60 protein-coding genes, 1 tRNA gene and 1 pseudogene (2 of these 62 only partly in view) are annotated in these 55,682 nt (G+C 64.3%); 44 read left to right on the forward strand and 18 right to left on the reverse strand.

Annotation, left to right across the window (positions count from 1 at the left end; translation table 11 throughout):
- Positions 1-110: the 3' end of a class II fumarate hydratase gene (fumC, locus tag BMW28_RS00505; RefSeq protein ID WP_091812745.1), read on the forward strand. It extends 1,297 nt beyond the left edge of the window; only the last 110 of its 1,407 coding nucleotides appear in the window; its start codon lies beyond the left edge, outside the window; its stop codon occupies positions 108-110.
- Here the strand turns inward: fumC and BMW28_RS00510 are convergent.
- The 6 genes from BMW28_RS00510 to argC form a co-directional block, all read right to left on the reverse strand.
- Positions 98-2,944, reverse strand: coding sequence for a cation-translocating P-type ATPase (locus BMW28_RS00510; protein ID WP_200785684.1), 2,847 nt, complete (start codon positions 2,942-2,944; stop codon positions 98-100). The genes fumC and BMW28_RS00510 overlap by 13 nt on opposite strands.
- Positions 2,945-3,022: 78 nt before the next feature.
- Entirely contained in the window at positions 3,023-4,321 is a 1,299-nt protein-coding gene (gshA, locus tag BMW28_RS00515; RefSeq protein WP_091812748.1) for a glutamate--cysteine ligase, read from the reverse strand.
- Positions 4,322-4,468: 147 nt separating this feature from the next.
- Positions 4,469-5,935, reverse strand: a complete 1,467-nt coding sequence (locus BMW28_RS00520) for a TrkH family potassium uptake protein (protein WP_091812750.1) — start codon at positions 5,933-5,935, stop codon at positions 4,469-4,471.
- A 7-nt stretch (positions 5,936-5,942) separates the two neighbouring features.
- The gene (trkA, locus tag BMW28_RS00525; RefSeq protein WP_091812751.1) at positions 5,943-7,406 is read right to left on the reverse strand and encodes a Trk system potassium transporter TrkA; all 1,464 of its coding nucleotides are present in this window, start codon (positions 7,404-7,406) and stop codon (positions 5,943-5,945) included.
- A complete protein-coding gene (locus BMW28_RS00530; protein WP_091812753.1) occupies positions 7,403-8,998 on the reverse strand; it encodes a chloride channel protein in 1,596 nt (531 codons plus the stop codon). Before BMW28_RS00530 ends, trkA begins: the two co-directional genes overlap by 4 nt.
- Before the next feature lie 159 nt (positions 8,999-9,157).
- Positions 9,158-10,069 carry an N-acetyl-gamma-glutamyl-phosphate reductase gene (gene argC / locus BMW28_RS00535; RefSeq protein WP_091815268.1) on the reverse strand — a complete coding sequence of 304 codons (912 nt, stop codon included), beginning with the start codon at positions 10,067-10,069 and terminating at the stop codon, positions 9,158-9,160.
- 151 nt (positions 10,070-10,220) lie between these two features.
- On the opposite strand from argC, the pseudogene sucC reads away from it, so the two are divergent.
- The 11 genes and pseudogenes from sucC to BMW28_RS00585 all read left to right on the forward strand — a co-directional run.
- A pseudogene (gene sucC / locus BMW28_RS13065) lies at positions 10,221-11,375 on the forward strand (ADP-forming succinate--CoA ligase subunit beta); the annotation flags it as partial.
- Between the two features lie 780 nt (positions 11,376-12,155).
- The gene (locus BMW28_RS13070) at positions 12,156-12,518 is read left to right on the forward strand and encodes an OmpA family protein (RefSeq protein ID WP_234970008.1); all 363 of its coding nucleotides are present in this window, start codon (positions 12,156-12,158) and stop codon (positions 12,516-12,518) included.
- Between the two features lie 21 nt (positions 12,519-12,539).
- Positions 12,540-13,433, forward strand: a complete 894-nt coding sequence (gene sucD / locus BMW28_RS00545; RefSeq protein WP_091812755.1) for a succinate--CoA ligase subunit alpha — start codon at positions 12,540-12,542, stop codon at positions 13,431-13,433.
- Positions 13,434-13,628: 195 nt separating this feature from the next.
- Positions 13,629-15,980 (forward strand): CHASE2 domain-containing protein, encoded by a 2,352-nt coding sequence (locus tag BMW28_RS00550; RefSeq protein ID WP_091812757.1) that lies wholly within the window; start codon positions 13,629-13,631, stop codon positions 15,978-15,980.
- 120 nt (positions 15,981-16,100) lie between these two features.
- Entirely contained in the window at positions 16,101-16,958 is an 858-nt protein-coding gene (locus tag BMW28_RS00555) for an MBL fold metallo-hydrolase (RefSeq protein WP_091812759.1), read from the forward strand.
- A gap of 57 nt (positions 16,959-17,015) precedes the next feature.
- Positions 17,016-17,594 carry a pilin gene (locus BMW28_RS00560; RefSeq protein WP_091812760.1) on the forward strand — a complete coding sequence of 193 codons (579 nt, stop codon included), beginning with the start codon at positions 17,016-17,018 and terminating at the stop codon, positions 17,592-17,594.
- 274 nt (positions 17,595-17,868) lie between these two features.
- Complete coding sequence (locus BMW28_RS00565) at positions 17,869-19,599, forward strand: PglL family O-oligosaccharyltransferase (RefSeq protein ID WP_159430666.1); 1,731 nt, start codon at positions 17,869-17,871, stop codon at positions 19,597-19,599.
- Between the two features lie 117 nt (positions 19,600-19,716).
- Positions 19,717-20,043 (forward strand): preprotein translocase subunit YajC, encoded by a 327-nt coding sequence (yajC, locus tag BMW28_RS00570; RefSeq protein ID WP_091812764.1) that lies wholly within the window; start codon positions 19,717-19,719, stop codon positions 20,041-20,043.
- Between the two features lie 94 nt (positions 20,044-20,137).
- Entirely contained in the window at positions 20,138-22,039 is a 1,902-nt protein-coding gene (gene secD / locus BMW28_RS00575) for a protein translocase subunit SecD (RefSeq protein WP_091812766.1), read from the forward strand.
- Positions 22,040-22,045: 6 nt separating this feature from the next.
- Positions 22,046-22,999, forward strand: coding sequence for a protein translocase subunit SecF (gene secF / locus BMW28_RS00580; protein ID WP_091812767.1), 954 nt, complete (start codon positions 22,046-22,048; stop codon positions 22,997-22,999).
- A 64-nt stretch (positions 23,000-23,063) separates the two neighbouring features.
- Positions 23,064-23,822 (forward strand): sulfite exporter TauE/SafE family protein, encoded by a 759-nt coding sequence (locus BMW28_RS00585; protein WP_091812769.1) that lies wholly within the window; start codon positions 23,064-23,066, stop codon positions 23,820-23,822.
- Between the two features lie 99 nt (positions 23,823-23,921).
- On the opposite strand, the gene pyrE is transcribed toward BMW28_RS00585, so the two are convergent.
- Positions 23,922-24,620 carry an orotate phosphoribosyltransferase gene (pyrE, locus tag BMW28_RS00590; protein ID WP_091812771.1) on the reverse strand — a complete coding sequence of 233 codons (699 nt, stop codon included), beginning with the start codon at positions 24,618-24,620 and terminating at the stop codon, positions 23,922-23,924.
- Positions 24,621-24,665: 45 nt separating this feature from the next.
- On the opposite strand from pyrE, the gene BMW28_RS00595 reads away from it, so the two are divergent.
- The 6 genes from BMW28_RS00595 (at position 24,666) to BMW28_RS00620 (ending at position 30,173) form a co-directional block, all read left to right on the forward strand.
- Positions 24,666-25,457, forward strand: coding sequence for an exodeoxyribonuclease III (locus BMW28_RS00595; RefSeq protein ID WP_091812772.1), 792 nt, complete (start codon positions 24,666-24,668; stop codon positions 25,455-25,457).
- 63 nt (positions 25,458-25,520) lie between these two features.
- Positions 25,521-26,159: an MBL fold metallo-hydrolase gene (locus BMW28_RS00600; RefSeq protein WP_091812774.1), complete on the forward strand. Its 639-nt coding sequence runs from the start codon at positions 25,521-25,523 to the stop codon at positions 26,157-26,159.
- A gap of 88 nt (positions 26,160-26,247) precedes the next feature.
- Positions 26,248-27,597, forward strand: a complete 1,350-nt coding sequence (locus tag BMW28_RS00605) for an AmpG family muropeptide MFS transporter (protein ID WP_091812776.1) — start codon at positions 26,248-26,250, stop codon at positions 27,595-27,597.
- Between the two features lie 41 nt (positions 27,598-27,638).
- Positions 27,639-28,382, forward strand: coding sequence for a hypothetical protein (locus BMW28_RS00610; RefSeq protein WP_091812778.1), 744 nt, complete (start codon positions 27,639-27,641; stop codon positions 28,380-28,382).
- A gap of 30 nt (positions 28,383-28,412) precedes the next feature.
- Positions 28,413-29,225, forward strand: coding sequence for a glycosyltransferase family 25 protein (locus BMW28_RS00615; protein ID WP_091812780.1), 813 nt, complete (start codon positions 28,413-28,415; stop codon positions 29,223-29,225).
- A gap of 108 nt (positions 29,226-29,333) precedes the next feature.
- A complete protein-coding gene (locus tag BMW28_RS00620; RefSeq protein WP_091812781.1) occupies positions 29,334-30,173 on the forward strand; it encodes a glycosyltransferase family 25 protein in 840 nt (279 codons plus the stop codon).
- A gap of 7 nt (positions 30,174-30,180) precedes the next feature.
- Here BMW28_RS00620 and BMW28_RS00625 read toward each other — a convergent pair whose 3' ends face one another.
- The 9 genes from BMW28_RS00625 to rsmI form a co-directional block, all read right to left on the reverse strand.
- Entirely contained in the window at positions 30,181-31,281 is a 1,101-nt protein-coding gene (locus BMW28_RS00625) for a glycosyltransferase (RefSeq protein WP_091812783.1), read from the reverse strand.
- A gap of 112 nt (positions 31,282-31,393) precedes the next feature.
- Positions 31,394-31,597 (reverse strand): zinc-finger domain-containing protein, encoded by a 204-nt coding sequence (locus BMW28_RS00630; RefSeq protein ID WP_018714640.1) that lies wholly within the window; start codon positions 31,595-31,597, stop codon positions 31,394-31,396.
- 22 nt (positions 31,598-31,619) lie between these two features.
- On the reverse strand, positions 31,620-32,555 hold the full coding sequence (locus BMW28_RS00635) for a branched-chain amino acid transaminase (protein WP_091812785.1): 936 nt from the start codon (positions 32,553-32,555) through the stop codon (positions 31,620-31,622).
- 143 nt (positions 32,556-32,698) lie between these two features.
- Positions 32,699-33,715: a glycine betaine/L-proline ABC transporter substrate-binding protein ProX gene (proX, locus tag BMW28_RS00640; protein WP_091812787.1), complete on the reverse strand. Its 1,017-nt coding sequence runs from the start codon at positions 33,713-33,715 to the stop codon at positions 32,699-32,701.
- A gap of 116 nt (positions 33,716-33,831) precedes the next feature.
- Complete coding sequence (gene proW / locus BMW28_RS00645; protein ID WP_091812789.1) at positions 33,832-35,121, reverse strand: glycine betaine/L-proline ABC transporter permease ProW; 1,290 nt, start codon at positions 35,119-35,121, stop codon at positions 33,832-33,834.
- Between the two features lie 75 nt (positions 35,122-35,196).
- Positions 35,197-36,510, reverse strand: coding sequence for a glycine betaine/L-proline ABC transporter ATP-binding protein ProV (gene proV, locus BMW28_RS00650; protein ID WP_091812791.1), 1,314 nt, complete (start codon positions 36,508-36,510; stop codon positions 35,197-35,199).
- Positions 36,511-36,886: 376 nt separating this feature from the next.
- Positions 36,887-38,281, reverse strand: a complete 1,395-nt coding sequence (gene radA, locus BMW28_RS00655) for a DNA repair protein RadA (protein WP_091812793.1) — start codon at positions 38,279-38,281, stop codon at positions 36,887-36,889.
- 33 nt (positions 38,282-38,314) lie between these two features.
- The gene (locus tag BMW28_RS00660; RefSeq protein WP_091812795.1) at positions 38,315-38,917 is read right to left on the reverse strand and encodes a hypothetical protein; all 603 of its coding nucleotides are present in this window, start codon (positions 38,915-38,917) and stop codon (positions 38,315-38,317) included.
- Positions 38,914-39,858 (reverse strand): 16S rRNA (cytidine(1402)-2'-O)-methyltransferase, encoded by a 945-nt coding sequence (gene rsmI / locus BMW28_RS00665; protein ID WP_200785729.1) that lies wholly within the window; start codon positions 39,856-39,858, stop codon positions 38,914-38,916. The genes BMW28_RS00660 and rsmI overlap by 4 nt, the downstream gene beginning before the upstream one ends.
- Before the next feature lie 56 nt (positions 39,859-39,914).
- On the opposite strand from rsmI, the gene BMW28_RS00670 reads away from it, so the two are divergent.
- The 3 genes from BMW28_RS00670 (at position 39,915) to BMW28_RS00680 (ending at position 41,776) form a co-directional block, all read left to right on the forward strand.
- A complete protein-coding gene (locus BMW28_RS00670; protein WP_091812797.1) occupies positions 39,915-40,325 on the forward strand; it encodes a YraN family protein in 411 nt (136 codons plus the stop codon).
- Between the two features lie 84 nt (positions 40,326-40,409).
- On the forward strand, positions 40,410-41,072 hold the full coding sequence (locus tag BMW28_RS00675; RefSeq protein WP_091812798.1) for an SIS domain-containing protein: 663 nt from the start codon (positions 40,410-40,412) through the stop codon (positions 41,070-41,072).
- Positions 41,072-41,776, forward strand: a complete 705-nt coding sequence (locus BMW28_RS00680; RefSeq protein ID WP_091812800.1) for a BON domain-containing protein — start codon at positions 41,072-41,074, stop codon at positions 41,774-41,776. Before BMW28_RS00675 ends, BMW28_RS00680 begins: the two co-directional genes overlap by 1 nt.
- 127 nt (positions 41,777-41,903) lie before the next feature.
- Here the strand turns inward: BMW28_RS00680 and BMW28_RS00685 are convergent, their stop codons facing one another.
- Positions 41,904-42,386 carry a methyltransferase family protein gene (locus tag BMW28_RS00685; RefSeq protein WP_091812801.1) on the reverse strand — a complete coding sequence of 161 codons (483 nt, stop codon included), beginning with the start codon at positions 42,384-42,386 and terminating at the stop codon, positions 41,904-41,906.
- Between the two features lie 9 nt (positions 42,387-42,395).
- Complete coding sequence (gene proC / locus BMW28_RS00690) at positions 42,396-43,229, reverse strand: pyrroline-5-carboxylate reductase (protein WP_091812803.1); 834 nt, start codon at positions 43,227-43,229, stop codon at positions 42,396-42,398.
- A 403-nt stretch (positions 43,230-43,632) separates the two neighbouring features.
- Between proC and rplN the strand changes: the two genes are divergently transcribed.
- From rplN to BMW28_RS00805, 23 genes are all read left to right on the forward strand, one after another.
- Positions 43,633-44,001: a 50S ribosomal protein L14 gene (rplN, locus tag BMW28_RS00695; protein WP_091812804.1), complete on the forward strand. Its 369-nt coding sequence runs from the start codon at positions 43,633-43,635 to the stop codon at positions 43,999-44,001.
- 13 nt (positions 44,002-44,014) lie between these two features.
- Positions 44,015-44,335, forward strand: a complete 321-nt coding sequence (gene rplX, locus BMW28_RS00700) for a 50S ribosomal protein L24 (RefSeq protein WP_091812806.1) — start codon at positions 44,015-44,017, stop codon at positions 44,333-44,335.
- 2 nt (positions 44,336-44,337) lie between these two features.
- Positions 44,338-44,877 (forward strand): 50S ribosomal protein L5, encoded by a 540-nt coding sequence (gene rplE / locus BMW28_RS00705; protein WP_091815271.1) that lies wholly within the window; start codon positions 44,338-44,340, stop codon positions 44,875-44,877.
- A gap of 8 nt (positions 44,878-44,885) precedes the next feature.
- Positions 44,886-45,191: a 30S ribosomal protein S14 gene (gene rpsN / locus BMW28_RS00710; RefSeq protein ID WP_091812808.1), complete on the forward strand. Its 306-nt coding sequence runs from the start codon at positions 44,886-44,888 to the stop codon at positions 45,189-45,191.
- Between the two features lie 18 nt (positions 45,192-45,209).
- A complete protein-coding gene (gene rpsH / locus BMW28_RS00715; protein WP_091812810.1) occupies positions 45,210-45,605 on the forward strand; it encodes a 30S ribosomal protein S8 in 396 nt (131 codons plus the stop codon).
- 22 nt (positions 45,606-45,627) lie between these two features.
- Entirely contained in the window at positions 45,628-46,161 is a 534-nt protein-coding gene (gene rplF / locus BMW28_RS00720) for a 50S ribosomal protein L6 (protein WP_091812812.1), read from the forward strand.
- 11 nt (positions 46,162-46,172) lie between these two features.
- A complete protein-coding gene (rplR, locus tag BMW28_RS00725) occupies positions 46,173-46,538 on the forward strand; it encodes a 50S ribosomal protein L18 (protein ID WP_091812814.1) in 366 nt (121 codons plus the stop codon).
- 15 nt (positions 46,539-46,553) lie between these two features.
- A complete protein-coding gene (gene rpsE / locus BMW28_RS00730) occupies positions 46,554-47,075 on the forward strand; it encodes a 30S ribosomal protein S5 (RefSeq protein ID WP_091812816.1) in 522 nt (173 codons plus the stop codon).
- An 11-nt stretch (positions 47,076-47,086) separates the two neighbouring features.
- On the forward strand, positions 47,087-47,269 hold the full coding sequence (gene rpmD, locus BMW28_RS00735; protein WP_091812817.1) for a 50S ribosomal protein L30: 183 nt from the start codon (positions 47,087-47,089) through the stop codon (positions 47,267-47,269).
- Between the two features lie 9 nt (positions 47,270-47,278).
- A complete protein-coding gene (rplO, locus tag BMW28_RS00740) occupies positions 47,279-47,710 on the forward strand; it encodes a 50S ribosomal protein L15 (protein ID WP_091812819.1) in 432 nt (143 codons plus the stop codon).
- A 28-nt stretch (positions 47,711-47,738) separates the two neighbouring features.
- Positions 47,739-49,049, forward strand: a complete 1,311-nt coding sequence (gene secY, locus BMW28_RS00745) for a preprotein translocase subunit SecY (protein WP_091812821.1) — start codon at positions 47,739-47,741, stop codon at positions 49,047-49,049.
- Positions 49,050-49,055: 6 nt separating this feature from the next.
- Complete coding sequence (infA, locus tag BMW28_RS00750; RefSeq protein WP_091812823.1) at positions 49,056-49,274, forward strand: translation initiation factor IF-1; 219 nt, start codon at positions 49,056-49,058, stop codon at positions 49,272-49,274.
- Between the two features lie 18 nt (positions 49,275-49,292).
- Positions 49,293-49,406 carry a 50S ribosomal protein L36 gene (gene rpmJ / locus BMW28_RS00755; protein ID WP_076342701.1) on the forward strand — a complete coding sequence of 38 codons (114 nt, stop codon included), beginning with the start codon at positions 49,293-49,295 and terminating at the stop codon, positions 49,404-49,406.
- A 22-nt stretch (positions 49,407-49,428) separates the two neighbouring features.
- Positions 49,429-49,794 (forward strand): 30S ribosomal protein S13, encoded by a 366-nt coding sequence (gene rpsM / locus BMW28_RS00760; RefSeq protein WP_091812825.1) that lies wholly within the window; start codon positions 49,429-49,431, stop codon positions 49,792-49,794.
- Between the two features lie 19 nt (positions 49,795-49,813).
- On the forward strand, positions 49,814-50,212 hold the full coding sequence (gene rpsK / locus BMW28_RS00765; protein ID WP_091812826.1) for a 30S ribosomal protein S11: 399 nt from the start codon (positions 49,814-49,816) through the stop codon (positions 50,210-50,212).
- A gap of 94 nt (positions 50,213-50,306) precedes the next feature.
- On the forward strand, positions 50,307-50,930 hold the full coding sequence (gene rpsD, locus BMW28_RS00770; RefSeq protein ID WP_091812828.1) for a 30S ribosomal protein S4: 624 nt from the start codon (positions 50,307-50,309) through the stop codon (positions 50,928-50,930).
- A 144-nt stretch (positions 50,931-51,074) separates the two neighbouring features.
- Positions 51,075-52,064: a DNA-directed RNA polymerase subunit alpha gene (locus tag BMW28_RS00775; RefSeq protein ID WP_091812830.1), complete on the forward strand. Its 990-nt coding sequence runs from the start codon at positions 51,075-51,077 to the stop codon at positions 52,062-52,064.
- 120 nt (positions 52,065-52,184) lie between these two features.
- Complete coding sequence (rplQ, locus tag BMW28_RS00780) at positions 52,185-52,586, forward strand: 50S ribosomal protein L17 (protein WP_091812832.1); 402 nt, start codon at positions 52,185-52,187, stop codon at positions 52,584-52,586.
- 24 nt (positions 52,587-52,610) lie between these two features.
- Positions 52,611-52,687 (forward strand) — tRNA-Met (locus tag BMW28_RS00785).
- Between the two features lie 219 nt (positions 52,688-52,906).
- Positions 52,907-53,323, forward strand: coding sequence for a hypothetical protein (locus BMW28_RS00790; RefSeq protein ID WP_091815274.1), 417 nt, complete (start codon positions 52,907-52,909; stop codon positions 53,321-53,323).
- Complete coding sequence (locus BMW28_RS00795; RefSeq protein ID WP_091812834.1) at positions 53,320-53,958, forward strand: TetR/AcrR family transcriptional regulator; 639 nt, start codon at positions 53,320-53,322, stop codon at positions 53,956-53,958. Before BMW28_RS00790 ends, BMW28_RS00795 begins: the two co-directional genes overlap by 4 nt.
- Positions 53,949-55,103 carry an efflux RND transporter periplasmic adaptor subunit gene (locus tag BMW28_RS00800; protein ID WP_091812835.1) on the forward strand — a complete coding sequence of 385 codons (1,155 nt, stop codon included), beginning with the start codon at positions 53,949-53,951 and terminating at the stop codon, positions 55,101-55,103. The genes BMW28_RS00795 and BMW28_RS00800 overlap by 10 nt, the downstream gene beginning before the upstream one ends.
- Positions 55,100-55,682 carry the 5' portion of an ABC transporter permease gene (locus tag BMW28_RS00805; RefSeq protein WP_091812837.1) on the forward strand. The gene runs 620 nt beyond the window's last position, so only the first 583 of its 1,203 coding nucleotides appear in the window; the start codon lies at positions 55,100-55,102; its stop codon lies beyond the right edge, outside the window. Before BMW28_RS00800 ends, BMW28_RS00805 begins: the two co-directional genes overlap by 4 nt.

Here is a 55,682-nt window from a genome sequence, read left to right on the forward strand (position 1 = left end):
AGGGCAGCACCCTGCGTGAGGCGGCGCTCGAGCTGGACCTGGTCACGCCGGAGCAGTTCGATGCCTGGATGGACCCGATGGCCATGGCCAGGCCGCATCAGGCACGCTGACGCAGCGCTCCCCGCACCAGCTTGCGCAATTCGCCGTGCCACAGCACGGTGCTGGCCATGACGGCGCACCAGCCCCATTGCGCCAGCGTGAGCGGCGTGGTGCCGAAGGCGGTGTTGAGCCACGACACATGCACCACCGCCACCTGCAGCAGCACCGACAGCAGCACCGCGCCCCACAGCCACGGGTTGCTGCCCAGGCCACGGAAGGCGCTGCTGTCTTCCGAGCGCACGTTGAAGCAGTTGAACAGCTGCGCCAGCACCAGCACGGTAAAGCCGGCGGTGCGTGCCGTGGTCAGGTCCTGACCGCCTTCCAGCAGGCCGCCGGGCAGGAACCAATCGATCGTCAGCAGCGTGGCCAGCGCCATCACCAGCCCGGTCTGGATAACGCCCGACCACATGGCGCCATCGATCACGCGGTCGCCCAGCTTGCGCGGCGGGCGGCGCATGGTGTTGGCGCTCGGCGGGTCCATGCCCAGCGCCAGCGCCGGAGCCGAGTCGGTGATCAGGTTGATCCACAGGATCTGCGTGGCCAGCAGCGGCAGCACCAGCGCGCCGGCCGGGCCGTGGCCGTCGGCTGCGGTCAGCCCGATCACACCAGCGCCGATCACGCCCAGAAACACCGTCAGCACCTCGCCCATGTTGGACGACAGCAGGTAGCGCAGGAACTTGCGGATGTTGCTGAAAATGCCCCGCCCCTCGCGCACCGCCTGCACGATGGTGGCGAAGTTGTCGTCGGCCAGGATCATGCGCGCGGCTTCCTTGGTCACCTCGGTGCCGGTCACGCCCATGGCCACGCCGATATCGGCCGACTTGAGCGCTGGTGCATCGTTCACGCCGTCGCCCGTCATGGCGACGATGTGGCCATCGGTCTGCAGTGCCTCCACGATGCGCAGCTTGTGCTCGGGCGCCACGCGCGCATACACGGAGGTGCTGCGCACCGCCTTGGCCAGCGCGGCATCGCCGAGCGACAGCAGTTCGTCCAGCGCATCGCCGGTCAGCACCGTGTCGCCGGCTTCGATGATGCCCAGATCGGTGGCAATGCGCTGCGCGGTGCGCGGGTGATCGCCGGTGATCATGATCACGCGCACGCCGGCGGCACGCGCCTCGGCAATGGCCTGCGCCGCCTCGGGGCGCGGCGGGTCGATGATGCCGACCATGCCGGCCAGCACCAGATCGTGTTCCAGCTCGGGGGTGGGCTGCGCGGGCGCATCCTCCGGCAGCACGCGATAGCCCACGGCCAGCGTGCGCAGTGCATCGCCCGACATGGCCTCGATATCGCGCTGCGCCTGCTCCACATGCGTGTCTTCCAGCGCCTGCACGCCATCGCCCACGCGCACATGGGTGCAACGCTGCAGCAGCACGTCGGGCGCGCCCTTGGTCACCAGCAGGGTGCGTTGCTGCTGCTTGTCGCGCACGATCACGGACATCAGCTTGCGCTCGGAGTCGAACGGAATCTCGGCCACGCGCTCGAAGCGCTCAGTGCGCGCACCATCCACGCCCAGCTTGCGTTCGGCCACCAGCAAGGCGGCCTCGGTCGGGTCGCCCTGGATTTCCCAGTTACCCTCGCATTCGCGCAGCGTGGCATTGCTGGCGAGCGAGCCGCCGGTCAGGATGGCGCGGTGTTCGGAATGCAGCGGCCCCTGCTGCAGCTCGGCGCCCTCATGCTGCACCTGGCCTTCGGGCGCATAGCCCACGCCAGTCACATGGCTCTCGCCGGAGGCGCTGGTTACGCGCTCCACCGTCATTTCGGATTTGGTCAGCGTGCCGGTCTTGTCGGTGCAGATCACCGAGGCCGAGCCCAGCGTCTCCACCGAAGACAGCTTCTTCACGATGGCCTTGTGCTCGGCCATGCGCTGCACGCCCAGCGCCAGCACCAGCGACAGGATGGCAGGCAGCCCCTCGGGCACTGCGGCCACGGCCAGCGACACTCCAAACAGCAGCGCCGTCACCACCCCCTGCAGCGTGTGCACATGCCCCACAAACAGCAGCGTGCCGATCACCGCCACCGCAATCACGATCACCGCAATGCCGAGCATGCGGCCGATATGGCGCACTTCCTTCTGCAGCGGGGTGTCGTCTTCCTTTTCGGCGGCCAGCATGTGGGCGATCGCGCCCATTTCCGTGCCCATGCCGGTGGCGGTGACCACCGCGAGGCCGGTACCACCGGCCACGGCTGTGCCCTTGTAGACCATGTTGAGCCGGTCGCCCAGCGAGGCCGGGGCTTGCAGCACCGCAGCATCCTTCAGCACTGCCTCGCTCTCGCCGGTGAGCGAGGCTTCCTGCACACGCAGCGCGTTGGCCTGCAGCAGGCGCGCATCGGCGCCGATGGCATCGCCTTCGGCCAGCACCAGAATGTCGCCTCTCACCAGCTGCTGGCTGGGCACGCGCATCAGTTCTCCGTCGCGCATCACACCGGCAGTCACTTCCGTCATGCGCGCCAGCGCTGCGGCGGCATTCTCGGCCTTGGCCTCCTGCAAATAGCCGATCAGGGCATTGAGCAGCACCACGGCCGCAATCACGATGGCATCCACCGGCCAGCCGGCATAGCCCTCGATGGCCCAGGCGCCCAGCGTGATGGCAATGGCTGCCAGCAGCAGGTAGATCAGCGGATCATGGAACTGCCGCAGGAATTTGCGCCAGCCCGGCACCGGGGCCTGCGTATCCAGCGCATTGGGCCCGTCCTGCGCCAGCCGGCGGGCGGCCTCGGCGCTGTCCAGACCGCGCGTCTGGTCGGTGCGGGCCTGCTGCAGCACGCTGTCGGCAGGCATCAGGCTCGGGTCGTCCTGCCGCAAGGGCGGTTCGGCGGGGGCGGGTGTCTGCGCGTCGGGCTGCATCAGTCGGGACTCTCCTCGGTTCGGTGTCTGCCGGGGAGTTGCCCGCCGGGACGCAGGCGGTGGTGCAAGGGCTGCATGTCAGCTCAGCTCCTCGAGCAGGGGATCGGTAGCCTCCAGTTCGTAACTGGCGGCCAGCATGGCCAGCCGCGCCACCACGCCGTACATGTAGAAGCGGTTGGGCGCGCTGGCGCCGGGCTTCTTGCCCGGTTCCGGCAGCAGGTTGCTGTCGTCGAAGGCCAGCGGCACGTAGCGCGCGCCGGGGGCGTTCAGGTTCTCGTCGATGCCGCGATGCGCATGCACGCGGTAGAAGCCGCCCACCACATAGCGGTCCAGCATGTAGACCACCGGCTCGGCGACGGCATCGTTGATGCGCTCGTGCGTCAGGATGCCTTCCTGGATGATCACGTTGCTGATCGGCTGGCCGCCCTGGCGCACCGGCACCACCTTGCGCACGCGCTCCTCCAGCGCGTCCAGATCGTGCATGTCGCGCACCGTGGCAATGCCGATGCCGGAGGTGCCGTTGTCGGCCTTGACCACCACGAAGGGCTTTTCCTGGATGCCGTATTCCTTGTACTTGCGACGGATGCGGCCGAGCAGGGAATCGGTATTGCTGCGCAGGCAGTCCAGCCCGGTGCTGTTGTTGAAATCCACCTCGCCGCACTGGTTGTACATGGGGTTGATCAGCCAGGGATCGATGCCCAGCATCTTGCTGAAGCGCTTGGTCACTTCCTCGTAGCTGGCAAAGTGCCGGCTCTTGAGGCGCACATGCCAGCCGGCATGCAGCGGCGGCAGCAGGTACTGCTCATGCAGGTCTTCCAGAATGCCGGGGGCGCCGCTGCTCAGGTCGTTGTTGACGAGGATGGTGCAGGGATCGAAGTCCTTCAATCCCAGCCGGCGCTCGCTGCGGATGACCGGCTCGAGCAGCACGCTGCCGCCGTTGGGCAGGGCAATCTCGGTCGGTGCCTTGATGTCCGGGTCGATCGAGCCCACGCGCACATTCAGCCCGGCCATGCGGAAGATGCGCACCAGTTGCTCGATATTGCACAGGTAGAAGGTATTGTCCTGGCGGTGGTTTTCCGGAATCAGCAGCAGGTTGCGGGCTTCCGGGCAGATCTTCTCGATCGCGGCCATGGCGGCCTGCACCGCCAGCGGCAGCATGGGTTCGCTCAGGTTGTTCCAGCCGTCGGGGTAGAGGTTGGTGTCCACCGGCGCCAGCTTGAAGCCGGCATTACGGATATCCACCGAACAATAGAACGGCGGCGTATGCTCCATCCACTCCAGCCGGAACCAGCGCTCGGTGGCCGGCATGGAATCGATGATGCGTTGTTCGAGCTCGTTGATGGGGCCCGTCAGGGCGGTCACGAGGTGGGGAACCATGGGGGATCCTGTTCAGTGGGAAAGGGCATCTTACCGCGAACCGGCGGCAGGAAAGCCGGTTTTCCGGTGTGCCGATGCCTCGTTGCGCGCGATCCTGCCAGATGGGGACGTGCGCGCCGAATCCAAGATGCCGCCCCGGAAGGGGCTTCAGCGCTTCCAGTAGGAAGGCAGCAGCAGCGCGAAAAAGCTCAGCAGCTCCAGTCGGCCCAGGATCATGCCGATGCTGCAGACCCAGATCTGGAAGTCGGTCAGCACCGCGTAGTTCGAAGTCGGCCCCACCTTGGCCAGACCCAGCCCGGTACAGTTGATGCTCGCCAGCGTGGCGGCAAAGGCGGACACCAGATCCAGATCACTGGCCAGCAGCAGCAGCGTCATCACCAGCACCGTGGCCACATACAGCACCGTGTAGGCCACCACGGCGCGCACGATGTGATCGGGGATGCGGTTCTGGCCGATGCGCGGCGGCTGCACCAGGCGCGGGTGCACCATGCGCTTGAGCTCGTGCCGTGCCTGCTGGAACAGCACCAGCACGCGCAGCGTCTTGATGCCGCCTCCGGTGGAGCCGGCGCTGGTGGCAAAGCTGGACAGCAGCAGCATGAACATGGGCGCAAACGGCGGCCACACCTCGAAGTTGGTGATGCCGTAGCCGGTGGTGGTGGCAATCGAGATGGTGTGGAACATGCCGTAGCGCAGCGCCTTCAGGGGCTCGTAATGCCCCTCCAGCCAGATCACGAAGGACACCAGCAGGCCGCCGCCGATCAGGCTGATCAGCGTGATGCGCAGCTCGGGGTTCTTCCAGATGATGTCGCTGCGCTGCTTGCTGATGGCGGAAAAGTACAGCGCGAAGTTGGCACTGCACAGCAGCATCACCGCGATGGCCACGGACTCGATGGCGGGCGAATCGAAATAGGCGAAGCTGGCATCGTGCGGCGTCAGGCCGCCCAGGCTCACGGTGGTGAACATGTGCATGATGGCATCCATCGGCGTCATGCCGGCCGCCCAGTAGCCCAGCGCGCACAGCGTGGAGATGCTGGCATACACCAGCCACAGGCCCTTGGCCGTTTCGGCAATGCGCGGCGTGAGCTTGGTCTCCTTCATCGGCCCGGGCGATTCGGCGCGGAACAGCTGGCTGCCCCCCATGCCCAGGAAGGGCAGCACCGCCACCACCAGAATCAGGATACCCATGCCGCCCAGCCACTGCAGAAAGCAGCGCCACAGGTTGATGGACACCGGCAGCTTGTCCACGCCGGACATGACGGTGCCACCGGTTGTGGTCAGGCCCGAGGTGGCCTCGTAGAAGGCATGCGTGAACGACATGGGCTGCCCCAGCGCGTGCATGCCCAGCAGCAGCGGCAGCGTGGCGAACAGCGGCAGCACGCTCCAGGTCAGCACCACCAGCAGCACGCCGTGGCGCGGCTGCAGTTCGTCGCGTGCCGAGCGTGCCGACAGCCAGAGCAGGCCACCGGCCAGCCAGGTGAAGCTGGCGGAACGCAGGTGCACCAGCAGCATGCCGTCTTCGAATAGGGCGGATGTGCCCAGCGGCAACAGCATGGTTGCCGAAAACAGCATGATCAGCAGGCCGAGCAGCCGGAGAACGGGAAGCACATCACGCATGGCAGGCTCAGAAGAAGGTGGCTTTCACGCGGAACAGCTTTTCCACCGCTGGCACCAGGCGCCGGTGCGGCACGAACAGCAGCACGTGGTCGCCCGGCTGGATCACGGTGTCGTCCGTCACCGACAGCACGAAGGGTGCGTATTCGCTGTCCGGATCGCGCATGGCATCGGCGTCGTCATCGGCGCGTCCGGTGTGCAGATCGGGCAGACCGCGCACGATCAGGCCGATGCGTACATCCTCGGGCATCGGAATCTGCCCCACGGTGCGTCCCACCACGCGCGAGGTGCGGCGGTCGCCATGCGCGGCCAGCTCGATCGCTTCGGCGTTGCCGCGGCGCGCGCTATGCACGGCGTACACGTCACCCTGGCGGATGTGGGTGAGCAGCTCGCCCATCATGGCCTGTGCCGGCGACAGGGCAATGTCGATCTGTGTGCCGTGCACCAGGTCGGCGTAGCTGCGCCGGTTCACCAGCGAGAGCACGCGCGTGGCGCCCAGCTGCTTGGCTAGCAGGCCGCCCATGATGTTGTTCTCGTCGTCGTTGGTGGAGGCGACGAAGAAATCCACTTCGTGGATGTTCTCGTCGCCGAGCAGGTCCTCGTCGGTGCTGTCGCCGTGCAGGATCAGCACCGATTCATCCAGCTGTGTGGCCAGATACTCGCAGCGGGCGCGGTTGCTGTCGATCAGCTTCAGGTGCACATGCTTCTGCAGCGCGCGCGCCAGATGCAGGCCCACATTGCCGGCACCGGCAATCACCACGCGGCGCACCGGCGGGCTGGTGCTGTGCACGGCCGCCAGCACCGGGCGGATATCGTCGCGCGCCACGAAGAAGAACACCTCGTCACCCGGCAGGATCACGCTGTCCGGCCTGCAGGCCACGAAACGGTCGGGCTCGTTGGCAAAGCGGCGGTAGATCGCCATCACGTGCATGCTGGCATCGGGCAGCAGCTCGGAAAACCGGCGGATCGGCTGCCCCACCATGGGGGCACCGGCCGTGGCACGCACCGACACCATGAATGCCATGCCATGGGCAAACTCGCGCACCTGCAGTGCCTCGGGAAACTCCACCAGCTTCTGGATGTAGCGCGTGACCGAAGCCTCGGGGCAGATCACGTTGCTCACGGCAAAGCCGTCCTCGCCCAGCAGTTCCATGTGCTTGGACCACTCGGTCGAGCGCAGGCGCGCGATGCGGTGCGGGGTATGAAAGCGCATGAAGGCGGTCTTGCACACCGTCAGGTTGACGGCGTCATCGGCCGCGCAGGCCAGCAGCAGGTCGGCATCGTCGGCGCCGGCATCGGCCAGCACCGAAGGCTGCGAGCCGTCTCCCAGGATGCCGCGCAGGTCGAAGCGCTCCTGCAGCTTGGCCAGCAGTTCCGGATCGTTGTCGATCACGGTGATGTCGTTGCGCTCGGATACCAGATGCTCGGCGACGCTTTCGCCGACGCGGCCGGCACCGAGGATGATGATTTTCATGGGAACAAGTCTGGCTGTGAATGGGAACCCTTCACGGGCGGGTCGGCAGGCGGCTGCTGGTCGTCCGCTGCGGGTGGTTCGGGGCTGGCCGGATGCCGGGGATCGTCCCCTGCGGTTTCGAGTGTAGTGCGCAAAGGGGCTTCGGCCCCTGTTTCGGCCTCTGCGGGCTCGCTGTCCTGATGTGCCGCAGCCACAGCCGCTGCCAGTTCGGGGGCAGGGTCGGTGGTGGGTTTCTTGTCTTCGCCGGCAGGCGTGGATGGAGCCTGCGGCTGCAGCGCCGCATACATGGCACCGGCCAGTGCCGGATACAGCGGCCGGCTGATGCTGCGTGACACCATGCTGGCCACCATGGCCGCCGCCATCAGGCTCAGCACCATGGCCCCGCCATCCACCATCTCCATCACGATGATGAAGGCGGTCAGCGGTGCCTGCGTCACGGCGGCGAGAAAGGCCGCCATGCCCATTGCCACCAGCGGCGCCATCAGCGGCATGTTGTCGCTGTACTGCGCCACGTCATAGCCCACGCCGGCGCCCACTGCCAGGCTGGGCGCAAAAATGCCGCCCGGCACGCCGGACCAGGCCGTGAGCCAGGTTGCCAGGAACTTGAAGGGCACGAACAGCGGCGACGGCTCGTGCTCCTGCGCCAGCAGGTCGCGCACCGATTCGGCGCCGCCGCCAAAGGTCTGTCCGTTGGTGGCCAGGCCCAGAATCGCGATGATGAGCCCCAGCACGCCGGCAAAGCGCAGCGGGTGGCGCTTGCGCCAGCCGTTGAGCGTCCAGCCCGTGCCGGTCAGCGCCAGCGCCATCAGGCGCGCAAACAGCCCGCCCAGCAGGCCGCACACCAGCGTCACCACCAGACCCGGCATCAGGATCGACAGGCCCAGCGGCGGCACCTTGATGGTGCCGAGGAAATGGTTGTTGCCGAAGAAGGTGATGCCGACCAGACCGGCCAGCACGATCACGGCAATGATCAGGCCGCTGTTGCGCGCGGGCAGCTTGCGCCCCAGCTCCTCCAGCGCGAACACCACGCCGGCCAGCGGGGCGTTGAAGGTGGCGGCAATGCCGCCGGCGCCACCGGCCACCAGCAGCGCATGCACGCCCAGATCGGTATCGTTGCGCAGCCAGCGCCGTGCGTGCAGCATCACGCCCGCGGCCACCTGCACCGACGGGCCTTCACGCCCGACCGACAGGCCGGCCATCACGCCGGCGGAGGCCAGCACGATCTTGGCAATGGAGAGCTTGAGCGAGACAAAGACGCTGCGCTGTGACGCCGGCAGCGCCGGTTCCAGCGCCACCATCACCTGCGGAATGCCGGAACCTGCCGCCTTGGCAAACCAGCGCTGCGTGACCCAGACAATGCCCATGGTGCACAAGGGCGTCCAGATCAGCACCGTCCACCAGGCGGCGTGGTACATGCCCTCGAACCAGGCAAAGCCGATGTCGGTCAGCCAGGTGAACACCACCACGCTGAGGCCGGCCAGCGCGGCGTAGGAAAGCACGACGGCCCGGTCCACCCACAGGCGCCCGTGCGACAGCTCGCGGCGCATGTTCTGCCAGATATCGGGTTCGATGGGGTGCTGCGGATCGGACATGGCAAGAGAAGGGCGAAGCCGCCAAGATGGTACGGCTCGCCAGACTCAAGCATAGCGCCAACTCCACCCGTTCATGCTCAGGGGTGATGCGGAGTGGCCGCTGGTGTGCCAACGTTCACGCTGGCGGCCTGCAGCAAGGGCTGCTGCAGGCGCCGGGGTTTACAGGCCTAGCATCAGCTGTAGGTTCTGCACCGCTGCGCCGCTGGCGCCCTTGCCCAGGTTGTCCAGGCGCGCCACGGCCACCGCCTGCTGCGAGCCGTCATTGCCGTACACGCGGATTTCCAGGTTGTTGGTGTCCTTCAGCGCCACGGCGTCCAGCTTGTTGTCGGCGGTGGGATCGGGGGCCGTCACATATTCGCTGCCGTCGTAATGGCGGCGGTAGATGGCGTGCAGGTGCTCCACCGTCTGTTCGCCCTGGAGCAGGTCGAAATGCAGCGGCAGCTGCACCAGCATGCCCTGGTCGAAATTGCCCACGCTGGGTACGAAGATCGGCTTGCGGGTCAGGCCGCTGTAGGCCATGATTTCCGGAATGTGCTTGTGCGACAGGCCCAGTGCATACAGTTCGTACGGGGCCGCGCCGCCAGCTTCGTAGGCCTCGATCATCTGGCGGCCGCCACCGCTGTAGCCGCTCACCGAAGGCAGCGCCACCGGGTAGTCGGTCGGCAGCACGCCAGCATCCACCAGCGGGCGCAGCAGGGCGATGGCGCCGGTGGCGTAGCAGCCGGGGTTGGCCACGCGCTCGGCTTTGCGGATGGCCTCGGCCTGCTCGGCGTTCAACTCCGGAAAGCCGTAGACCCAGTTCGGGTCCACGCGGTGTGCGGTGGAGGCATCGATGATGCGCGGCTTGCGGCCGGGCAGGGCGTCGATCAGCGCCACCGACTCGCGCGCGGCATCGTCGTGCAGGCACAGGATCACCACGTCCACTTCGCCCATCAGCTTCTGCTTGGCGGCGGGATCCTTGCGCAGTGCCGGGTCGATGCTGACGACCTCGATGCCGGGCATTCCGGCCAGGCGTTCGCGGATCTGCAGGCCGGTGGTTCCGGCCTCGCCGTCGATGAAAATTTTGTGCACGGACATAGGGTTTTCCTCTAGAAAGCTGCTAGGCTGAATAAGCTGGCTGTAAGTAGTACATGATACATTTATCGCCGGATTTTTTCCGTCCCGTACAGTCGCCTACAGGCCGGTTCACGGGCTCATTTTCCACTCACAAGAGAGATACCGCATGAAGATTCATGAGTACCAAGGCAAGGAAATCTTGCGCCAGTTTGGAGTGCCCGTACCGCGCGGCATTCCCGCGTTTACCGTTCAGGAAGCCGTTGAAGCCGCCCAGAAGCTGGGTGGCCCGGTGTGGGTGGTGAAGGCTCAGATCCATGCGGGCGGCCGTGGCAAGGGCGGCGGCGTGAAGGTTGCCAAGTCCATCGACGACGTCAAGACCCTGGCTGGCGACATCCTGGGCATGCAGCTCAAGACGCACCAGACCGGTCCCGAAGGCCAGAAGGTCCGCCGCCTGTACATCGAGGAAGGCGCCGACATCCAGAAGGAATACTACCTGTCCTGCGTGACCGACCGCGGCACCCAGAAGGTGGCCTTCATCGCTTCCAGCGAAGGCGGCATGGACATCGAGGAAGTGGCCCACTCCACCCCCGAGAAGATCATCAAGGTGTTCGTCGACCCCGCAGCCGGCCTGACCGCCGAGCAGGGCGAAGAGCTGGCCAAGGGTGTCGGCATGCCCGAAGACTCCAAGGCGCAGTTCATCGACGTCTGCCAGAAGCTGTACAAGTGCTACATGGACACGGACGCTTCCCTGGTCGAGATCAACCCGCTGAACCGTGACGGCAAGGGCAACATCATCGCCCTGGACGCCAAGTTCAACTTCGACAGCAACGCCCTGTTCCGTCATCCCGAGATCGTGGCCTACCGCGACCTGGACGAAGAGGATCCGGCTGAAGTCGAGGCTTCCAAGTTCGACCTGGCCTACATCAGCCTGGACGGCAACATCGGCTGCCTGGTGAACGGCGCCGGTCTGGCGATGTCCACCATGGACACGATCAAGCTGTACGGCGGCGAGCCGGCCAACTTCCTCGATGTGGGCGGCGGTGCCACCACCGAGAAGGTGACCGAAGCCTTCAAGATCATGCTGAAGAACAAGAATGTGAAGGCCATCCTGGTCAACATCTTCGGCGGCATCATGAAGTGCGACACCATTGCCGAAGGCGTGGTGGCTGCTTCCAAGGCGGTCGGCCTGTCCGTGCCGCTGGTGGTCCGCATGAAGGGCACCAACGAAGAAGCCGGCAAGAAGATTCTCGCGGAATCGGGTCTCCCGATCATCACTGCCAACACCATGGCCGAAGCGGCCGAAAAGGTGGTGGCCGCTGTGGGAAAGCCTGATCACACCGGTGGTGAAATGCCTGCAGCCGCAGGCGTAATCGCCGGTGTGGCCGGGCGTGACCCGGTGAAGACCGACTCCCATGACGCAACGACGGCTGCCGTCGCCCCGCTCGCCGCTGCTGCCCCCGTGGCTGCCGCTGCACCGGTGGCGGCGCAAGCCGTTCCTGTACCGGCTGCTGCCGCGCACGACGCGGCGCATGGCCATCACGACGACAACGACGAGCCCGCTCCCGCCGGAACCTGGTGGGGCAAGGCGCTGTGGCTGGCGGCCGTGGCCCTGGTGGCACTGGCGCTGCTGCGCATGTGCGGCCAGGCTCCGGTCGAGGTGCCAGTGACGGCGCCCGTGGCTTCCGAGCCTGTTGCTGCTGCTTCCGAACCGGCATCTGCTGCCGCTCCCGTGGCTGCCGGCCTGCACTTCGGTGACTGGCTGGCCCGCGTGACCGATGGCAAGCTGACGCTCGAGGGCAAGGTGGCCGACCAGTCCGCCAAGGATCTGCTGCTGGCTGCCGCCACCGAGAAGTTCGGTGCCGGCAACGTCATCGACCAGCTGACCGTGGACGCCAGCCTGCCGAAAGCCAACCTGGGCCTGCGCCTGGGCGAGCTGTTCGACTGGCTCAAGGCCAACGCCTCTGCCACTGTGCAGGCGGCGGGCAGCAAGCTGGCCCTGGGCGGCGCGCTGGGCGAGGCGCTGATCGGCGACATCGCCGGCAAGCTGCGCGGCTGGTTCGAGGGTGCCGAGGTGGACGTGAGTGCCGTCAAGCCCGAGGTCATGAAGGCTGCCGATGCCCTGAAAGCGGGCGTCAAGACCTTCCGGATCAATGTCGAGTTCGACACGGCCAAAGCCACCCTGCGTTCCGAAAGCAAGGCCGAGCTCGACGAGCTGGCTGCCGCGCTGAAGGAAGCCAGGCTGGGCGGCGAAGTGGCTGGCCATACCGACAACACGGGCGACGCTGCAGCCAACCTGACACTCTCGCAAGAGCGTGCAGACGCAGTGAAGGCGTATCTGGTACAGCAGGGCGTGGATGCCGCGACCCTGACCGCGAAGGGCTACGGCAGCGAAAAGCCGGTAGCCGACAACTCGACTCCTGAAGGCCAGCAGCGTAACCGCCGCGTGGAATTCAACGCTCAATAACCGAAAACATCGGAGCAATCCATGAGTATTCTGATCAACAAGGACACCAAAGTCATCACCCAGGGTATCACTGGCAAAACCGGCCAGTTCCACACCCGCATGTGCCGTGACTACGCGAATGGCAAGAACTGCTTCGTGGCAGGTGTCAACCCCAAGAAGGCCGGTGAAGACTTCGAAGGCATCCCGATCTACGCCAACGTGAGCGAGGCTGCCAAGCAGACCGGCGCTACCGTGTCCGTGATCTACGTTCCGCCGGCAGGTGCTGCCGCCGCCATCTGGGAAGCCTGCGAAGCCGACCTGGACCTGGCCATCTGCATCACCGAAGGCATCCCGATCCGCGACATGCTGGAAGTGCGCAACAAGATGAAGGCCAAGGAAGCCGCCGGCGGCAAGCGCACGCTGCTGCTGGGCCCCAACTGCCCCGGCACCATCACGCCTGACGAAATCAAGATCGGCATCATGCCCGGCCACATCCACAAGAAGGGCCGCGTGGGCGTGGTGAGCCGTTCCGGCACGCTGACCTACGAAGCCGTGGCACAGCTGAGCGAACTGGGCATCGGCCAGTCGAGCGCCGTCGGTATCGGTGGCGACCCGATCAACGGCCTCAAGCACATCGACGTCATGAAGATGTTCAACGACGATCCCGATACCGATGCCGTGATCATGATCGGCGAGATCGGTGGCCCGGACGAGGCAGAAGCCGCCTACTGGTGCAAGGAAAACATGAAGAAGCCGATCGTGGGCTTCATCGCTGGCGTGACTGCGCCTCCCGGCAAGCGCATGGGCCACGCCGGTGCGCTGATCTCCGGTGGTGCCGACACGGCCGAAGCCAAGCTCGCCATCATGGAAGAGTGCGGCTTCACCGTCACGCGCAACCCGTCCGAGATGGGCAAGCTGCTCAAGGGTCTGCTCTGATCTGACGCGGATGGCTGACCTGCAGCGCCTCGCCGGCGCACGCGGGTCGGTCTGCCGGTGAGAACCGCTGTTCCTTCGGGGGCAGCGGTTTTTTCATGGGCGGCTGCCCGCCAGGGTGTGCATGGCGGGTGCATTCCGGTACATTCGGAAGGCAAAGGACAAGGGTAGCATCGGGTGGATCAGCAGGTATCTTCGATGGTTCGGCAATCACGGGGCCGGCGCTGGGCGCGTCAGGGCCTGAACCTGTGGCGTGCGGGCGGCTGGGGCCGCGTGCTGCTGGGGCTGGTGCCCCTGCTGGTGATGCTGCCGCATGCCCTGGGCATCGTGCAGTACGGCACCGTCACCCGGCTCGAGCAGCAGGTGCACGACGTGATGCTGATGCACGGTCGCGCGCCGGCCACGCTGGATGAGCGCATCGTCATCGTCGATGTCGACGAGCAAAGCCTGCAGCAATATGGCCGCTGGCCCTGGTCGCGCAGCGTGCTGGCCAGCCTGAGCGAGGAGCTGCTGCAGCGCCAGCAGGTGGCCGTGCTGGGCTATGACGTGTTGTTCGCCGAGCCGGAACGTGACGATACCCTGCCGCGCGTGAGCGAATGGCTGCGCAGCCAGCGCCAGTCCGGCCCGGTGCTGGACGAACAGCTGAAGCAGCTGGCCGAACGCTTCGACCGGGATGGCGAACTGGTCCGGGCCCTGCAGGGGCAGCCGGTGGTGCTGGGCTATTACTACTCGAACCGGCCGCCGGTGCTGGAAACCGGCAGCCTTACGCCGCCGCTGCGCATCAAGCCGCAGCCGGGCGACCCCGAGGTGTATCCGCGCGTGCCCCTGATGCAGGGTTATGCGGGCAGCCTTCCCGCGCTGGCGCGGGCGGTGGGGCATGGTGGTTTCATCAATGCCGAGATCGACAGCGACGGCGTGCTGCGCAGCATCCCCCTGGTGGCGCGCCGACTGGAAGAGGGCAGGACTGCCTACTATCCTGCGCTGGCCCTCGAGATGCTGATGCTGGCCCTGCAGGTGGACGCGGCGCGACTCGTGCCCCTGCAGCCCGAAGGCCTGCCCCCGCAGCAGCGCCTGATCGGTATCGAACTGGAGCAGGACGGCCGCAGCTTTCTGGTGCCGACAGTGGCTGGCGGGCGGTTTCTGGTGCCGTTCCGCAGCGGCAGCGGGGTTCCCGGGGGGCGCTATCGCTATGTGTCGGCCAAGGACGTGCTGGATGGCAGGCTGGCGGAGGGCGAGCTGCGGCACAAGCTGGTGCTGGTCGGCACGACCGCTCCAGGCCTGCGAGACCTGCGCGCCACACCGGTATCCACGGCCTATCCCGGCGTGGAGGTGCACGCCAGTGTGCTCTCGGCCATGCTCGACGGGGATTTTCTGCAGGCCCCGGATTACAGCCGCGGCTATGCCGCAGTGGCCATGATGCTTGCGGTAGGCCTGCTGCTCGTCGTGCTGGCGCGCACCGGCATGGTGGGCGCGCTGCTCTGGAGCCTGGGCATGGCGGCGGTGTTCGTCGTCTTTCATCTGGAGCTGTTCATCCGGGAAGGCCTGATGCTGCCGCTGGCCTCGATCCTGCTGACCATCCTGCTGACCTACGTGCTGCACACCAGTTTCGGCTTTTTTGTGGAGCGGCGCACCAAGCGGCAACTGGTGGAGCTGTTCGGCCACTATGTGCCCACCGAGCTGGTGGCGCGCATGGCGACCCACCCCGAGCAGTACACCACGCAGGCGGTTTCGCGCGAACTGACCGTGATGTTCTGCGACCTGCAGCAGTTCACCTCGCTGTCGGAATCGATGGATCCTGAGTCGCTGCAGGCGCTGCTCAATGACATCTTCAACCGCATGGCGGACGTCATCGGGCCCAACCACGGCACGATCGACAAGTACATGGGCGATTGCGTGATGGTGTTCTGGGGTGCACCCGTGGCCGACGAGGCGCATGCCTGGCACGCCGTCAAGACCGCCATCGAGTTGCGCGCCATGATGCATGGCTACAACCAGGAGCGCAGGGCCGCCGGGCTGCCCGCCATCGGGGCCAGTATCGGCATCAACACCGGACTGATGAGCGTGGGAGACATGGGCTCGGAAATGCGGCGCAGCTACACCGTCATCGGCGATGCCGTCAACCTGGCGGCACGGCTGGAGCCGCTGGCGCGCACCTACGGTGTACCGATGGTGGTGGGGGAGCAGACGGTGCAACAGGTGGCGCAGTGCCATTGGCAGTGGCTGGACCGTATCCGCGTGAGCGGCAAGGCACAGGCCGTCAACATCTATGTGCCCTTCACCGACGGCTCCGAGCTGGATGCCGGGCAGCAGCGGGAACTGGGACTCTGGCACCAGTTCCGCCAGGACTATCTGGCACAGGACTGGAAACGTTGCGATGCCCTGCTGGTGCAGTTGCAGGCGCTGGCGCCGAGACGCGTTCTGTACCGGCTCTACCGGGAGCGGATTGATGACTTTCTGGCACGGCCGCCCGCAGCGGACTGGGATGGCGTGACGCTGCAGACCCTGAAGAAATCGGCTGACGTGATCTATCTCACGGAGGATGCCGGTTGAGGGATGGGCGGGGAGCCGCGCACACGACACCCTCGCAGACAATGGGGCAGATAGCCTGTCATCCCTGCAAGCGCCGACGCGTGCACGGTCGCGGGTGACCTTGCAACGCTGGAGCATGGCATGCAGATTTCAGTGCTGGGGTGTGCGGGGGGCATGGATACCCGTGCCCGGACCACCTGTTTCCTGATCGATGACGATACCCTGATCGATGCCGGAACCGGCCTGTTCGATCTGCCGCTGTCGGTGCAGCAGGGCATCGACCATGTCTTCATCACGCACGCCCACCTGGACCATATCGCCGCCCTGCCGTTGCTGGCTGATGCCGGTGTGCGCCAGCGCATGGCCCAGGGGCGGGGGCCGATCCGCGTGTATGCGCTGCCTGAGGTGCTCGAGGCCATGCATGCCCACCTGTTCAACCAGCAGATCTGGCCGGATTTCACGGTGCTTCCGACCCCGCAGCAGCCTGCCATCCAGCTGGTGCCGCTGCAGACCGGCGAGCGGCTGGAGTGGACGGCAGGCCGCTGGCTGGAGGTGCTGCCCGCCAGACACACCGTACCGGCCGTGGGCTATGCGGTCAGCCACGGAGGGGGGGCCTGGGCGTTCACGGGCGATACCGGACGCAATTCGGCGCTCTGGCAGCGGCTCAATGCCATGCATGCCGAAGGGCACGGGGTGCGCTGGCTGGTGACTGAAACAACCTTCCCGAACACGGACCAGTCCTTTGCCGACCGCAGCGGGCATCTGACCGTGTCGGCGCTGGCTGAAGAGCTGGAGGCGCTGGATGCTGGGGAGGTCGAACTGTTCCTGAGCCACATCAAGCCGGGTGACATGGGGGCCATCCTGCGCGAGCTGGAGCCGCTGCGGACCGTGGCCGGACAGCAGCGCTGTCGCCTGCACCTGCTGCAGCAGGGGCAGACTTTCCATTTCAATGGCGTTCCGGCGAGTAGCGTGGAAAATGATATAGTACTAAATATTTAATTAATACGGCCTGAATGCGCCCGGAAGGCGCTGCAGGGCCTCCTGCAGGAGCCTTGCATGAAGCCGAACCGCCAGCGCGGATTCACCCTGATCGAACTGATGGTGGTCGTCGCCATCGTGGGCATTGCCGCCACGCTGGCGCTGTCGTCCTACCAGGACCATGTCAGCCGCACCCGCATTACCGAGGGACTGGCTCTGGCAGAGGCGGCCAAGCAGCGCATCGCCTCCGAAGGCGCCAGCTCGCAGCAGGATCTGGCCCGTGTGAGCACCAGCTGGAACCAGCAGGCCGGAGACACTGGAGCCAATGCCAAGTATGTCGAACGCGTCTGCATCGGCAATACGGACTGTGCTGCACTGGCAGACGAGAGCAACGGGGTCATCACCGTGGTGTTTCGCGAGGCTGCTGGCGTGGGAAGCAACAACCGTGTACAGCTGGTGCCGCTGGTGCGTACCGGTGCAGATGCGGGCGCTGCGGTGCCGCTGGCCACAGCCCAGGCGGATGGCAACAGTGGTGCCATCGATTGGGCTTGTGTGGGAGCGAGCAACACCGTGGCCAGCAGCATGACAGGGGCGGACAACGTCCCGCCTCCCGACAACGCCGTCCGCGCGGAACTGCTGCCTGCCCAGTGCCGGTGAATGTGCGGCACAGGTGAAACGGTAAGCTGCGGCGAAGTGCGGATGTTGTGCGGGCGCCTGGCGCAAGCAGACTGCACATCGGCCCCCATGGGCAATCCATGCGCCCCGCGGCATAATGCGGACTGCTCCGAACTCGTCCTTGGCCAGCATGTCCCTCGTTTCTGAACGTTCCCCTTTCCGGCCGGTCCCGGAGACCAGCAACGCCGCCTTTCACGCGGCGTTTTTCATGCTCTGCGCCTGCGTTCCATGGCTGAACCCGGTCGCCGGCGGGGCCATGACCCCCGCCATTCCCTTGCTGACCGGCTGGATGTGCATCAGCCTGCTGTTCCTGGCCTTCCCCTCCTGGCGATCCAGCCCGTCGGCGGTGTATGCCGGCGCCTTCATCGTGGTGGCGAGTCTGGGCGGACTGGTGTTTGACCGGGCCTGGCAGTTGCTGGCCCTGGGCATGCTGATGATCGGGGCGGCGGCTGCGGTCGGCGCGCGCATGGCGCAGGATGATGCTGCCGTTGCGGCGCAGGGACACAAGCCAGCGCTGTATGCGGGTGTGCGCCTGATTGCCTGGGCGTGGTTACTGGCAGGCCTGCTCAATGCCGGCATCGGCTTGCTGCAGTATTTCCAGCACACGGCCTGGCTGGGCGATCTGGTCAACCATGCCGCGGCCGGACAGGTCTACGGCAACCTGCGCCAGCGCAACCAGTACGCCACGCTGATGAACATCGCGCTCTGGGCGCTCTGGTATCTGTGGCAATGCGGTGCGCTGCAGCAGCTTGTCGGGCGCTGGCTGGGGCGTCATGGAGGCACGCTGCTGGCCTGGCTGCTGATGCTGCCGCTGGCGGTGTGCATGGCACTCACGCTGTCCCGCACCGGACTGGTGCAGCTCGCGGTGCTGCTGGTGCTGCTGGCGTGGTGGGACTGGCGCCGTCCGGCTGGCGAAAGGCACGAGAGCCAGCCTTCGCGCCCGGCCGTGATGCTGTGGCTGGGTGCGATTCTGGTGGCCTATCTGGCTGCCGGCTACGTGATGCCGCACCTCGCCGGCATGACCGACATCCTGGTGCGGCTGGAGGGCAAGGACAGCCGCGCCTGCATCAGCCGTACCGTGCTCTGGAGCAACGTGCTGCAGCTGACGGCCCAGAAGCCGTGGACCGGCTGGGGCTGGGGTGAGCTGGACTATGCCCACTACTACGCCAACTATCCCGGCACGCGTTTCTGCGACATGCTGGACAACGCCCACAACCTGCCGCTGCATCTGGCTGTGGAGCTCGGCGCCCCGCTGGCGCTGCTGTTCTGCGCCGTGGTACTGGTCTGGCTGTGGCGCTCACGCCCCTGGGCCGAGCAATCGCCGGCGCGGCAGCTGATGTGGGGCGTGCTGGCTGCCATCGGCGTGCACAGCCTGCTCGAGTATCCGCTGTGGTATGCACCGTTCCAGCTGGCCTGCGGGCTGACGCTGGGGGCGCTGTGGGCCACGGCGGCACGGACGCGCGGGCAGAAAACGCCGGCCGGCAGGCTGCCTCAGGCTGCCAGGGCGGTGGAGCAGGGTGCTGCAACCGGCGTGGCCACTGAAGGCGCAACAACCGGCAGTCCGGTCGTGGCGCCAGCAGAGCGCCATTGGCTCAAGGCCCAGTACGCCGTGGCGGTCCTGATGCTGCTCGGCCTGTTCTACGCCAGCTTCGATTTCGTGCGCGTGACCCAGCTGTACACGGCGCCGGAGGATCGGGTCTGGCCATTTGCCAGCAATACGGTGGCGCAGGCCAGCCGCACGCCGCTGTACCAGAACGCGGTGCGCTTTGCCGGCATCAGCACCATCCCGCTCACGGAGCAGAACGCTGCCGAACAGCTGGCCCAGGCACAGCGCCTGATGCACTTCAGCCCCGAGGCGCGGGTGGTGGAGCGCATCATCAAGGCGCTGCAGTTGCTGGGTCGCGAGGCGGAGGCACAGCAGGCCATTGCGCACTTCCGCACCGTGTATCCGCGCGAGTTTGCGGACTGGGAGCGCGAGCAGCACTAGCCGTTTTTACACGCGTGTGCGGCGCACCAATTACAATAGTTCGTTGACCCAAGACGCGGTCGGGGCGCAGCCTGTGCCGCCGCCGTGCCAATTCACCCCATTTCAGGAGTCCAATCCGTGTTCATTTCCAATGCCTACGCTCAGGCCGCCGGCGGCGCTTCGGGCGATCCGATGTCGTCCATCATGTCTTTCCTGCCGATGATCGCGATGTTCGCGGTGCTGTACTTCGTGATGATCCGTCCGCAGATGAAGAAACAGAAGGAACACCGCGCCATGGTCGAGGCCCTGGCAGCTGGCGATGAAGTCGTGACGGCCGGTGGCATTCTCGGCAAGGTCACGCGTGTGCGTGACGGCAACGTCGACGTGCAGGTGGCCAACGGCGTTGAAGTGCAGCTGCAGAAGAGCGCCGTGGTGCAGGTGCTGCCCAAGGGCACCATCAAGTAATTCCCCGCGAATGGCGCCAGGCCGGGTGGCCGGGCGCTCCCGGCAGGTGCGGACCACGCGTGTCCGGCCTGCTGTTTGTTGAAAGACGCAAGCCATGAACCGTTACCCGGTCTGGAAATACGCCATCATGCTGGTGGCCCTGCTGGTGGGGTTGATCTACACCCTGCCCAACTTTTTCGGCGAGGCGCCGGCCGTGCAGGTGTCGCCCGCCAAGTCGGTCGCCAAGGTGGATGCCGCGGTGCAGCAGCAGGTCACGGCTGCGCTGGCTGCCGCTCAGCTCACGCCCGACCTGAACACGCTGGAGCCGAATTCGCTCAAGGTGCGCTTCGACAGCACCGACGCGCAGATCAAGGCGCGTGACGTGGTCGAGAAGGCGCTCAACCCCGATCCTGCCGATCCCTCCTACACGGTGGCGCTGAACCTGGTGTCGCGCTCGCCCCAGTGGCTGACGGCGCTGCATGCCGCGCCCATGTACCTGGGTCTGGACCTGCGTGGCGGTGTGCACTTCATGCTGCAGGTCGACATGAAGACGGCCGTGACCAAGCGCCTGGATGCCATCGCCGGCGACGTGCGCACGCTGATGCGCGAGAAGACGCTGCGCTACGAGGACATCACGCGCGTGGGTGACACTGTGGAAACCACGTTTGCCGACGCCGCTACGGCCGAGAAGGCCCGCTTTGCCATCCAGGACACCATGCCCGACATGCAGGTGGTGCAGACCGAGACCAAGCTGGTCACGAGCTACAAGCCGCCGTCCCTGGTCAAGTTCCAAGAGCAGGCGCTCAAGCAGAACATCCTGACGCTGCACAACCGCATCAACGAGCTGGGCGTGGCCGAGCCGGTGATCCAGCAGCAGGGTCTGGATCGCGTGGTGGTGCAGCTGCCGGGCGTGCAGGACACCGCCAAGGCCAAGGAAATCCTGGGCCGCACCGCCACGCTGGAAGTGCGCATGGTGGATGACAGCACGGAGGCGAACGCCGCTGCTACCGGCAATGGCCCGGTGCCCTTCGGCGCCGAGAAGTTCCCGGACCGCGAAGGCCGCACCGAGATCGTCAAGAAGCAGGTCATCCTGACCGGCGAGAACCTGACCGACGCCCAGCCCGGCTTCGACAGCCAGACGCAGGAACCGACCGTGAACCTGACGCTGGACGGCAAGGGATCGACCATCTTCAAGAACATCACGCGCGACAACGTCGGCAAGCGCATGGCCATCCTGCTGTTCGAAAAGGGCAAGGGCGAGGTCGTGACGGCGCCGGTGATCCGCAGCGAGATCGGCGGCGGACGTGTGCAGATCAGCGGCCGCATGACCACGCAGGAAGCGGCCGACACCGCGCTGCTGCTGCGCGCCGGTTCGCTGGCCGCCCCGATGGAAATCGTGGAAGAACGCACCATCGGCCCGAGCCTGGGTGCCGACAACATCGCCAAGGGCTTCAAGAGCGTGGCCTGGGGTTTCCTTGGCGTGGTGCTGTTCATGATCGTGTACTACCACCTGTTCGGCATGTTCTCCGCGCTGGCGCTGGGTCTGAACCTGCTGTTGCTGGTGGCCATCCTGTCGATGCTGCAGGCCACGCTGACGCTGCCCGGCATGGCAGCCATGGCGCTGGCGCTGGGCATGGCCATCGACTCGAACGTGCTGATTAACGAGCGTGTGCGTGAGGAGCTGCGCAATGGCGTGTCGCCGCAGGCGGCCATCCACGCCGGCTACGAGCACGCCTGGGCAACCATTCTGGACTCCAACGTCACCTCGCTGATCGCCGGTCTGGCGCTGCTGGCCTGGGGTACCGGCCCGGTGCGCGGCTTTGCCGTGGTGCACTGCCTGGGTATCGTCACCTCGATGTTCTCCTCGGTGTTCTTCTCGCGTGGCCTGGTCAACCTCTGGTACGGCCGCCAGCGCAAGCTCAAGAGCGTGTCGATCGGCACGGTATGGAAATCCGGTGCCACCGGCCCGACGGCCTCGCTGGCCTCGGTGATGGACAAGCGCGTGGGCAAGGAGTAAGCGGCCATGGAATTCTTCCGCATCAAAAAAGACATCCCGTTCATGCGCCATGCGCTGGTGTTCAACATCATCTCTGCGGTGACGTTTGCACTGGCCGTGTTCTTTCTGGTTACGCGCGGGCTGCATCTGTCGGTGGAGTTTACCGGCGGCACGGTCATGGAAGTGGCCTACAGCCAGCCGGCGCAAATCGACAAGGTGCGCGCCTCGGTCGCCAAGCTGGGCTACCAGGACGTGCTGGTGCAGAACTTCGGTTCGTCGCGCGATGTGATGATCCGCCTGCCGCTCAAGCAGGGCGTGACGTCCGCCGAGCAGAGCGACAAGGTGATGGCCGAGCTGAAGGCGGCCAGCCCTGATGTGACGCTGCGCCGGGTGGAGTTCGTCGGCCCGCAGGTGGGGCAGGAACTGGTGACCAACGGCCTGAAGGCGCTGGCCTTCGTGATCGGCGGCATCATCCTGTATCTGGCGATCCGGTTCGAGTGGAAATACGCCGTTTCGGCCATCATCGCCAACCTGCACGACGTGATCATCATCCTGGGCTTCTTCGCCTTCTTCCAGTGGGAGTTCTCGCTGGCGGTGCTGGCGGCGGTGCTGGCGGTGCTGGGCTACTCGGTGAACGAATCGGTGGTGATCTTCGACCGGATCCGCGAGACCTTCCGCCGCTACCGCAAGCTGACCACCACGCAGGTGATTGACCATGCCATCACCAGCACCATCAGCCGGACCATCATCACGCACGGCTCGACGCAGCTGATGGTGCTGTCGATGCTGGTGTTCGGGGGCGAGACGCTGCACTATTTTGCCGTGGCGCTGACCATCGGCATTCTGTTCGGCATCTACTCCTCGGTGTTCGTGGCTGCGGCCATCGCCATGTGGCTGGGCATCAAGCGCGAGGACCTGATCAAGAATCCGGTGCGCAAGGACAACGACCCCACCGACGAGAACGCAGGCGCCGTGGTGTAAACACACCCTGCCATGACAGCCCCGGCCTCGGGGCTGTTTCTGTTTCTGCCCCTGAAAGTACCCGATGGACTGGTTTGTCGTGATTGTCGCCTCGCTGTTTGCGGGCTGCGTGGATGCCATCGTGGGCGGTGGCGGGCTGATCCTGCTGCCGGCGCTGTTTGCGACCTTTCCCAATGCGGTGCCGGCCACCTTGCTGGGCACCAACAAGTCGGCCTCGGTGTGGGGCACAAGCTTTGCCACCTGGCGCTTTGCGCGCCGCGTGACGCTGCCGTGGCGGGCCATGCTGCCGGCTGCCGCTGCAGGCTTTGCCGGCTCCTGGGTGGGTGCCTGGGCCGTCACCATGGTGTCGCCCGAGTTGCTGCGCAAGGCGCTGCCGCTGGTGCTGATCGCCATCCTGCTCTACACGCTGGCACGCAAGGATCTGGGCACGCACCATCAGCCGCGCTGGGGCGGGCGCAACGAGATCCTGGCGGCCAGCCTGATCGGGCTGGCGCTGGGCATCTACGATGGCTTCTTCGGGCCGGGTACCGGCAGCTTTCTGGTATTCCTGCTGGTGCGGGTGCTGGGCTATGACTTCCTGCACGCGTCAGCCGGTGCCAAGCTGATCAACGTCAGCACCAATGTGGCCGCGATCGCGCTGTTTGCCAGCAAGGGCCATGTCTGGTGGCAACTGGGGCTGGCCATGGCGGTGGCGAACGTGGCGGGCAGCTTTCTCGGATCCTGGCTGGCGCTGCGGCACGGCGCCGGCTTTGTGCGCAAGGCCTTCATCGTGGTGGTGCTGGCGCTGGTGCTCAAGACCGGGTATGACGCCTTTTTGGCGTGAACCCTACAGGTTGCTGCACTGGAACAACCAAGGCAGGCAGCACCAGGCGCAGCCGCGCCGTGTGGCCCCGTTGCCGGTCGGAAAGAGGCTGTCGCAGGTTCAGCGCACGCCGTAGCGTTCGCGGTAGGCCAGCACCTGGGCGTGGTGCTCGGCCATGCTGGCATCGCCCTGCGGCAGGTGCGTGAGGTAACCCAGCAGGTCATCCAGCGTGGCTATGGCGCATACCTGCATGCCGAGCTGCTCGCGCACGTACTGCACGGCGCTGTAGGGCACGTCCTGACCGTTTTCGGTGGCCATTTCCTGGCGGTCCAGCGCGACGGCCACGGCGGCGGGAATCGCCTTGGCCGCCTGGATCAGCGCGATGGATTCGCGCACGGCGGTACCGGCCGACATCACGTCATCGACGATCAGCACGCGGCCCTGCAGCGGCGCACCGACCAGGCTGCCGCCTTCTCCATGGTCCTTGGCTTCCTTGCGGTTGTAGGCAAAGGGCTTGTTGTGGCCCAGGCGCGCCAGTTCGACCGCCACGGCCGCCACCAGCGGGATGCCCTTGTAGGCCGGGCCAAACAGCATGTCGTATTCGATGCCGCTGGACAGGATGCGCTGCGCATAGAATTGGGCCAGCCGTCCCAGCATGGCGCCGTCATTGAACAGGCCCGCATTGAAGAAGTAGGGCGACTGGCGGCCGGCCTTGGTGATGAAGCTGCCGAAGCGCAGCACGCCGCTGTCCACCGCAAAGGCAACGAAATCTTCGGCCAGATGGTCGATCGGGGCAGGAGTGGGGGCGGCTTGGCTCATGGTGTGACAGACAGCAATCAGTGAATCGAGAGGGAGTAGCGCGCAGTGTTCCGTTTGACCAGTTTGAACCTCAATGGCATCCGTTCGGCCACCACCAAGGGCCTGGAGCCCTGGCTGGCTGCGCATGCTCCTGATTGTATGTGTGTTCAGGAAGTGAAGGCGCAGCAGGCCGACATCGTGGGCCGTTTCGAGGTGCTGGCCGAGCTGCAGGGCTACTTCCACTTTGCCGAGAAGAAGGGCTACTCGGGCGTGGGCATCTACACGCGCCACACGCCGAGCGACGTGCGCGTGGGCTTTGGCTCGGCCGAGTTTGATGCCGAGGGGCGCTACCTCGAACTGCGCTTCGACACGCCGGAACGCAAGCTGTCCATCATCAGTTGCTATTTTCCGAGCGGTTCGTCGGGTGAGCTGCGCCAGGAGGCGAAATACCGTTTCCTGGACGAGATGTTTCCGTATCTGCTCGACCTCAAGCGCGAGCGCGATTTCATCCTGTGCGGCGACGTGAACATCGCCCACAACGAGATCGACCTGAAGAACTGGAAGGGCAACCGCAAGAACAGCGGCTTTCTGCCCGAGGAGCGTGCCTGGATGACGCGCCTGCTGGGCGAGGCCGGCATCGTGGATGTGTACCGCCAGCTCAAGCCCGAGGCCACGGACGAGTGCTACACGTGGTGGAGCAACCGCGGTCAGGCCTATGCCAAGAACGTGGGCTGGCGTCTGGACTACCATCTGGCTACGCCGGCACTGGCTGCGCATGCGCAGGTCGAATCCATCTACAAGGGCGAGAAGTTCTCCGACCACGCGCCGATCACGATTGATTACGATTTCACGCTGTGAGGCGTACGGGGTCCCATGGCCGCTCGCACGGCCTGCACCTGGCATTTCATTCAAAATAGAACCATGCTGCACTACCACACCATTCCAGTCACCCCGTTCCAGCAGAACTGCTCCATCCTCTGGTGCGACCAGACCATGGAGGGCGCGGTGGTCGATCCGGGCGGCGACCTGCCGCGCCTGCTGGCCTTTGCCGAGAAGCAGGGCATCACGCTCAAGCAGATCCTGCTGACGCATTGCCATGTGGACCACTGCGCCGGCACCGCCGATCTGGCCGAGCAGCTGCAACTGCCGATCATCGGCCCGCATGAGGGCGACCAGTACTGGATCGATGCCTTGCCGCAAACGGCGATCAACTACGGTTTTCCGCCGGCGCGCGTGTTCACGCCCACGCGCTGGCTGCAGGATGGCGATACGGTGCAGCTGGGCCAGAGCACGCTGCAGGTGCGCCACTGCCCCGGTCATACGCCGGGCCATGTGGTGTTCCACTCGGCCGAGGCGAATCGCGCTTTTGTGGGTGATGTGCTGTTTGCCGGTTCCATTGGCCGCACCGACTTTCCCGGTGGCGATTACGACACGCTGATTGCCAGCATCACGCAACGCCTGTGGCCCATGGGCAACGACACCGTGTTCATTCCCGGCCACGGCCCGGAAAGCACATTTGGCCGCGAGCGCGTCAGCAACCCGTTTGTGGCGGGCACCTGATCGGGCTCTTCCATGGCACCTGCTGCCGTATGGCAAAAGATGCCGCCAGCCCGCTGAATTGGCTCCGGGGCGTGATACAACGTTGACCATGTCTGCATCTTCCGAAACTGCCGCTGCCACGCGCCCGACCTGGCGCGAATCCCTGCGCGTCTACCTGGAGCCGGCCAGCTTGCGCATGCTGGCGCTGGGCTTCTCGGCCGGTCTGCCCTTGTTGCTGGTATTGGGCACCCTGAGCTTTCGCCTGCGCGAGGCCGGCATTGACCGTGCCACCATCGGTTTTCTGAGCTGGGTGGGCCTGGCCTATGGCTTCAAGTGGGTCTGGGCCCCACTGGTGGACCGGGTGCCGATTCCGCTGCTGACACGCTGGCTGGGCCGGCGGCGCAGCTGGCTGCTGCTGGCCCAGCTGGGCATTGTGGGCGGGCTGGTGGCCATGGCGCTGGGCAACCCGCAGCAGGGCCTGTTTGCCGTCACGGCGGCGGCGCTGGTGGTGGCCTTCAGCTCGGCCACGCAGGACATTGCGCTCGATGCCTTCCGTATCGAATCGGCCGAAACCGAAAAACAGGCGGCGCTGGCCGCCACCTACCAGACCGGCTACCGCCTGGCCATGATCTGGGCTGGTGCCGGTGTGCTGTGGCTGGCAGCGGGGGCGGAAACCGCCGGCAGCGGCTACCAGAACCAGGCCTGGATGACCGCCTATCTGGTGATGGCAGCTTCCATGCTGGTGGGCATCGTGACGGTGCTGCTGGCCCCTGAGCCGGTACCGGTGGCACAGCCCAGTCCGCGCACCCCGGGCGAATGGCTGCGCCAGACCCTGGTCGATCCCTTTGCCGATTTCTTCCGCCGCTACCGCTGGCAGGCCGCCCTGATTCTGGCGCTGATTGGCGTGTACCGCATCAGCGATGTGGTGATGGGCATCATGGCCAATCCCTTTTACGTGGACATGCAGTACACCAAGGCCGAAGTGGCGGCGGTGACCAAGATCTACGGCGTCATCATGACGCTGGTGGGGGCCTATGTAGGCGGCATCCTGTCCATGCGCTTTGGCGTGATGCGCATCCTGATGCTGGGCGCGATCACCAGTGCCATCAGCAACCTGCTGTTTGCCTGGCTGGCCGGGCATGGCCATGACGTGAACGCGCTGATCGTGGTGGTATCGGCTGACAACCTGGCCGGCGGCATCGCCTCGGCAGCCTTTATTGCCTATTTGTCCAGCCTGACCAATATCCAGTATTCCGCCACGCAGTATGCGCTGTTCTCGTCGCTGATGCTGCTGCTGCCCAAGTTCGTGGCCGGCTGGTCTGGCGCGTTTGTGGACCAGTTTGGCTACGCCACCTTCTTTACCAGCACGGCGCTGCTGGGGCTGCCGGTGCTGGTGCTGGTGTGGCTGGCGGGGCGGGTGCTGCCGCCGGCTCAGGCAGAGGCATCCTCTGCAGCGTAATGCCTTGACCTGAGATCCTTATATTTTCACCAGGACTTTCCATGAAAAAACCTCGCAGCCGATTGGCCAACTGGTTGTCCTTCAATCAGCACCGCAAGCGTTTTGGTGCTGCCGCAGTAGCCAGGAGCATTGATGGCGTGGATTTGCAGCAGCTGAAGCAGCGGCGTGTTGACGCCGGAATCCCTGTCATGACGCATGGCAGCAAAAAGGAACTGCAGACCCATCTGGATGACTTGCGACAAGAATTCAGTGGTCAGCCCGAGATGAACTATTACCACGCCCAGTTGATTGTGCTGATTCGTCGTGGGGTGGATGTTGCCAAGCATTTTTCAGATTTCGAGACTCTGTGGCTGCAGGAACGGGATTTCCTGCTGCAATCCCTGTCCACACGCTGGCTGATCTCTGCCGCAGATACCTTTATCGACCACAGCACTGATGCCTTGTTGAAAGCCTTGTTGATGAACGCGGTTATCTTGATCAATACCATCAAGTTGCAAGAAAGCGAGCGCTATCTGCATCGCATGGAAGATGTTCCGGTAGATCCGCAACGTCAACGGTCCTTGCAATCCGAGCGTTTGGCATTATTCGATGGTGTGTCTGGCTTTGCCGTGGGGACCGACGATACTTTGCGCAACATGCGCTGGAGGCTGGATGCCCTGTGTGCAACTCATCCACTGGGTGCCATGGTGCTGGAAGTCTTCGAGCGCGTACAGCGTGAGGGTAATGTCTACGCCCGGTTCCGGGCCATGCATACGCGCGACAAGACTGCCTGGTGGCAAGATTGAGCATGGGGCTGGCAAGGGGTGACAAATTTCATGAGTACGACAACCATTCCGGCACTGGTGATCAATCTGGCAAGGAGTGCTGATCGCCTGGCGTTTCAGCAGGCACAGTTGGAGGCACTGGGGATTCCCATGCAGCGCATGGCAGCCACCAGTACCGAAGAGCTGGATGAAAAGCGCTACGAATCGCTCGCCAATGGCTGGGAGCGCAAGCTGCGGCCAGCCGAGGTGGCCTGTTTTCTCAGTCACCAGGCGGCCTGGCAACATGTGGCAGATACGGGGCAGGCCTGGCTGATTCTGGAGGATGATGCGCTTCTGTCACGCGAGGTTCCCGGCTTGCTGGAGCACCTGGCAACGCATCCCGGACAGGCAGATCTGGTCACCCTGGAAACGCGGAGCCGCAAGAAGCTGATTGGCAAGCAGGCCTATCCGGCAGGTTCCCGTTTCAGTCTGCATCGCCTTTATCAGGATCGCACTGGCGCTGCAGCGTATGTGCTCTATCCGTCTGGCGCGCGCAAGTTGCTGCAAAAGGCGCAAACCCATGCGCCAGGGCTAGCCGATGCCTTTATCTCGAGTCACTATGCCCTGAACGCCTGGCAGGTGGTTCCTGCAGCGGCCATTCAACTGGATCAGTGTGAAAATTACGGTCTGCCGCTGGCAAATCCGTTTGTTTCTGCCATTACGCCGGCAGGGAGTAAGCGGCCGGAAGCGCTCGCATTGTCACGCAAGATTGGGTTCAAGATACGACGCATAGTGTCACAAGCAAGAATGGCATGGCGACATCTTCTAGTTGGCGCTGGAGCGGATCGCATAGATGTGACAATACGTGAAGAGGACTTTCTTTGATGAGAGGCAGATGATATTCAATGCTGATTGATTGGCTGTGAAGGTTTCGGTGCCGATTTAATACGATGCGCTTAATGGCTGAAAGAAAACCCAGTGCCTCATTCTGAAATGAAAATTTATGTGCTGAATCTGGATAGGCGACCGGACCGGATGGCAAAAGTTGCATCCCAGATGGAAAGCTTGGGCTTGCATTTTGAGCGAATTTCAGCTATTGATGGAAAAGAAGAAGATGCTCAGGTAGCCCTGGTTGCCAAACGGAAATTTCTGTTAAATCAGAAAAGGCTTCCTTCCAGAGGGGAACAGGCTTGTGCAGCCTCCCATGTGAAAATTTGGAAGAATTTCTTGTGCAGTGGCGCTAGTCATGCCCTGATTCTTGAGGATGATGTGCTGCTTGCTCCTTCTGTGCCCGCTTTCATTGAAGATTTTCTTCGTGAACCTGAGCTGGACTTCTTGAATCTGTCTGCGAATGCACCTTATTCACCAGATGAAGAGGTGCTTAGAGCCATGTGGCAGCGCCATGCAAATCGACCATCACCATGGATGAGTAAGGAGCGCGCTGCTTGGCGACAGCTTGAGTGGAGGCGGTCATGGCGGATCTTTCGGTTGCGCTACATGGCCTCGGTTGGATTTGTCTGCGAGTGTGATCCTGCACCCGCTTTGGCGAGTGGATATGTAGTGTCACGCAAAGCGGCAGAAAGCTTTATTGCAGCGGCGGACGATCTTTTTTATCCGATTGACTATGTTTGGCGATATGCCAGGGGCGAGTTGAGGCAGGGTTTCCTGGCGAGGCCCATCGTGACCCAGGAGGGAGGAGATTCAGACATCGAAGGGAGGAGTGATCAGCCCAAACTTCCACTCCGGTACCGATTGTTGCGTCCTCTTGTCAAGAGCCGTCGATTTGGCCGTCGTATGGATGTACGGAGCCTCTATGGCTGGAGTAGTCTATAAGCTGTCGTCACAAGATGGTGGCCTGTGGCACGCGTTGTAGTTGCAAGTACTCCATGGCCACGTGATGAGGTAGTAGTCTGCTCTGAAAATCCGATGCGAAATCTGATGGTGATGCCATCAAGGCATTGAGTCTGGATGTCATGGCAGGAATGTCCCCCACCGGAACCAGGCAATGCCCGGGCAACAGTTCTCGCGGCCCGGATTCACAATCCGTGCTGATGACCGGAACCCCCAGGGCTTGCGCCTCCCCGATAACAAGCCCAAAACCCTCAAAGCGGGAAGATAACACCATGCCACCTGCATGGGCTATATAGGGATAGGGATTGGGCTGAAAACCGGCAAAGATGACCTGGTCTGCAACGCCCAGATCCACGGCCAGTTGTTGGCAAGCGTCCTGCTCCGGACCTGTGCCTACCAGTACCAGGGGCACCTTGCGTTGCGAAGCGGCGTAAGCGCGGATCAGGCTGGCCTGATCCTTTTGTTGCTTGAACTTGCCAACGTGTACCAGATAGCCCGGGGGCAAATCCGGCGTAAAGGCTTGTGCCAGTTGCCGGACGGCATCGCGATCAATCGGGTTCAGGATGGCATGCAGGTTCGGGTGTGCTTCAACATGGCGTACATAGTCGTCAACAACCCCCTGGCTGACACCGGCTACCGGATGATTGGCGTACAGTCGGGCCAGCTGGGCAGCCTGCTGCGTCGGGGCGTCTGTCGTCAGACCATATTCGATTGATACGGTGTTGTGCAATACATAGACGATATGGGGCAGCCTGCTGTAATGCATTACCTTGTCTACTTGGTAGAGGTTGGAGAGCACCAATGCGGGTTGGCCAATATGCCGGGTCACATAGTGATCAAGTTGGCGCGCAAATAGGCGGTGACGCAGAGGGCCATCGGGCAGCCAACGGTATGCCTGGTAATTCAGGAAATGGTAGTAGACCCCTTCGGGAAGCGCATAGTCGACCTGACGCTTGAAACTGACCACATGGACTTCAGCCCCCAGTTGTTGGTAGGCTTTTGCCAGGGTGAGTACAAATCGTTCGGCACCGCCTCCCTGCAAGGTGAAGGTGGCGAGGATCACGAGGCCTTGGCGAGCTGGAGAGATCATGGAAGCACGGCATTCAATGTACTGGAGCCTGACCAGTCAAGACGCAACAAAGCGGGATAACCGTCTTGCAGGCGGCTATCCGGCGGACGGGGCAGGTACGCTGGTGTCAGCCTCAATGCCCGTGCGCGACAACTTCACCTTCCTTCAGCTTGTACACCGTCCCGCAATACGGGCACTTGCCCTCACCATGCTTCGACACATTGATGTACACGCGCGGATGGCTGTTCCACAGCTCCATGCCGGCCAGCGGGCTGGGGCAGAACACTTCGCCGGCCTGGTTCAGGTCGCTGGCCTTGATTTCTACAGCTTTGCTCATGGGGTATCTCCGTGCAGGGGGGTTACACCAGCGCCAGCCAGTGTGCGTACTTGGGATTGCGACCGTTCACGATATCGAAGAAGGCGCTCTGGATCTTTTCGGTGATCGGGCCGCGGCGGCCGATGCCGATCTGCACGCGATCGAGTTCGCGGATGGGCGTGACTTCGGCCGCGGTGCCGGTGAAGAACATCTCGTCGGCAATGTAGCACTCGTCGCGCGTGATGCGCTTCTGCACCAGTTCGATGCCCAGATCCTTGCAGATGTACTGGATGGTGTTGCGGGTGATGCCGTTGAGGGCGCCGGCAGACAGGTCGGGGGTGTAGACCACGCCGTCCTTCACCAGGAACACGTTCTCGCCAGAGCCTTCGCTCACGAAGCCGGCGCTGTCCAGCAGCAGGGCTTCGTCGTAGCCGTCGTCGAGTGCTTCCATGTTGGCCAGGATGGAGTTGGTGTAGTTGCTCACCGTCTTGGCCTGCGTCATGGTGATGTTGACGTGGTGGCGCGTGAAGCTGCTGGTCTTGACGCGGATGCCGATGGCCATGCCGTCATCGCCCAGATAGGCGCCCCAGGGCCAGGCCGCGACCATCACGTGGGTCTTGGTGCCCTTGGGCGACACGCCCAGCTTCTCGGAGCCCAGCCACACCAGCGGGCGCAGGTAGCCGCTTTCCAGCTTGTTCTCGCGCACCACGGCGCGCTGCGCCTCGTTCACTTCTTCCTGGGAGAAGGGCATGGGGATGCGCAGGATCTTGGCGCTGTTGAACAGGCGCTGGGTGTGTTCCTGCAGGCGGAAGATGGCAGAGCCCTGCTCGGTCTTGTAGGCGCGCACGCCTTCAAAAGCGCCGCAGCCGTAGTGCAGGGTGTGCGTCAGCACGTGGATCTTGGCGTCACGCCACTCGACCATCTGGCCATCCATCCAGATTTTTCCGTCGCGGTCGGACAGTGCGGTGGGTGCGCTCATGCAGATCTCCTTCGTGTGTGGCAGCAAAAGGCGGCAACCCTCCAGTGATGCTGCCGCCAAGGTGTTTTTTCAGACAAACAGGAAGTTTACGCCTATTTTCGGCGGGATGCAGCCCCTGGCCCGAAGGCCCCGGCCAGAGGACCTCAGCGCTTGCCAGACGCACGCGCCTCGTCGACCCAGCCATCGAACAGGCGCTGGTGCGCCTTGATCCAGCCGGCCACATGCTTGTCGATGTCGGCCTGCTTGTTGGCGCCGTCGTTCATGGCCTTGTTCTGGGCGTTGATGGCGGCGATGGGCAGCTTCATCACGCTGAACAGTTTGGCCGCAGCCGGGTTCTGCTCGATGAAGGCACGGTTGGCCATGATGCGCTGGTTGTTCACGATGAAGCCGTAGTCCTTGCCGTTGGGCAGGGCGGTGCTGTCAGCCCCTGCGTTGGCGCTGGCGGGCACCTGCAGCCACACCACGTCCTTGCCGGGCTTGAGCACGTTGCTCACCCAGTACGGCGTCCAGGTGTAATAGAAGATGGGCTTGCCCTGCTGGTAGCGCGTGATGGTGTCGGCGATCAGGGCGGAGTAGTTGCCCTGCACATGCTGGATGTGGCCGCGCAGCTGGAATTGGTCCAGATGCTTCTCGATGGCCTTCTCGCAGCCCCAGCCGGGGTTGCAGCCGGTCAGGTTGGCCTTGCCGTCGCCATCGGTGTCGAACAACTGGGCAATGGCGGGATCCTTCATCTGCTCGATGTTGGTGATGTTGTGCTGCTCGGCGGTCTTGCGGTCCACCAGGTAGCCCTGCAGGGCGCCGGCCGAGTAAGTGTTGTCGCGCCAGAGCTTGCTGTCGCCGCCGGCGTTCTGGTAGAAGTCCTCGTGCAGGCGGTCCCAGTGGTCGGCCATGAAGGTGGCATCCCCATTGGCAATGGCCAGGTGGGCGGCGGTGTAGTCCACTTCCTTGATGGGCTGCACCTGGTAGCCGAGTTTTTCAAGAGCCTTCACCACCAGCTGGGTCTGGAAGGTTTCCTCGGCAATCGGGCTTTGCAGCGGCTGGATGCGGATGCCCTTGCCGGGCTGTTCGTCGCTGGCCTGGGCGCTGACGGCGGTCAGGCCGATCAGGCTGGCGCAGAGCAGCGTGCGGGGAAAGCGGAGGGCGGAGCGAAAGAATGTCATGGAGTTTCCTTGGCGAAATCGGGGTAGCCAGGATGCGGGCATCCTTGGCGCGAAGTTCGGAGTCGGATCAGTGGCATCTTCGACCGGGTCGGTGATGCCCTTGGGGTGAAGAAGCGTCAGGCCGTTGCCGGCTGGGGCAAGGACTGCGCCGTGGCATGAGCATCGGCAGAGCGTTGGCGCGGCTGCATCAGCCGGCGCAGCAGCCCGACCGGGCCGCGCTGGTGCCAGCGCAGGCTCTTGCGGTCGCTCTGGCCCATCGTCTGCGTGATGCGGTCCAGCAGGATGGCCAGGATCACGATGCCCAGACCGCCAACGGTGGCCAGGCCCATGTCCAGGCGGCCGATGCCGCGCAGCACCATCAGGCCCAGACCGCCCACGGCGATCATGGAAGCGATCACCACCATCGACAGGCTCAGCATCAGCGACTGGTTGATGCCGGCCATGATGGAGGGCATGGCCAGCGGCATCTGCACCTTGGTCAGCATCTGCCAGGGCGAAGCGCCGTAGGCGCGGGCGGCTTCGACCAAGTCCGGGCGCACCTGGCGGATGCCGAGTGAGGTCAGACGCACCAGCGGCGCCAGCGCAAAGATGATGGTCACGATCACGCCGGGCACGTTGCCGATGCCGAACAGCATCACCACCGGCACCAGATAGACGAAGGCCGGCGTGGTCTGCATGGCGTCCAGCACCGGGCGCACAAAGCGTTCGGCGCGGTCGCTGTTGGCCAGCCAGATGCCGAGCGGCAGGCCGAGCACGATGCAGAAGAACAGCGAGGTCAGCACCAGCGACAGCGTGACCATGGTTTCGGGCCAGATGCCGAGCACGGCGAGCACCAGCAGCGACACCAGCGTGCCGATGGCCAGGCGCGTGCCGGCCAGTTGCCAGGCCAGCAGCGACAGCAGGGCGATCATCACCGGCGTGGAGGGAAACAGCAGGGCGGATTCGACGCCGCTCAGGATGCCGTCCACCGGGCCGCGCAGCGCCTGGAAGGCGGGGCGGAAGTGCGCCACGAACCAGTCCAGACCCTGGTTGATCCAGTCCTGCACTGGCAGGCTGCCGTCGAACAGCTGGCTCAAGGACAGGCCTTCGCCGCTGCCGCTGTCGAGCGCGGCCACACCAGCGTCGGCGCCGGTTGCTGCGGCATCGCCCAGCGCTTCATTGGTGACGACGGCATCCGGGCCATTCAGCCAGTTGTCGTTGCTGTCGGTGGCGCCGCTCATGGCGTAGGGATCGTCGGCATCGACGCTGGCAGTTTCGGTGGCAGGGGCCTGCAGCGCCTCGTTGGGCTGCACGGCATCGGGGCCGTTGAGCCAGTTGTCATTGCCGGCGGGGGCGGCGGTTTCGTAGGGGTTGTCGGCGGCGCCGTCGGTGGCGCGCGCAAGGTCCTGCGTGGACTCGGTGCTCATGGAGTTACTCCTGATCGGTCAGCGGCGGCGCCTTGTGGGCACTGCCGCAGGGGCATGCGGGAAAAGGAAAGGGCTTCAGGCAGAGGGGGTGGCTGCGGAGCGTGCGGTTTCGGGCGCGGATGCCATGGCCGGAACCTGATCCGGCGCTGCAGTGTCGGCAGCTTCGTCCTGCGGCAAGGGGTTGCCGGCGATGTCGGTCTCGGGGTCGAGAAAACGCAGCAGCGTGTTCTTGCTGATGCTGCCGACATAGCGGCCGCGCTCGTCCACCACCGGCAGCGGGCTGGGCGTTTCCAGCATGCGGCCGTACAGTTCGCGCACGGGGAAGCTGCTGTCCACCGGCGTGATGCCCGGCACCAGCGCGTGCTGCAGTCCCAGCGGGCCTTCATGCCCGTGCAGCGCGGCGCGCAGCGAGTCTGCCGACACCATGCCCTGGTAGCGGTAGGAGGGATCGACCACGCAGGCCCAGTCGCGATCATGCTCGGACAGGCGCTGCAGCGCCGGACGGCAGCCGCGCAGCTCGCTCACGGCGACTTCCACCTGCAGCTTGCGGGCAATGTCGCCGGCCTTGAACACGGCCGATGCGTCCACGCCGCTGATGAAGCTGCGCACATAATCATTGGCCGGGTTGCGCAGGATGTCTTCCGGCGTACCCACCTGCACCACCATGCCATCCTTCATGATGGCGATGCGGTCGCCAATGCGCATGGCCTCGTCCAGATCGTGCGAGATGAAGACGATGGTGCGTTGCTTTTCCTGCTGCAGGCGCAGCAGCTCGCCCTGCATCTCGCTGCGGATGATGGGATCCAACGCGGAGAAAGCCTCGTCCATCAGCAGGATGGAGGGATCGGCCGCCAGCGCACGGGCCAGGCCCACGCGCTGCTGCATGCCGCCGGAAAGTTCGTCCGGATAGCTGTTGGCCCACACTTCCAGACCTACCTGCTCCAGCGCCTGGCGCGCCTGGGCATGGCGCGTGGCCTTGTCCACGCCGGCCAGTTCCAGCCCGAAGGCCGTGTTGTCCAGCACCGTCAGGTGCGGCAGCAGCGCGAAGGACTGGAACACCATGCTGATGTCCTTGCGGCGAAAGGCGCGCAGCTGCTGTTCGCTGTACTGGCCGATGTCCTCGCCATCCACCAGGATGCGGCCGGAGGTCGGCTCGATCAGGCGGTTGAGCATGCGCACCAGCGTGGACTTGCCCGAACCGGACAGGCCCATGATGACGAAGATTTCGCCGGCCTCGATGGTGAAACTGGCGTCGAACACGCCGATGGAGGCACCGGTCTGTTCCACGATCTGCTGCTTGGTCTGGCCCTGGCGCACCAGCTCCAGAGCCGCGGCGGGATCATCGCCGAAGACCTTGAACAGATGTGCGATCTCGATTTTTCTTGCCATGCTTTCCTCTGTGCAGAGGCAGGCGGCGGGCACTGTTGCAATGGATATGAAGACGCCTTGGACGCCAACAACAGGCCGGACAAGCCGACTGCCTGGTTGTAGGGATGGGGCTGTGCGCCACTGCAGAAATGGCGAACCCCGGCGGGCGATGTGGGAGGCGCGGTGCTCCCAGCAAGTCCTTGCCGTCACGGCACAGGCGGTGCGGACGGCCAACGAGGGATGTTTTCTCGCAGACAGGCGCTGCACGGGGCAGCGCCAGAACGGAAAGGCGGCAGTCTAACGGCTTTTGCACGAGTGTGCAACTCTGACGGATTCCTGTCGGTTGCATGGAGATGGCTGCAGATTGCGTGCAATTGCCATCCAATCCTGTGTCAGCTCACTGCAGTCCGCGCACCAGCTCCATCGCCTGTTCCACCCGTTCCACCGCGTGGATGGTCAGGCCTTCAAAATCCCTGCCCGGCTTCTTCGGCGCATTCGCCTTGGGCACAATGGCCACCGAGAAGCCCAGCTTGGCCGCTTCCTTCAGCCGTTCCTGCCCGCGCGGTGCCGGTCGCACCTCACCGGCCAGACCCACTTCACCAAAGGCAAAGAAGCCCTTGGGCAGCGCCTTGCCGCGCAGGCTGCTGGTGATCGCCAGCAGCACGGCCAGATCGGCCGCCGGCTCGCTGATGCGCACGCCGCCCACGGCGTTCACGAACACGTCCTGATCCCCGCTGGCCACACCGCCATGCCGGTGCAGCACCGCCAGCAGCATGGCCAGACGGTCGCGTTCCAGGCCCACGCTCAGGCGGCGCGGGCTGGGCCCGGCGCCATCCACCAGTGCCTGGATTTCCACCAGCAGCGGCCGGCTGCCCTCCAGCGTGACGAGCACGCAACTCCCGGGCACCGGCTCGCCGTGCGTGCTCAGGAAAATCGCGCTGGGATTGCTCACCCCCTTCAGCCCCTTTTCCGTCATGGCGAACACGCCCATCTCGTTGACGGCGCCAAAGCGGTTCTTGAAGGCGCGGATCAGCCGGTAGGCACTGTGCGTATCGCCCTCGAAGTACAGCACGGTGTCGACGATATGCTCCAGCACGCGCGGGCCAGCCAATTGCCCGTCCTTGGTCACATGGCCCACCAGCACCACGGCGGTGCCACTGGCCTTGGCAAAACGCGTCAGGTGCGCCGCACACTCGCGCACCTGCGCCACACTGCCCGGTGCGCTGCTCAGCGCATCGCTGTACACGGTCTGGATCGAGTCGATCACCGCCACCTGCGGCTTTTCTGCCTGCAGCGTGCCCAGAATCTTCTCCAACTGGATTTCGGCCAGCACCCGCACCTGCGAGCCATCCAGCCCGAGCCGGCGCGAACGCAAGGCCACCTGCGCCGCGCTTTCCTCGCCGGTCACATAGAGCGTATGCAGCCCCTGCAATTGCAGCGCATCCAGCGCCTGCAGCAGCAGGGTGGACTTGCCAATGCCCGGATCACCGCCAATCAGCGTCACGCCGCCGTCGACGATGCCACCGCCCAGCACGCGATCCAGTTCGCCGATGCCGGTCGGCGTGCGCGCCACGTCCTCGGCCTTGATATCCGCCAGCGTGGCCACTTCGCTGGCCCCCGCCAGACTCTGGTGCTGGCCGCTCAGCCGGTTCTTGCCGATGATGCCCTGGGCCGGATTGAGCACGGTCTCTTCCAGGCTGTTCCAGGCGCCGCAGGCCGGACATTTTCCGAGCCAGCGCGCGCTGGTCGCGCCGCAGGCATTGCAGGTGAATTGGGATTTGGGGGCTGCCATGGCGGCCATTGTAGGCGGGCGCCTGGCCCCGTTTCAGTCGGCCGGTCTTGGTCGCGGCGGCAGCCAGGCCAGTGCCGCGGCCAGATCGGTGCTGGCCAGCGGCAGCTCCACCAGTTCGCAGCGGCTGCGCTGTGCCTGTACCTCCACGCTCCACTCGCGCAAGCCGGTGCGCACGCATTTCTCGGCGGCCTCGATGCGCGTCCACAGACGCGCACAATCCAGCGGATCCGGCGGCGCTGCAATGCCGCCATACAGCTGCAGCACCGCATCCCAGCCCTCCAGATCCAGCAGATGCCCGGCACTCAGGTCGATGCCCACGGGGAACGGCGCAATCGCCAGCAATGCCAGCGCCTGCGGTGCAGCCGGCTGCAGATAGCTCCACGACAGCCACAGCGCCGGTTCGGACTGCAGTCGCTGTGGTTCCGACAGCGGGGTGGGCACATTGGGCGGCCAGTGGGCATGCTGCCAGGAGGCCACCGGGTAGTGCCGCATCAGCAGTTCCTGCGCCTCGGCGCGCACATGCTGGCGCTGCCGCGCACGGCTCAGCGCCGGCGGCAGCAGCAGACGCCACAGAGCGATCTCGCCGAAAGGCGTGGCCACATGGCCGGCGCTGCTGCTGTAGGGGCTGCCGCTCACGATGCCTTTTCCGCCAGGGCTTCGGCATACAGCGCATTGCGCGCCTCGCCGGTGATGTCGGCGGCCAGCCGGACCGCGCTCTTGGTGGGCAACTCGGCCAGCAGCAGCTTGAGGATGCGCCGCGCCTCCGGGCTGACCGCCTCTTCGGTGGTATCTGTGGCGGGTGCCGCATGCACCACCAGCACGAATTCCCCCTTGCTGCGCTCCGGCGCGGCTTCCAGCCACCCTGCCAGCGCCTGGGCAGGCAGGGTGCTGAGGGATTCATACTGTTTGGTCAGCTCGCGTGCCAGCGTCACCGGGCGCTCGCCCAGCACGGCCAGCGCCGTGGCCAGCGCGCCGATGCGGTGCGGCGCCTCCAGCAGCACCACCGGACGCGCCTCCTGCTGCAGCGCCTGCAAGGCCTGCTGGCGCTCCTGCCCCTTGGGCGGCAGAAAGCCGGCAAACACCCAGCCACCCTGCAGGCCGGCCACGCCATTGCTGTGCTGCGCGCCTTCCACGCCGGCGGCACACAGGGCCGTGATGATGCTGCTCGCTCCCGGCAAGGGCATCACGCGCAGACCGGCGGCCTGCACCGCCTGCACCAGCCCGGCGCCCGGATCGCTGATGGCCGGTGTGCCCGCATCGCTCACATAGGCCACGCGCTGCCCCTGCTGCAGCCGTTCCACCACCTGCTGCGCTGCCTGCTGTTCATTGTGCTGGTGCAGCGCCAGCAGACGCGAAGCCGGTACGGCAATGCCATAGGCGCGCAGCATCTGCGCGGTGTGGCGCGTGTCCTCACAGGCGATCACATCCACCAGTTGCAGCACATGCAGCGCGCGCAGCGAAATGTCGGCCAGATTGCCGATCGGCGTGGCGACCAGATAGAGCGTGCCGGCGGGATATGATTGGCGGCCCGCTGCCGCCGTGGCGGCCTGCAGCGCAGGCCCGAAATCAGCCGCCAGCGTTCCCGCTGGACCGGAGGGGGCAGAAGTGGCAGACACAGCAATTCCTTCAACGCATGAACGCTCCAAGCACCCCGCAGGCCAGCTCCGGACCCAGCCGCAAGCAACTGGGCGATGCCGCCGAAGCCAGCGCCATCGCCTGGCTGGAACAGCGCGGCCTGGTGCTGGTGGAGCGCAACTACCGCACACCGGGACGTGGCGGCGGAGAGATTGACGCCATTATGCGGGACGCCGATGGCACCCTGGTGTTTGTCGAAGTGCGCCAGCGCGCCAGCGACGACCACGGCGGAGCAGCCGCCAGCATCGGCGCCACCAAGCGACGCCGCATCATCCGGGCCGCCCAGCACTACCTGCTGCGCTGGCGCAACTGGCCACCCTGCCGTTTCGACGTGATGGCCTGCGATGGCGAAATCAACCATGGGCAGGGCGCCTGGATCTGGCTACCCGGGGCCTTCGACGCCTCCTGAACCTCGCCTGGCAGGATTGCGGAGAATCCGGTTGCCGTGTGCCAGATGTCCTGAGTACCTCTGCCGCACGGTTATCATCCGGCCATGCAATCCCCGGACGCCACCGACCAGCCCGATCCCCACGCCGCCCTGATGCGGCATTTCGCCGAAAACGCCGAAGCCTGCATGCAGACCGCGCAGGAGGGCCTGTTCCAGCTCGACCTGGCGGCGCAGCTGCTGGCCGACACGGTGGCACGCGGCGGCAAGATCCTGCTCTGTGGCGTGGCCGAAACCGCTTTCCTCCCTCCCTATCTGGCGGCCCGTCTCGGTGGCGTGCTGGAGCGCGAGCGCCCGCCGCTGCCCGCACTGGCCTTGCTGGGCGATCTCGGCTGGCCGGTCGCCAACCCCGCCGGCACGACCCAGGCCCTGCCACCCGACATGCTGGAGCAGCTGCAACAAGGTGTTGCACAAAGCCTGGTGCAGCAACTGCAGCAGTTCGGGCAGATGGAGGATACTTTGTGGCTCTACAGCACGGATGCTCGGCAGCCCTATGCGCTGCAGGCACTGGCCGCGGCCCATGCGCGCGACCTGCCGGTGCTGTGGATGCATGGCGGCGAGCCGTCCGATGCGCTGGGAGAGCTGGACGTGGAAGTCCTGCTGGCCCAGCCGCGCGGCCTGCGCCTGCTCGAACAATGCTTGCTCGCCTCGCACGTGGTGTGCGATGCGCTCGACCGCATTCTGCTTGGTGATGAACAGGAGAACGATTGATGAAACCGTCCGCTAGCGCCGACACCCGTACCACCTCTACGTCCCGCAACGGCCGCCTGGGCCGCACCCTGGTCCTTGCCGGTGTGCTGGCAGCCACGCTGAGCGCCTGCGTTCCACTGGTGGTGGGCACCGCTGTCGGCGGCGCCTGGCTGGCGCTGGATCGCCGCACCTCCGGCGCGCAACTCGAGGACGAGGGCATCGAGGCCCGTGGCAGCAACCGCATCCAAGAGGTGCTCAAGGATCGCGGCCGCGTCAGCGTCACCAGCTACAACCGCGTCATGCTGCTGACCGGCCAGGTCACCACCGATGCCGACCGCCAGCTGGCCGAAAACACCGCCCGCACCGTGCCCAACGTGCGCCGCGTGGTCAACGACATCCTGATCAACCCGCCTGCCACGCTCAGCCAGCGCTCCACCGATGCGCTGACCAGCACGCGCGTCAAGGGCGCGCTGGTGGGCTCCAACCAAATCAACTCCAACGCCGTCAAGGTCACCACCGAACTCGGCACCGTCTACCTGATGGGCATCGTCACCCAGCGTGAAGCCGATGCCGCCGCCGAAGCCGCACGCAACGTGGGCGGCGTGCTCAAGGTGGTGAAGGTGTTCGAAATTGTTCCGGAAAGCGCCCTGAGCAGCACCACCACAGTGCCGGCGCCCGTGCAGAGTACAGCCCCCGCTACAGGCACCTCGACCACCACGCCCTGACGGCGGAAGCGTCAAATGCGCCAGCGGTGCGAACGGCGCTGGCGCAGCACCGACCATGGTCCAGCCATGCAGGCGTGGAGCGTCAGCCGATGCGGTGCAGGCAGGCCCGCCGGTGGCGGCTCCCCAGTCAGATCCAGCGCCGCACGTGCCGACAATAGGCTTCGTAGTCTGATCCGAAGTGCGCGCGCAGCACACGCTCCTCGGGCTGGATCTGGAAACGCTGCAGATAGGCCAGCGCCAGCGGAATGCAGGCAAAAGCCAGCGGATGCGCCAGCCAGCAGGCCCAGCCCAGCAGCACCAGCGCCATGCCCAGGTACATCGGATTGCGCGTGAAACGGTAGACGCCGCCCTGTACCAGCGCCGATGCACGCTCGGGATGCAGCGGATTGAAAGTGGTGTGCGCCCGCTGGAACGCCCACAGCCCGCCCAGCGCAACCAGGCCGCCAGCCAGCGACAGGCCGCTCAGCAGACCCCAGCGCCAGGAGGCGCTCCAGTCCCATTGCAGCGCAGGCGTGGCGCGTGCCGCCAGCCACATCAGCAGGGCGCAGGCGGCGTCCACCACCGGTGGGGGCACGCGGTACTCGAGAGGGTGCTGGCGCCGTACGTCCATGAACGGAAATCAGCCGCCGAACTGCTCGGCCAGTTCGCGTCCGCGCGCTGCACAGGCATGCATGGCGGCCACGATGGCCTGTTCCACGCCGTGCTGCTGCATGATGACAATCGCCTCGTGCGTGGTGCCGCCCTTGCTGGTCACGCGCTGGCGCAGCACCTCGGGGGCGTCGCTGGATCCCTGCACCAGTGCCGCAGCGCCGGCAAAGGTCTGCGCGGCCAGAATCTTGCTCTGCTCGGCGGTCAGGCCCAGTTCCACGCCGCCGCGCACCAGCGCCTCGATGAAATAGAACACATAGGCCGGGCCGGAGCCGGAAATCGCCATCAGGCTGTCGATCAGCGCTTCCTGCTCCAGCCACATGCGCTGGCCGGTGGGGGCCAGCAGGGCGTCGATCACGGCACGGTCGTCCGCACTGGCGCCGGCGCCGGCAAACAGGCCGGTCATGCCCTGTCCGACCAGGGCGGGGGTGTTGGGCATGGCGCGCACCAGCCGCTCGGTACCGAGCCAGCGCGCCAAGGCCGAAGCCGGAATGCCGGCCGCCACACTCAGGTGCAGCGCCTTGCCCGTGTGCGGCGCCACCGGGCGGGTGGCTTCCTCGAACTGCTGCGGCTTGACGGCCCACACCACCACATCCGCCTGCCCGAGGCTGGCATCGGCGGCCTCCAGCACCTGAACGCCGAACTCCTGCTGCAGGCGGGCACGGGTTTCGGCAAACGGCTCGACCACGCGGATGCGTGCGGGCGCCATGCCCTGACGGACCAGCCCGCCCAGAATGGCGCTGGCCATGTTGCCGCCTCCGATGAAGGCGATCTGCAGGTGTTCGGGGATGGAAGTGGTGGTCATGGTGGCAATGAACGTGTGTCAGTAGAAGGAGCGTCCGGAGCAGGATCCGCGCCGCTGTGTGAAAGGCATTATCCAATAGCCATCGATGCCGGCAACCCTTTCTTGAAGGCCTGCAGGCGGGCGCATGGCGCCACGAACCCGGCCCGAGAACGCTGACAAGGCCCTGCTGCGCCGCCGGAAACGCGCTAAACCCTTGACCCTGATGCAAAAAAAGCACAGGCAGGTGTTGACTCCTGCAAAGCATTCGGTGACAATACAAGGCTTCGCATCATTTCGGGTGCGATATGTCTGCCCAACTGCAGCGCTGTGAGAGTCTTTTTGCGGCGTGAATGACGGGCCCAAGACTGGCTTTGGAGCGCATTCGCATGCGGGTGCGCAACCAGGTACAAGTTGGGAATTACAAATGATCCAAACAGAATCTCGTCTAGAGGTTGCCGACAATACGGGCGCCAAGTCTGTCCTGTGCATCAAGGTGCTGGGCGGTTCCAAGCGTCGCTACGCCAGTGTCGGCGACATTATCAAGGTCAGCGTGAAAGAAGCTGCTCCGCGTGGTCGCGTCAAGAAAGGCGAGATCTACAGCGCGGTGGTGGTCCGTACTGCCAAGGGCATCCGCCGTGGCGACGGTTCCCTGATCAAGTTCGATGGCAACGCAGCCGTGTTGCTGAACAACAAGCTGGAGCCCATCGGCACCCGCATCTTCGGCCCCGTGACGCGTGAACTGCGTACCGAGCGCTTCATGAAGATCGTGTCCCTGGCTCCCGAAGTGCTGTAAGAGGAGTGACGGCATGAACAAGATTCGCAAAGGCGATGAGGTGATTGTCATCACCGGCCGTGACAAGGGCAAGCGTGGCACCGTGGCGCTGCGCAAGGATGACTCGTACCTGCTGGTCGATGGCATCAACCTGGTCAAGAAGCACGTCAAGCCGAACCCCATGAAGGGCGAGGCAGGTGGCATCGTGGAAAAGGCCATGCCTATCCACCAGTCCAACGTGGCCATTTTCAATGCGGCTACCGGCAAGGCTGACCGCGTCGGCATCAAGACCCTGGAAGACGGCAGCAAAGTGCGCGTGTTCAAGTCCAGCGGCGCAGAAATCAAGGTGGCATGATCATGGCACGTTTGCAAGACCAATTCCGCGAGAAAATCGCTCCCGCGCTGACCGAGAAGTTCGGTTACACCACCCCGATGCAGGTTCCGCGCATCACCAAGATCACCCTGAACATGGGTGTGGGTGAAGCCGTTGCCGACAAGAAGGTGATGGACAACGCCGTGGCCGACCTGACCAAGATTGCCGGTCAGAAGCCCGTCGTGACCAAGGCCAAGAAAGCCATCGCCGGCTTCAAGATCCGCGAAGGCCAGCCCCTGGGTTGCATGGTGACCCTGCGTGGCGTGCAGATGTACGAATTCCTGGACCGTTTCATCAACATCGCGCTGCCGCGCGTGCGTGACTTCCGTGGTATCTCCGGCCGTTCCTTCGATGGTCGTGGCAACTACAACATCGGTGTCAAGGAACAGATCATTTTCCCCGAGATCGAGTATGACAAGGTTGACGCCCTGCGCGGCCTGAACATCAGCATCACCACCACGGCCAAGTCCGACGAAGAGTGCAAGGCACTGCTCGCCGGCTTCCGTTTCCCGTTCAAGAACTGAGGTGCTTTGTGGCTAAAGTTGCACTTATCCAACGCGAACTGAAGCGCGCCAAGCTGGTGGCCAAGTTTGCCAAGAAGCATGCCGAGCTGAAAGCTGTGGCCAACGACGTGAGCAAGAGCGAAGAAGAGCGCGATGCTGCCCGTCTGGCTCTGCAGAAGCTGCCCCGCAATGCAAACCCGACCCGTCAGCGCAACCGTTGCGAACTGACCGGCCGTCCCCGTGGTACCTTCCGCCAGTTTGGCCTGGGCCGCGCCAAGATCCGTGAAATCGCCTTTGCTGGTGGCATCCCCGGTGTCACCAAGGCCAGCTGGTAATCGGCAGGAGAATCAAGAATGAGCATGAGTGATCCCATCGCCGATCTGCTGACTCGCATCCGCAACGCACAGATGGTCAACAAGGCCGTCGTGAACGTGCCGGCTTCCAAGGTGAAGACCGCCATCGTCAAGGTGCTGCAGGACGAGGGTTATATCGACGGCTTCCAAGTCAAGACCGAAGACGGCAAGTCCGTCCTGGAAATCGCCCTGAAATATTACGCCGGCCGTCCGGTGATCGAGCGCATCGAGCGCGTCAGCCGTCCCGGCCTGCGCGTCTACAAGGGTTCCAAGACCCTGCCGCAGGTCATGAACGGTCTGGGTGTGGCCATCGTCACCACTCCGCAAGGCGTGATGACCGATCGCAAGGCGCGCGCAGCCGGTGTCGGCGGCGAAGTGCTGTGCTACGTGGCGTAATCGAAGCGAGGAGAAATACAAGATGTCCCGTGTAGGTAAAATGCCCGTCGCCGTCCCCCAGGGTGTGGATGTTGCGATCAATGCAGAAACCATCGACGTCAAGGGTGCAGGCGGCAAACTGTCCGCTGCTGCCAGCCGTCTGGTGAAGGTCGAGCTGAAGGACGGCAAGCTGTCCTTCGTGCCGGCCGACGAATCCCGTGAAGCCAACGCCATGTCCGGCACCCTGCGTCAGCTGGTGAATAACATGGTGGTCGGCGTGAGCAAGGGCTTCGAGAAGAAGCTGAACCTGATCGGCGTGGGCTACAAGGCCTCCGTCCAGGGCAACAAGCTCAACCTGAACGTCGGTTACTCGCATCCGGTGATCCTGGAAATGCCCGAAGGCATTACCGCGGCTACCCCGACGCCCACCGAAGTTGTCATCAAAGGTGCTGACCGCCAGGCCGTTGGCCAGATTGCCGCCGAAGTGCGTGCAACGCGTCCGCCCGAGCCCTACAAGGGCAAGGGTGTGCGTTACTCCGACGAGCGCGTCATCATCAAAGAGACCAAGAAGAAATAAGGAACGGCATCATGTTGAACAAGAAAGCCCAACGTATTCGCCGTGCACGCCAGACGCGTATCCGCATTGCCGCACAGGGCGTGCCGCGTCTGACCGTGAACCGTACCAACATGCATATGTATGCATCGCTGATTTCCGGTTGCGGCACCAAGGTGCTGGCTACCGTGTCCACTGCCGAAGCCGATATCCGCAAGGAACTGGGCGCTGCCGGCAAGGGTGGCAACGTGGCGGCTGCCGCCATGATCGGCAAGCGCATCGCCGAAAAGGCGAAGGCTGCTGGCGTCGAGAAGGTTGCCTTTGACCGTGCAGGCTTCGCCTACCACGGCCGCGTCAAGGCTCTGGCCGACGCTGCCCGTGAAGCCGGCCTGCAGTTCTAAGGATTGGAATCGAAAATGGCAAAAATTCAAGCTAAACCGCAAGACGACGCTCGCGACGACGGCCTGCGCGAAAAGATGATCGCGGTCAACCGCGTGACCAAGGTTGTCAAGGGTGGTCGTATCCTGGGCTTCGCAGCCCTGACCGTGGTCGGCGACGGCGACGGTGGTGTCGGCATGGGCAAGGGCAAGTCCAAGGAAGTGCCCGTGGCCGTGCAGAAGGCCATGGAAGAAGCACGCCGCGGCATGCTGAAGGTGTCCCTGAAGAACGGCACCATCCACCACACCGTGATGGGTCACCACGGCGCTTCCCGCGTCATGATGACGCCGGCTCCCAAGGGTACCGGCATCATCGCCGGCGGCCCGATGCGTGCCGTGTTCGAAGTGATGGGTATCACCGACATCGTGGCCAAGAGCCATGGTTCGTCCAACCCGTACAACCTGGTCCGCGCCACGTTTGATGCACTGCGCAACTCCACGACTCCGGCCGAAGTGGCCGCCAAGCGTGGCAAGAGCGTGGAAGACATCTTCGCCGCCTGATGGAGAGAAACATGTCTGACAAGCAAACCGTCAAAGTGCAGCTGGTGCGCAGCCCGATCGGCACCAAGCAGTCCCATCGCGACACCATTCGCGGCCTGGGCCTGCGCAAGCTCAACAGCGTCAGCGAGCTGGAGGATACTCCTGCAGTGCGCGGCATGATCAACAAAGTCGCCTATCTGGTGAAAGTTCTGTAAGGTCTGAAGATGGAACTCAACAACCTCAAGCCTGCCGAAGGCGCCAAGCACGCAGCGCGTCGCGTGGGTCGCGGCATCGGCTCCGGTCTGGGCAAGACTGCAGGCCGTGGCCACAAGGGCCAGAAATCCCGCTCTGGTGGCTATCACAAGGTCGGCTTCGAAGGCGGCCAGATGCCCATGCAGCGTCGTCTGCCGAAGCGTGGCTTCAAGTCCCACCTGCTGAAGTACAACGCCGAGATCAACCTGTCCGAGCTGGATCAGCTGGGCCTGGATGAAGTCGACATGCTGGCCCTGAAAGAGGCCGGTCTGGTCGGCCAGATGATCAAGGTCGTCAAGGTCATCAAGAGCGGCGAGCTGACCCGTGCGGTCAAGCTGACCGGCATTGGTGCCACCGCTGGCGCGAAGGCTGCCATCGAGGCAGCCGGCGGCAGCCTGGCCTGATTGACCCACGCAAGCAAGGGCGTTAAACGTGGCTACTAGTCTGGCAAAAACGGCAAGTGCTCCCAAGTATGGCGACCTGCGTCGCCGTCTGGTGTTCTTGCTGCTGGCCCTGGTGGTGTACCGGATCGGGGCGCATATCCCCGTTCCCGGCATCGATCCCGACCAGCTGCACCAGCTGTTCCAGGGGCAGCAAGGCGGCATCCTGAACCTGTTCAACATGTTCTCGGGTGGCGCCCTGTCGCGCTTCACGGTGTTCGCACTGGGGATCATGCCGTACATCTCGGCTTCCATCATCATGCAGCTGATGACCTACGTGGTTCCCACGTTCGAGCAGCTGAAGAAGGAAGGCCAGGCCGGACAGCGCAAGATCACGCAGTACACCCGCTACGGCACGCTGGCCCTGGCGCTGTTCCAGTCCTATGGCATTGCCATGGCACTGCAATCGCAGCCGGGTCTGGTGATGGATCCGGGCCTGATGTTCCAGCTGACCGCAGTGGTCAGCCTGACGGCAGGTACGCTGTTCCTGATGTGGCTGGGCGAGCAGATCACCGAGCGTGGTCTGGGCAACGGCATCTCGATCCTGATCTTTGCAGGTATCGCAGCCGGTCTGCCCAGCGCGATTGCCGGTCTGCTGGAACTGGTCCGCACCAACGCGATGAGCATCATCGTGGCGCTGATCATTCTGGCACTGGTGGTGCTGGTGACCTACTTCGTGGTGTTCGTCGAACGCGGACAGCGCAAGATCCTGGTCAACTATGCACGCCGCCAGGTGGGCAACAAGGTCTACGGTGGCCAGGCTTCGCACCTGCCGCTGAAGCTGAACATGGCTGGTGTGATCCCGCCGATCTTTGCATCGTCGATCATCCTGCTGCCCGCTACCGTGGTGAACTGGTTCAGCAGTACCGAGAGCATGCGCTGGTTGCGTGACATCGCTTCCTCGCTCACTCCGGGACAGCCGATCTATATCGCCCTGTATGCTGCCGCGATCATTTTCTTCTGCTTTTTCTACACCGGCCTCGTGTTCAACAGCCGGGAAACTGCCGACAACCTGAAGAAGAGCGGTGCTTTCGTGCCCGGTATCCGTCCTGGTGACAATACCGCACGCTACATCGACAAGATCCTGCTTCGGTTGACGTTCATCGGTGCCATCTACATCACGCTGGTGTGTTTGCTGCCGGAATTCCTGATTCTGAAATACAACGTGCCGTTCTACTTTGGCGGAACATCCTTGCTGATCATCGTTGTCGTTACCATGGACTTCATGGCCCAGGTGCAGAACTACCTGATGACGCAGCAATACGATGCCCTGTTGAAAAAGGCCAACTTCAAATCACGTTAATTCATCATGGCTAAAGATGATGTGATCCAGATGCAGGGCGAAGTGGTGGAGAACTTGCCTAATGCCACCTTTCGCGTCAAGCTGGAAAACGGACATGTGGTGTTGGGCCATATCTCCGGCAAGATGCGGATGCATTACATCCGTATCCTGCCAGGCGACAAGGTAACGGTCGAATTGACCCCGTACGATTTATCCAAAGCGCGCATCGTGTTCCGCGCCAAGTAAAGAACAGAGGAGAGAAGAATGAAAGTCTCAGCTTCGGTAAAGAAAATTTGCCGCAATTGCAAGGTTATCCGCCGCAAAGGCGTGGTGCGCATCATCTGCACCGATCCCCGTCACAAGCAGCGTCAAGGCTGATAGAAACATCTAGAGGAATCACATGGCACGTATTGCTGGTATCAACATTCCGCCGCACCAACACGCTGAAATCGGCCTGACGGCGATCTATGGCATCGGCCGCACCCGCGCCCGCCTGATCTGCGAAGCCTGCGGTATCGAGTACTCCAAGAAGATCAAGGAACTGACCGACGGCGATCTGGAAAAGATCCGTGACGCCCTGGCCCAGTTCACGCTGGAAGGCGACCTGCGCCGCGAAACCACGATGAACATCAAGCGCCTGATGGACATCGGCTGCTACCGTGGTTTCCGTCATCGTCGTGGCCTGCCGATGCGTGGTCAGCGTACCCGCACCAATGCCCGCACCCGTAAGGGCCCGCGCAAGGCAGCCCAGTCCCTGAAGAAATAATTGAGAGCGAAGAGTAACCATGGCTAAACCGTCCAACGCTGCATCCCGCGTCCGCAAGAAGGTCCGCAAGAACATTGCTGATGGCATTGCGCACGTGCACGCCTCGTTCAACAACACCATCATCACCATCACTGACCGTCAGGGCAACGCCCTGTCCTGGGCTTCTTCCGGCGGTCAGGGTTTCAAGGGTTCGCGCAAGTCCACCCCGTTCGCTGCACAGGTCGCCTCCGAAGTGGCTGGCCGCGCTGCCGTGGAACAGGGCATCAAGAACCTGGAAGTCGAAATCAAGGGTCCCGGCCCGGGTCGCGAGTCTTCCGTGCGCGCACTGGCTGCACTTGGTATTAAAATCACGTCCATCTCCGACGTGACGCCGGTGCCGCACAACGGCTGCCGTCCGCAAAAGCGCCGTCGCATCTAATCTTTTTCAACCCAAGCCCACTGCCGCCAGCTGCAATGCGTTGGCGGCTCCTGCGCTTTTCTGAGCGCAGCAGCAACAATCAAAGGAAAATACTGTGGCACGTTATCTTGGCCCCAAGGCAAAACTCGCCCGCCGTGAAGGCACCGACCTGTTCCTGAAGAGCGCCCGCCGCTCCATCAGCGACAAGTGCAAATTCGAAGCCAAACCCGGTCAGCATGGCCGTACTTCCGGTCAGCGCATGTCCGACTTCGGCCTGCAGCTGCGTGAAAAGCAGAAGGTCAAGCGCATGTACGGCGTGCTGGAGCGCCAGTTCCGCCGCTACTTCGAGGAAGCCGAGCGTCGTCGTGGCAACACCGGTGTCAACCTGCTGAACCTGCTGGAGTCCCGTCTGGACAACGTGGTGTTCCGCATGGGCTTCGGTTCCACCCGTGCCGAAGCGCGCCAGCTGGTGTCGCACAAGGCCATCCTGGTGAACGGCCAGCAGGTGAACATTCCCTCCTACATGGTCAAGGCCGGTGACGTGATCTCCGTGCGCGAGAAGTCTGCCAAGCAGGCCCGCGTGATCGAGGCGCTGCAACTGGCTGGCCAGGTGGGCTACCCGGCATGGGTTGAAGTCAACGCCGACAAGGCCGAAGGCACGTTCAAGAAGTCTCCGGACCGCGACGAATTCGGCGCCGACATCAACGAATCCCTGATTGTCGAATTGTATTCGCGCTAATTTCTGAGAATACGGCTTCGGCCGTATTTTCAGTGCAGGGTCCGCCTTGCATACCGACGGTTCCTGGTGCACCTTGCATGAAGCACCAGGGGCTTCGCCAGCCTTACCGGTGTAACGAGCCGGGGGTATTGAGAGGAAGTCAGAATGCAAACCAATCTGTTGAAACCCAAGAATATTCACGTCGAGCAGCTGAGCGCCAACCGCGCCAAGGTGACGCTGGAGCCGTTCGAGCGTGGCTACGGCCATACGCTGGGCAACGCGCTGCGCCGTGTGCTGCTGTCGTCCATGGTCGGCTATGCGCCCACCGAGGTGACGATTGCCGGCGTGCTGCACGAGTACTCGTCCATCGATGGCGTGCAGGAAGACGTGGTCGGCATCCTGCTGAACCTGAAGGGTGTGGTCTTCAAGCTGCACAATCGCGACGAAGTGACCCTGAGCCTGCGCAAGGACACCGAAGGCGTTGTGACCGCTGCCGACATCCAGATCCCGCATGACGTGGAGATCATCAACCCGGATCACGTGATCTGCACCCTGTCCCAGGGCGGCAAGATCGACATGCAGCTGAAGGTGGAAAAGGGCCGTGGCTATGTGCCGGGCAACCTGCGTCGCCACAACGACGAGGCCTTCAAGTTCATCGGCCGCATCGTGCTGGACGCGTCCTTCTCCCCGGTCAAGCGCGTGAGCTATGCCGTGGAAAGCGCCCGTGTCGAGCAGCGTACCGACCTGGACAAGCTGGTGATCGAGATCGAGACCAACGGTGCCATCTCCGCTGAAGACGCCGTGCGTTCTTCCGCCAAGATCCTGGTGGAACAGCTGGCCGTGTTCGCACAGCTGGAAGGCGGCGCGCTGGACGCGTTCGACCAGCCGGCATCGCGCAGCGCTGCCCAGTTCGATCCGGTGCTGCTGCGCCCGGTCGACGAGCTGGAACTGACGGTGCGTTCGGCCAACTGCCTGAAGGCCGAGAACATCTACTACATCGGCGACCTGATCCAGCGTACCGAGAACGAGCTGCTGAAGACCCCGAACCTGGGTCGCAAGTCGCTCAACGAGATCAAGGAAGTGCTGGCCTCCCGTGGCCTGACGCTGGGCATGAAGCTGGAAAGCTGGCCGCCCGCAGGTCTGGACAAGCGCTGATTTTTTGCGGCCGCGATGCCGGTTCTCCGGTATCGTGGCAAACCTCCCGGGCCATCGGGCCCAATGTGTGCACAGGCAGTACCTGATCCGGCTGTCTGCTAATAATCGAAAGGAAGCACCATGCGTCACGGACTGAAACTCCGCAAACTGAACCGTACTTCGAGCCATCGCCAGGCGATGCTGCGCAACATGATGAACTCTCTCATCGCGCACGAAGCCATCAAGACGACCCTGCCCAAGGCCAAGGAACTGCGCAAGGTCATCGAGCCGATGATCACGCTGGCCAAGAAGGACACCGTGGCCAACAAGCGTCTGGCTTTCGACCGCCTGCGTGACCGCGACAGCGTCGTGAAGCTGTTCAACGACCTGGGCCCCCGCTTTGCCAACCGTCCGGGTGGCTACACGCGTATCCTGAAAATGGGCTTCCGCGTGGGTGACAACGCTCCCATGGCCTACGTCGAGCTGGTGGATCGTCCCGAAGTGGAAGAAAATTCTTCCGAAGAGGCTTCCAAAGCCGAATAATCGGTGATACAATAAATGTCTTGCCGCGCGATGGAGCAGTCTGGTAGCTCGTTGGGCTCATAACCCAAAGGTCGGAGGTTCAAATCCTTCTCGCGCAACCAAACAGACGAGGAACCCGCAAGCCGAAAGGTTTGCGGGTTTTTTCATGCCTGAACGCATCCGGGGCGTGTGCATTGCCCCTGAGAAAAACATCGGAATCCGCTTGCGCTTCGTTTAAGTAAAGAATATAGTGATTGCGCAATTACATTGAAGCTGGCGCAGTTCCGGGTTCCTGCAGGCAGTTCCTGGGCGCGTTCTTCTTCACGGCACAGGAGACGGGCATGGACAAGGATGCAGGCAAGGGCGGCCGGGTACTGAAGGTGCTGGCTGCCGTGGCGGTCGCCTTCGGGCTGATGACGCTGAAGGAAGGCGGGGCTGTGCTGTTCGTGGATGGCGCGGGCAGGCAGGCGGCGGGCAGCTACGTGCCGTTTGTGTTGTGGTTCAATTTCCTCGCGGGATTTGCCTACGTCATGGCTGGCGTGGGACTGTGGCTGCAGCGTCCGTGGGCGGCACGCCTGGCGGTGGCCATTGCGCTGGCGTCGCTGCTGGTGCTGGTGGCATTTCTGCTGTTCGTGATGGACGGCGGGGCCCATGAAAAGCGCACCCTGGTAGCCATGCCCCTGCGTGCATTGATCTGGTCGGGCATTGGCTGGTGGTCGTGGCGCCGCCTGCTGTCTGCGCGCGGGAGGTCTGCATGAGCACGCCGCGTACCGCCTCTGCGGAGCCTGCAGCCCGGCGTGGCCGCTATCTGCCCACCGAGGAGCGGCGGGATCAGGCCATCGATGCGGTCATCGCACTGGCCGGCAAGCAGAATCCGGCTGACATCAGCACGGGCGATGTGGCGCGCCACATGCAGCTGACGCAAGGAGCGCTGTTCCGCTATTTTCCGAGCAAGGACGCCCTGTGGGAGGCGGTGATGGAACGGGTGAGCGGGCTGCTGCTGGCGCGTATTGCGCGTTCGGCCCTGCAGGAGGAGGCGCCGCTGGCCAAGTTGCGCGCCATGTTCCTCGCGCATGCCGCTTTCGCATCCGAACACCCGGGGGTGCCGCGCATGCTGTTCGGTGAGCTGCAGCGCGCGCAGGATACGCCGGCCAAGCACATCGCCAAGGCGCTGCTGGCGCGCTACACCGCGCATCTGGAAGAGTTGCTGGAGCAGGGCAAACGGCAGCAGGAGCTGCCGGAGACGCTGGACGCCGAGGCGGCTGCGCTGCTGTTCATCGGCACGCTGCAGGGTCTGGTGATGCAGTCATTTCTGGTGGGGGATGTGGAACGCATCGCGCGCTACGCCCCTCGCGTCTACGCGATTTACGAGCGGGGGTTGCGATGCAGTTGAAGTTGCCGGTGCGGGGACGCACGCTGGGGTTGGCACTGGTGGTGCTGGTGTTGGTGGCGGTGTTCGCCTGGGTCGGGCTGCGTTCCGGGCCCTTGGCTCCCGTGCCGGCCACCGTCGCCAGGGTGGAGTCGCGTGCGATTGCTCCGGGGCTGTATGGCATTGGCACGGTGCAGGCGCGTTATACCTACAGGATCGGGCCGACCTATGCCGGGCGGCTGAAGCGCGTGGATGTGAATGCCGGCGACGCCGTGCAGGCTGGGCAGGTGCTGGGCGAGATGGATCCGGTGGATCTGGATCAGCGCATCCAGGCGCAGGAGGCTGCCTTGCGTCGGGCCGAAGCGGCGCAGCGCGAGGCACAGGCACGCCAGACCTTTGCGCGCGGACAGGCCAGGCGTTACCGCGACCTGTATGCCGCCGAGGCCAGCAGCCGTGAACTGGCGGAGGCCAAGCAGCAGGAGCTGCAGGTGGCCGATGCCGCGGTGAGCAGCAGTGGCAGCGAGGCAGCACGCCTGCGTGCAGAGCGTTCTGCCCTGCAGGCCCAGCGCAGCAATCTGCGGCTGGTGGCGCCGGTGGCCGGGCTGGTGGCGGCGCGCAGTGCCGATCCGGGCACGACCGTGGTGGCAGGTCAGGCGGTGCTGGAGGTGATCGATCCGGCCAGCCTGTGGATCAACACGCGTTTTGATCAGGTGCATGCGGGCGGTCTGGCGGCGCAGTTGCCGGCACGCATCGTGCTGCGCTCGCGCAGCGGCGAGCCGATGGACGGGGTGGTGCAGCTGGTGGAGCCGCGGGCCGACCAGGTGACGGAAGAGACTCTGGCCAAGGTGGTCTTCAAACAGGCGCCGACGGTGTTGCCGCCGATTGGCGAATTGGCCGAAGTGACGGTGTTGTTGCCGCAGCAGCCGGCGCTGCCGGTGATTCCGAATGCGGCCGTACGCAAGCTGAACGCGCAGACGGGTGTGTGGGTGCCTGATGGCAATGGCGTGCGCTTTGTGCCGGTGCGCCTGGGCAAGGCCGATCTGGATGGCTGGGTGCAGGTGCTGGAAGGCCTGAAAGCCAATGACGAGGTGGTGGTCTACAGCGAACGCGCACTGACCGAGCGCAGTCGCATCCAGCGCGTCGAGCGCATCCAGGGAGTGCGGGCATGATCAGCCTGGCCGGGCGCGACATTCTGCACGCCTGGGGCAAGTTTGTCTTCACCGGCATCGGGCTGGGGTTGCTGATCGGCGTGACGCTGATCATGGCTGGCGTGTACCGGGGCATGGTGGATGACGGCAAGGTGCTGCTGGACAACAGCGGCGCCGATATCTGGGTGGTGCAGAAGGACACGCTGGGGCCGTATGCCGAGTCGTCCAGCATTCCGGACGATGCCTGGCGCGCGATTGCGACCATGCCGGGCATCCGCACCGTGGCCAATGTGACCTATCTGACCACACAGGTGCGGCACGAGGGGGGTGACGTGCGCGCGATGGTGGTGGGGATTGCGCCGGGATCGGTTGGCACGCCGGGCTGGCCCTCTTTTTTGATCGGCGGGCGGCAGATCACGCGCGGGCATTACGAGGCGGTGGCGGATCGGGCGTCGGGGTTTCAGCTCGGGCAGCGCATCCAGATCCGGCGCAACCACTACACGGTGGTGGGGCTGACGCGGCGCATGGTGTCGTCCAGCGGTGATCCCATGGTGTTCATCCCGCTCAAGGATGCGCAGGAGGCGCAGTTCCTCAAGGACA

This window comes from Allobrachymonas denitrificans DSM 15123 (assembly GCF_900110225.1).
Lineage (GTDB): Bacteria > Pseudomonadota > Gammaproteobacteria > Burkholderiales > Burkholderiaceae_C > Brachymonas > Brachymonas denitrificans.

Excerpts from the sequence above, each read along its gene's own strand:
- rpsM (WP_091812825.1), top strand. The coding sequence starts at position 49,429 with ATGGCACGTATTGCTGGTATCAACATTCCGCCGCACCAACACGCTGAA.
- BMW28_RS00800 (WP_091812835.1), top strand. The coding sequence starts at position 53,949 with ATGCAGTTGAAGTTGCCGGTGCGGGGACGCACGCTGGGGTTGGCACTG.
- sucD (WP_091812755.1), top strand. The coding sequence starts at position 12,540 with ATGAGTATTCTGATCAACAAGGACACCAAAGTCATCACCCAGGGTATC.
- BMW28_RS00550 (WP_091812757.1), top strand. The coding sequence starts at position 13,629 with ATGGTTCGGCAATCACGGGGCCGGCGCTGGGCGCGTCAGGGCCTGAAC.
- rpmJ (WP_076342701.1), top strand. The coding sequence starts at position 49,293 with ATGAAAGTCTCAGCTTCGGTAAAGAAAATTTGCCGCAATTGCAAGGTT.
- BMW28_RS13070 (WP_234970008.1), top strand. The coding sequence starts at position 12,156 with ATGAAGGCTGCCGATGCCCTGAAAGCGGGCGTCAAGACCTTCCGGATC.
- BMW28_RS00670 (WP_091812797.1), top strand. The coding sequence starts at position 39,915 with ATGAACGCTCCAAGCACCCCGCAGGCCAGCTCCGGACCCAGCCGCAAG.
- BMW28_RS00530 (WP_091812753.1), bottom strand. The coding sequence starts at position 8,998 with ATGTCCGATCCGCAGCACCCCATCGAACCCGATATCTGGCAGAACATG.
- rpsK (WP_091812826.1), top strand. The coding sequence starts at position 49,814 with ATGGCTAAACCGTCCAACGCTGCATCCCGCGTCCGCAAGAAGGTCCGC.
- BMW28_RS00565 (WP_159430666.1), top strand. The coding sequence starts at position 17,869 with ATGACCCCCGCCATTCCCTTGCTGACCGGCTGGATGTGCATCAGCCTG.
- secD (WP_091812766.1), top strand. The coding sequence starts at position 20,138 with ATGAACCGTTACCCGGTCTGGAAATACGCCATCATGCTGGTGGCCCTG.
- BMW28_RS00680 (WP_091812800.1), top strand. The coding sequence starts at position 41,072 with ATGAAACCGTCCGCTAGCGCCGACACCCGTACCACCTCTACGTCCCGC.
- BMW28_RS00620 (WP_091812781.1), top strand. The coding sequence starts at position 29,334 with ATGAAAATTTATGTGCTGAATCTGGATAGGCGACCGGACCGGATGGCA.
- rplO (WP_091812819.1), top strand. The coding sequence starts at position 47,279 with ATGGAACTCAACAACCTCAAGCCTGCCGAAGGCGCCAAGCACGCAGCG.
- rplF (WP_091812812.1), top strand. The coding sequence starts at position 45,628 with ATGTCCCGTGTAGGTAAAATGCCCGTCGCCGTCCCCCAGGGTGTGGAT.
- BMW28_RS00625 (WP_091812783.1), bottom strand. The coding sequence starts at position 31,281 with ATGATCTCTCCAGCTCGCCAAGGCCTCGTGATCCTCGCCACCTTCACC.
- BMW28_RS00560 (WP_091812760.1), top strand. The coding sequence starts at position 17,016 with ATGAAGCCGAACCGCCAGCGCGGATTCACCCTGATCGAACTGATGGTG.
- BMW28_RS00630 (WP_018714640.1), bottom strand. The coding sequence starts at position 31,597 with ATGAGCAAAGCTGTAGAAATCAAGGCCAGCGACCTGAACCAGGCCGGC.
- BMW28_RS00605 (WP_091812776.1), top strand. The coding sequence starts at position 26,248 with ATGTCTGCATCTTCCGAAACTGCCGCTGCCACGCGCCCGACCTGGCGC.
- proV (WP_091812791.1), bottom strand. The coding sequence starts at position 36,510 with ATGGCAAGAAAAATCGAGATCGCACATCTGTTCAAGGTCTTCGGCGAT.
- pyrE (WP_091812771.1), bottom strand. The coding sequence starts at position 24,620 with ATGAGCCAAGCCGCCCCCACTCCTGCCCCGATCGACCATCTGGCCGAA.
- rpmD (WP_091812817.1), top strand. The coding sequence starts at position 47,087 with ATGTCTGACAAGCAAACCGTCAAAGTGCAGCTGGTGCGCAGCCCGATC.
- gshA (WP_091812748.1), bottom strand. The coding sequence starts at position 4,321 with ATGGTTCCCCACCTCGTGACCGCCCTGACGGGCCCCATCAACGAGCTC.
- rplQ (WP_091812832.1), top strand. The coding sequence starts at position 52,185 with ATGCGTCACGGACTGAAACTCCGCAAACTGAACCGTACTTCGAGCCAT.
- BMW28_RS00510 (WP_200785684.1), bottom strand. The coding sequence starts at position 2,944 with ATGCAGCCCGACGCGCAGACACCCGCCCCCGCCGAACCGCCCTTGCGG.
- BMW28_RS00600 (WP_091812774.1), top strand. The coding sequence starts at position 25,521 with ATGCTGCACTACCACACCATTCCAGTCACCCCGTTCCAGCAGAACTGC.
- BMW28_RS00685 (WP_091812801.1), bottom strand. The coding sequence starts at position 42,386 with ATGGACGTACGGCGCCAGCACCCTCTCGAGTACCGCGTGCCCCCACCG.
- infA (WP_091812823.1), top strand. The coding sequence starts at position 49,056 with ATGGCTAAAGATGATGTGATCCAGATGCAGGGCGAAGTGGTGGAGAAC.
- radA (WP_091812793.1), bottom strand. The coding sequence starts at position 38,281 with ATGGCAGCCCCCAAATCCCAATTCACCTGCAATGCCTGCGGCGCGACC.
- BMW28_RS00555 (WP_091812759.1), top strand. The coding sequence starts at position 16,101 with ATGCAGATTTCAGTGCTGGGGTGTGCGGGGGGCATGGATACCCGTGCC.
- BMW28_RS00635 (WP_091812785.1), bottom strand. The coding sequence starts at position 32,555 with ATGAGCGCACCCACCGCACTGTCCGACCGCGACGGAAAAATCTGGATG.
- rplX (WP_091812806.1), top strand. The coding sequence starts at position 44,015 with ATGAACAAGATTCGCAAAGGCGATGAGGTGATTGTCATCACCGGCCGT.
- BMW28_RS00615 (WP_091812780.1), top strand. The coding sequence starts at position 28,413 with ATGAGTACGACAACCATTCCGGCACTGGTGATCAATCTGGCAAGGAGT.
- BMW28_RS00610 (WP_091812778.1), top strand. The coding sequence starts at position 27,639 with ATGAAAAAACCTCGCAGCCGATTGGCCAACTGGTTGTCCTTCAATCAG.
- proX (WP_091812787.1), bottom strand. The coding sequence starts at position 33,715 with ATGACATTCTTTCGCTCCGCCCTCCGCTTTCCCCGCACGCTGCTCTGC.
- BMW28_RS00585 (WP_091812769.1), top strand. The coding sequence starts at position 23,064 with ATGGACTGGTTTGTCGTGATTGTCGCCTCGCTGTTTGCGGGCTGCGTG.
- trkA (WP_091812751.1), bottom strand. The coding sequence starts at position 7,406 with ATGAAAATCATCATCCTCGGTGCCGGCCGCGTCGGCGAAAGCGTCGCC.
- BMW28_RS00790 (WP_091815274.1), top strand. The coding sequence starts at position 52,907 with ATGGACAAGGATGCAGGCAAGGGCGGCCGGGTACTGAAGGTGCTGGCT.
- rpsH (WP_091812810.1), top strand. The coding sequence starts at position 45,210 with ATGAGCATGAGTGATCCCATCGCCGATCTGCTGACTCGCATCCGCAAC.
- secF (WP_091812767.1), top strand. The coding sequence starts at position 22,046 with ATGGAATTCTTCCGCATCAAAAAAGACATCCCGTTCATGCGCCATGCG.
- BMW28_RS00775 (WP_091812830.1), top strand. The coding sequence starts at position 51,075 with ATGCAAACCAATCTGTTGAAACCCAAGAATATTCACGTCGAGCAGCTG.
- rpsE (WP_091812816.1), top strand. The coding sequence starts at position 46,554 with ATGGCAAAAATTCAAGCTAAACCGCAAGACGACGCTCGCGACGACGGC.
- BMW28_RS00795 (WP_091812834.1), top strand. The coding sequence starts at position 53,320 with ATGAGCACGCCGCGTACCGCCTCTGCGGAGCCTGCAGCCCGGCGTGGC.
- BMW28_RS00675 (WP_091812798.1), top strand. The coding sequence starts at position 40,410 with ATGCAATCCCCGGACGCCACCGACCAGCCCGATCCCCACGCCGCCCTG.
- rplR (WP_091812814.1), top strand. The coding sequence starts at position 46,173 with ATGTTGAACAAGAAAGCCCAACGTATTCGCCGTGCACGCCAGACGCGT.
- rplE (WP_091815271.1), top strand. The coding sequence starts at position 44,338 with ATGGCACGTTTGCAAGACCAATTCCGCGAGAAAATCGCTCCCGCGCTG.
- proC (WP_091812803.1), bottom strand. The coding sequence starts at position 43,229 with ATGACCACCACTTCCATCCCCGAACACCTGCAGATCGCCTTCATCGGA.
- BMW28_RS00520 (WP_091812750.1), bottom strand. The coding sequence starts at position 5,935 with ATGCGTGATGTGCTTCCCGTTCTCCGGCTGCTCGGCCTGCTGATCATG.
- rplN (WP_091812804.1), top strand. The coding sequence starts at position 43,633 with ATGATCCAAACAGAATCTCGTCTAGAGGTTGCCGACAATACGGGCGCC.
- proW (WP_091812789.1), bottom strand. The coding sequence starts at position 35,121 with ATGAGCACCGAGTCCACGCAGGACCTTGCGCGCGCCACCGACGGCGCC.